48 protein-coding genes, 1 tRNA gene and 2 pseudogenes (1 of these 51 only partly in view) are annotated in these 57,671 nt (G+C 65.4%); 27 read left to right on the forward strand and 24 right to left on the reverse strand.

The genetic code is table 11. The features are described from left to right. Nucleotides 1–30 precede the first annotated feature (30 nt). The 4 genes and pseudogenes from purH to AAHS21_RS06675 form a co-directional block, all read right to left on the reverse strand. Complete coding sequence (gene purH, locus AAHS21_RS06660; protein WP_342926895.1) at nt 31–1,602, reverse strand: bifunctional phosphoribosylaminoimidazolecarboxamide formyltransferase/IMP cyclohydrolase; 1,572 nt, start codon at nt 1,600–1,602, stop codon at nt 31–33. 7 nt (nt 1,603–1,609) lie between these two features. Next, the gene (gene purN / locus AAHS21_RS06665) at nt 1,610–2,239 is read right to left on the reverse strand and encodes a phosphoribosylglycinamide formyltransferase (protein WP_342926896.1); all 630 of its coding nucleotides are present in this window, start codon (nt 2,237–2,239) and stop codon (nt 1,610–1,612) included. A 233-nt stretch (nt 2,240–2,472) separates the two neighbouring features. Beyond that, complete coding sequence (locus AAHS21_RS06670) at nt 2,473–3,927, reverse strand: DUF6350 family protein (protein WP_342926897.1); 1,455 nt, start codon at nt 3,925–3,927, stop codon at nt 2,473–2,475. Between the two features lie 90 nt (nt 3,928–4,017). Continuing rightward, nucleotides 4,018–4,812 (reverse strand): annotated as a pseudogene (locus AAHS21_RS06675) (DUF5336 domain-containing protein); the annotation flags it as partial. 279 nt (nt 4,813–5,091) lie between these two features. Between AAHS21_RS06675 and AAHS21_RS06680 the strand changes: the two are divergent. Further along, entirely contained in the window at nt 5,092–5,940 is an 849-nt protein-coding gene (locus tag AAHS21_RS06680; protein WP_330977901.1) for an LLM class F420-dependent oxidoreductase, read from the forward strand. Between the two features lie 10 nt (nt 5,941–5,950). Here the strand turns inward: AAHS21_RS06680 and AAHS21_RS06685 are convergent, their stop codons facing one another. The 3 genes from AAHS21_RS06685 to sucC form a co-directional block, all read right to left on the reverse strand. Beyond that, nucleotides 5,951–7,474 (reverse strand): acetyl-CoA acetyltransferase, encoded by a 1,524-nt coding sequence (locus AAHS21_RS06685; protein WP_342926898.1) that lies wholly within the window; start codon nt 7,472–7,474, stop codon nt 5,951–5,953. Nucleotides 7,475–7,583: 109 nt separating this feature from the next. Beyond that, nucleotides 7,584–8,486, reverse strand: a complete 903-nt coding sequence (sucD, locus tag AAHS21_RS06690; protein ID WP_342926899.1) for a succinate--CoA ligase subunit alpha — start codon at nt 8,484–8,486, stop codon at nt 7,584–7,586. Between the two features lie 12 nt (nt 8,487–8,498). Further along, complete coding sequence (gene sucC, locus AAHS21_RS06695; protein WP_090606143.1) at nt 8,499–9,662, reverse strand: ADP-forming succinate--CoA ligase subunit beta; 1,164 nt, start codon at nt 9,660–9,662, stop codon at nt 8,499–8,501. A 264-nt stretch (nt 9,663–9,926) separates the two neighbouring features. Here sucC and AAHS21_RS06700 point away from each other — a divergent pair, with 264 nt between their 5' ends. Together AAHS21_RS06700 and AAHS21_RS06705 are read left to right on the forward strand one after the other, a co-directional pair. After that, nucleotides 9,927–11,015 (forward strand): M23 family metallopeptidase, encoded by a 1,089-nt coding sequence (locus AAHS21_RS06700; protein ID WP_342926900.1) that lies wholly within the window; start codon nt 9,927–9,929, stop codon nt 11,013–11,015. An 85-nt stretch (nt 11,016–11,100) separates the two neighbouring features. Beyond that, nucleotides 11,101–11,580, forward strand: a complete 480-nt coding sequence (locus AAHS21_RS06705; protein ID WP_342926901.1) for a hypothetical protein — start codon at nt 11,101–11,103, stop codon at nt 11,578–11,580. A gap of 36 nt (nt 11,581–11,616) precedes the next feature. Here the strand turns inward: AAHS21_RS06705 and pcrA are convergent, their stop codons facing one another. After that, nucleotides 11,617–13,944 carry a DNA helicase PcrA gene (gene pcrA / locus AAHS21_RS06710; protein ID WP_342926902.1) on the reverse strand — a complete coding sequence of 776 codons (2,328 nt, stop codon included), beginning with the start codon at nt 13,942–13,944 and terminating at the stop codon, nt 11,617–11,619. Between the two features lie 299 nt (nt 13,945–14,243). Here pcrA and AAHS21_RS06715 point away from each other — a divergent pair, with 299 nt between their 5' ends. Beyond that, on the forward strand, nt 14,244–14,567 hold the full coding sequence (locus AAHS21_RS06715) for a chorismate mutase (protein WP_279304562.1): 324 nt from the start codon (nt 14,244–14,246) through the stop codon (nt 14,565–14,567). A 110-nt stretch (nt 14,568–14,677) separates the two neighbouring features. Further along, complete coding sequence (gene pgi, locus AAHS21_RS06720; protein WP_342926903.1) at nt 14,678–16,342, forward strand: glucose-6-phosphate isomerase; 1,665 nt, start codon at nt 14,678–14,680, stop codon at nt 16,340–16,342. Here the strand turns inward: pgi and AAHS21_RS06725 are convergent. Continuing rightward, nucleotides 16,339–16,923, reverse strand: a complete 585-nt coding sequence (locus tag AAHS21_RS06725; RefSeq protein ID WP_342927107.1) for a TetR/AcrR family transcriptional regulator — start codon at nt 16,921–16,923, stop codon at nt 16,339–16,341. The genes pgi and AAHS21_RS06725 overlap by 4 nt on opposite strands. Nucleotides 16,924–17,014: 91 nt before the next feature. Here AAHS21_RS06725 and AAHS21_RS06730 point away from each other — a divergent pair, with 91 nt between their 5' ends. Further along, a complete protein-coding gene (locus AAHS21_RS06730; RefSeq protein ID WP_342926904.1) occupies nt 17,015–18,334 on the forward strand; it encodes an oxygenase MpaB family protein in 1,320 nt (439 codons plus the stop codon). Between the two features lie 2 nt (nt 18,335–18,336). On the opposite strand, the gene AAHS21_RS06735 is transcribed toward AAHS21_RS06730, so the two are convergent. The 4 genes and pseudogenes from AAHS21_RS06735 to cobF form a co-directional block, all read right to left on the reverse strand. Beyond that, a complete protein-coding gene (locus tag AAHS21_RS06735; protein ID WP_342926905.1) occupies nt 18,337–19,086 on the reverse strand; it encodes an SDR family oxidoreductase in 750 nt (249 codons plus the stop codon). 88 nt (nt 19,087–19,174) lie between these two features. Beyond that, complete coding sequence (locus AAHS21_RS06740; RefSeq protein WP_342927108.1) at nt 19,175–19,645, reverse strand: zinc finger domain-containing protein; 471 nt, start codon at nt 19,643–19,645, stop codon at nt 19,175–19,177. A 150-nt stretch (nt 19,646–19,795) separates the two neighbouring features. Then, a pseudogene (locus tag AAHS21_RS06745) lies at nt 19,796–20,038 on the reverse strand (DNA-formamidopyrimidine glycosylase family protein); the annotation flags it as partial. 43 nt (nt 20,039–20,081) lie between these two features. Next, entirely contained in the window at nt 20,082–20,834 is a 753-nt protein-coding gene (gene cobF / locus AAHS21_RS06750; protein WP_342926906.1) for a precorrin-6A synthase (deacetylating), read from the reverse strand. A gap of 125 nt (nt 20,835–20,959) precedes the next feature. Here cobF and AAHS21_RS06755 point away from each other — a divergent pair, with 125 nt between their 5' ends. From AAHS21_RS06755 to AAHS21_RS06770, 4 genes are all read left to right on the forward strand, one after another. After that, nucleotides 20,960–21,865, forward strand: a complete 906-nt coding sequence (locus AAHS21_RS06755; RefSeq protein WP_342926907.1) for a diiron oxygenase — start codon at nt 20,960–20,962, stop codon at nt 21,863–21,865. Then, complete coding sequence (locus AAHS21_RS06760; protein WP_342926908.1) at nt 21,862–23,079, forward strand: DUF4873 domain-containing protein; 1,218 nt, start codon at nt 21,862–21,864, stop codon at nt 23,077–23,079. Before AAHS21_RS06755 ends, AAHS21_RS06760 begins: the two co-directional genes overlap by 4 nt. A gap of 261 nt (nt 23,080–23,340) precedes the next feature. Further along, on the forward strand, nt 23,341–24,114 hold the full coding sequence (locus tag AAHS21_RS06765; protein WP_342926909.1) for an STAS domain-containing protein: 774 nt from the start codon (nt 23,341–23,343) through the stop codon (nt 24,112–24,114). Nucleotides 24,115–24,210: 96 nt separating this feature from the next. Then, nucleotides 24,211–25,077: an LLM class flavin-dependent oxidoreductase gene (locus tag AAHS21_RS06770; protein WP_342926910.1), complete on the forward strand. Its 867-nt coding sequence runs from the start codon at nt 24,211–24,213 to the stop codon at nt 25,075–25,077. A 3-nt stretch (nt 25,078–25,080) separates the two neighbouring features. On the opposite strand, the gene AAHS21_RS06775 is transcribed toward AAHS21_RS06770, so the two are convergent. The 3 genes from AAHS21_RS06775 to AAHS21_RS06785 all read right to left on the reverse strand — a co-directional run bounded on the left by AAHS21_RS06775 (nt 25,081) and on the right by AAHS21_RS06785 (nt 30,218). Next, complete coding sequence (locus AAHS21_RS06775) at nt 25,081–25,881, reverse strand: enoyl-CoA hydratase-related protein (protein ID WP_342927109.1); 801 nt, start codon at nt 25,879–25,881, stop codon at nt 25,081–25,083. A 141-nt stretch (nt 25,882–26,022) separates the two neighbouring features. Next, on the reverse strand, nt 26,023–27,966 hold the full coding sequence (locus tag AAHS21_RS06780; RefSeq protein WP_342926911.1) for a fumarylacetoacetate hydrolase family protein: 1,944 nt from the start codon (nt 27,964–27,966) through the stop codon (nt 26,023–26,025). Further along, nucleotides 27,963–30,218 carry an ATP-dependent DNA ligase gene (locus AAHS21_RS06785; RefSeq protein ID WP_342926912.1) on the reverse strand — a complete coding sequence of 752 codons (2,256 nt, stop codon included), beginning with the start codon at nt 30,216–30,218 and terminating at the stop codon, nt 27,963–27,965. The genes AAHS21_RS06780 and AAHS21_RS06785 overlap by 4 nt, the downstream gene beginning before the upstream one ends. Before the next feature lie 131 nt (nt 30,219–30,349). On the opposite strand from AAHS21_RS06785, the gene AAHS21_RS06790 reads away from it, so the two are divergent. The 6 genes from AAHS21_RS06790 (at nt 30,350) to AAHS21_RS06815 (ending at nt 37,369) form a co-directional block, all read left to right on the forward strand. Then, on the forward strand, nt 30,350–31,873 hold the full coding sequence (locus AAHS21_RS06790) for a mannitol dehydrogenase family protein (RefSeq protein ID WP_342926913.1): 1,524 nt from the start codon (nt 30,350–30,352) through the stop codon (nt 31,871–31,873). Then, nucleotides 31,870–32,727, forward strand: coding sequence for an HAD-IA family hydrolase (locus AAHS21_RS06795; protein ID WP_342926914.1), 858 nt, complete (start codon nt 31,870–31,872; stop codon nt 32,725–32,727). The genes AAHS21_RS06790 and AAHS21_RS06795 overlap by 4 nt, the downstream gene beginning before the upstream one ends. Before the next feature lie 59 nt (nt 32,728–32,786). After that, the gene (locus AAHS21_RS06800) at nt 32,787–34,196 is read left to right on the forward strand and encodes a mannitol dehydrogenase family protein (RefSeq protein ID WP_342926915.1); all 1,410 of its coding nucleotides are present in this window, start codon (nt 32,787–32,789) and stop codon (nt 34,194–34,196) included. Continuing rightward, nucleotides 34,193–35,095 (forward strand): carbohydrate kinase, encoded by a 903-nt coding sequence (locus tag AAHS21_RS06805; protein WP_342926916.1) that lies wholly within the window; start codon nt 34,193–34,195, stop codon nt 35,093–35,095. Before AAHS21_RS06800 ends, AAHS21_RS06805 begins: the two co-directional genes overlap by 4 nt. Before the next feature lie 128 nt (nt 35,096–35,223). After that, on the forward strand, nt 35,224–36,306 hold the full coding sequence (locus AAHS21_RS06810) for a GGDEF domain-containing protein (RefSeq protein ID WP_342926917.1): 1,083 nt from the start codon (nt 35,224–35,226) through the stop codon (nt 36,304–36,306). A gap of 157 nt (nt 36,307–36,463) precedes the next feature. Next, nucleotides 36,464–37,369, forward strand: coding sequence for a Ku protein (locus AAHS21_RS06815; RefSeq protein ID WP_342926918.1), 906 nt, complete (start codon nt 36,464–36,466; stop codon nt 37,367–37,369). A 16-nt stretch (nt 37,370–37,385) separates the two neighbouring features. Here the strand turns inward: AAHS21_RS06815 and pstA are convergent, their stop codons facing one another. The 4 genes from pstA to pstS (AAHS21_RS06835) all read right to left on the reverse strand — a co-directional run bounded on the left by pstA (nt 37,386) and on the right by pstS (AAHS21_RS06835) (nt 41,724). Then, on the reverse strand, nt 37,386–38,309 hold the full coding sequence (pstA, locus tag AAHS21_RS06820) for a phosphate ABC transporter permease PstA (protein ID WP_342926919.1): 924 nt from the start codon (nt 38,307–38,309) through the stop codon (nt 37,386–37,388). Further along, nucleotides 38,306–39,265, reverse strand: coding sequence for a phosphate ABC transporter permease subunit PstC (pstC, locus tag AAHS21_RS06825; protein ID WP_342926920.1), 960 nt, complete (start codon nt 39,263–39,265; stop codon nt 38,306–38,308). Before pstC ends, pstA begins: the two co-directional genes overlap by 4 nt. Before the next feature lie 42 nt (nt 39,266–39,307). After that, nucleotides 39,308–40,423 carry a phosphate ABC transporter substrate-binding protein PstS gene (gene pstS / locus AAHS21_RS06830; protein WP_342926921.1) on the reverse strand — a complete coding sequence of 372 codons (1,116 nt, stop codon included), beginning with the start codon at nt 40,421–40,423 and terminating at the stop codon, nt 39,308–39,310. Between the two features lie 185 nt (nt 40,424–40,608). Further along, nucleotides 40,609–41,724 (reverse strand): phosphate ABC transporter substrate-binding protein PstS, encoded by a 1,116-nt coding sequence (pstS, locus tag AAHS21_RS06835; protein ID WP_342926922.1) that lies wholly within the window; start codon nt 41,722–41,724, stop codon nt 40,609–40,611. Nucleotides 41,725–41,963: 239 nt separating this feature from the next. On the opposite strand from pstS (AAHS21_RS06835), the gene AAHS21_RS06840 reads away from it, so the two are divergent. The 8 genes from AAHS21_RS06840 to AAHS21_RS06875 all read left to right on the forward strand — a co-directional run bounded on the left by AAHS21_RS06840 (nt 41,964) and on the right by AAHS21_RS06875 (nt 49,367). Beyond that, nucleotides 41,964–42,755 (forward strand): SDR family oxidoreductase, encoded by a 792-nt coding sequence (locus AAHS21_RS06840; protein WP_090606207.1) that lies wholly within the window; start codon nt 41,964–41,966, stop codon nt 42,753–42,755. Between the two features lie 79 nt (nt 42,756–42,834). Continuing rightward, entirely contained in the window at nt 42,835–43,911 is a 1,077-nt protein-coding gene (locus AAHS21_RS06845; RefSeq protein ID WP_342926923.1) for a diacylglycerol kinase, read from the forward strand. A gap of 140 nt (nt 43,912–44,051) precedes the next feature. Beyond that, entirely contained in the window at nt 44,052–45,281 is a 1,230-nt protein-coding gene (locus AAHS21_RS06850) for an Nramp family divalent metal transporter (protein ID WP_342926924.1), read from the forward strand. A gap of 128 nt (nt 45,282–45,409) precedes the next feature. After that, nucleotides 45,410–45,730: a DUF732 domain-containing protein gene (locus tag AAHS21_RS06855; protein ID WP_342926925.1), complete on the forward strand. Its 321-nt coding sequence runs from the start codon at nt 45,410–45,412 to the stop codon at nt 45,728–45,730. Nucleotides 45,731–45,876: 146 nt separating this feature from the next. Next, nucleotides 45,877–46,941, forward strand: a complete 1,065-nt coding sequence (locus AAHS21_RS06860; protein WP_342926926.1) for a poly-gamma-glutamate hydrolase family protein — start codon at nt 45,877–45,879, stop codon at nt 46,939–46,941. Nucleotides 46,942–46,966: 25 nt separating this feature from the next. After that, nucleotides 46,967–47,791 carry an LLM class F420-dependent oxidoreductase gene (locus AAHS21_RS06865; RefSeq protein ID WP_342926927.1) on the forward strand — a complete coding sequence of 275 codons (825 nt, stop codon included), beginning with the start codon at nt 46,967–46,969 and terminating at the stop codon, nt 47,789–47,791. Between the two features lie 55 nt (nt 47,792–47,846). Beyond that, nucleotides 47,847–47,919: transfer RNA gene (locus tag AAHS21_RS06870), tRNA-Arg, on the forward strand. 200 nt (nt 47,920–48,119) lie between these two features. Further along, nucleotides 48,120–49,367, forward strand: a complete 1,248-nt coding sequence (locus AAHS21_RS06875) for an HNH endonuclease signature motif containing protein (protein WP_342926928.1) — start codon at nt 48,120–48,122, stop codon at nt 49,365–49,367. Between the two features lie 83 nt (nt 49,368–49,450). Here AAHS21_RS06875 and AAHS21_RS06880 read toward each other — a convergent pair whose 3' ends face one another. Continuing rightward, on the reverse strand, nt 49,451–50,479 hold the full coding sequence (locus AAHS21_RS06880; RefSeq protein ID WP_342926929.1) for a fused (3R)-hydroxyacyl-ACP dehydratase subunits HadA/HadB: 1,029 nt from the start codon (nt 50,477–50,479) through the stop codon (nt 49,451–49,453). Between the two features lie 232 nt (nt 50,480–50,711). After that, on the reverse strand, nt 50,712–51,350 hold the full coding sequence (locus tag AAHS21_RS06885) for a TIGR03086 family metal-binding protein (RefSeq protein WP_342926930.1): 639 nt from the start codon (nt 51,348–51,350) through the stop codon (nt 50,712–50,714). Nucleotides 51,351–51,401: 51 nt separating this feature from the next. Here AAHS21_RS06885 and AAHS21_RS06890 point away from each other — a divergent pair, with 51 nt between their 5' ends. Together AAHS21_RS06890 and AAHS21_RS06895 are read left to right on the forward strand one after the other, a co-directional pair. Continuing rightward, complete coding sequence (locus AAHS21_RS06890; protein ID WP_342926931.1) at nt 51,402–51,839, forward strand: MarR family transcriptional regulator; 438 nt, start codon at nt 51,402–51,404, stop codon at nt 51,837–51,839. Between the two features lie 229 nt (nt 51,840–52,068). After that, nucleotides 52,069–53,070 carry an AraC family transcriptional regulator gene (locus AAHS21_RS06895; RefSeq protein WP_342926932.1) on the forward strand — a complete coding sequence of 334 codons (1,002 nt, stop codon included), beginning with the start codon at nt 52,069–52,071 and terminating at the stop codon, nt 53,068–53,070. Between the two features lie 22 nt (nt 53,071–53,092). Here the strand turns inward: AAHS21_RS06895 and AAHS21_RS06900 are convergent, their stop codons facing one another. Next, nucleotides 53,093–54,166 (reverse strand): GGDEF domain-containing protein, encoded by a 1,074-nt coding sequence (locus AAHS21_RS06900; RefSeq protein WP_342926933.1) that lies wholly within the window; start codon nt 54,164–54,166, stop codon nt 53,093–53,095. Between the two features lie 340 nt (nt 54,167–54,506). Here AAHS21_RS06900 and AAHS21_RS06905 point away from each other — a divergent pair, with 340 nt between their 5' ends. Then, nucleotides 54,507–55,736 carry an EAL domain-containing protein gene (locus tag AAHS21_RS06905; RefSeq protein ID WP_342926934.1) on the forward strand — a complete coding sequence of 410 codons (1,230 nt, stop codon included), beginning with the start codon at nt 54,507–54,509 and terminating at the stop codon, nt 55,734–55,736. Between the two features lie 4 nt (nt 55,737–55,740). Here the strand turns inward: AAHS21_RS06905 and AAHS21_RS06910 are convergent, their stop codons facing one another. Next, on the reverse strand, nt 55,741–57,671 hold the 3' portion of the coding sequence (locus tag AAHS21_RS06910) for a LuxR C-terminal-related transcriptional regulator (protein WP_342926935.1). 811 nt of this gene lie beyond the right edge of the window; 1,931 of the gene's 2,742 nt are visible here — the last part of the coding sequence; its start codon lies off the right edge, out of view; its stop codon occupies nt 55,741–55,743.

Here is a 57,671-nt window from a genome sequence, read left to right on the forward strand (position 1 = left end):
ATGCGTCATGCGCACCGGCTTTAGTGCGCGCTAGTGAGCGAAGTGGCGCGCACCGGTGAGGTACAAGGTGACACCGGCTTGCGCGGCGGCGGCGGTGACTTCGTCGTCGCGCACCGAGCCGCCGGGGTGCACGATCGCCTTGACGCCGGCGCGCGCCAGCGTTTCCAACCCGTCCGGAAACGGGAAGAAGGCGTCGGAGGCCGCGACCGCACCACCGACGCGGTCACCACCTCTCTCAACGGCCAGCCGAGCCGCGTCGACCCTGTTGACCTGACCCATGCCGACGCCGATGGTGGCGCCGCCGGAGGCGATCACGATCGCGTTCGACTTCACCGCGCGACAGGTGCGCCACGCAAACACCAGGTCGCTCAACGTCGCCGGGTCCGCCGGCGATCCGGCCGCCAGCGTCCAGTTGGCCGGGTTGTCGCCGTGCGCGTCAAGCTGATCGCGCTGCTGCATCAGCAATCCCCCGCTGATCGGTTTCAGCTCAGCGCCACCGGCCAGCGGCTCGGAGGCCACCAGCACCCGGATGTTCTTCTTGCGCGTCAGCACGTCGAGGGCATCCGGCGCGTAGGCCGGGGCGACGATCACCTCGGTGAAGATGGTGCTGACGTATTCCGCCATCTCAACGCTCACTTCGGTATTGGTGGCGATGACGCCCCCGAAGGCGCTCAGCGGATCGCACTCGTGGGCCTTGCGATGTGCGTCGGCGACCGACACCGACGAGATGGCGATCCCACACGGGTTGGCGTGCTTGATGATTGCCACACAGGTTTCTTCGTGGTCGAAGGCCGCCCGCCAGGCCGCATCCGCATCGGTGAAGTTGTTGTAGGACATCTCTTTTCCGTGCAGCTGCTCGGCCTGCGCCAGACCCGGCCACGCCGCGGGGTCGACGTACAGGGCGGCCTGCTGGTGCGGGTTCTCGCCGTAGCGCAACATCGCCGAGCGGCGCCAGCTGTGGCCGAACCACCGCGGGAAGGTGGTCTCCGGATGCTCGGGCGCCAGCGTCGACTCCATCCAGCTCGCCACGGCGATGTCGTACTCGGCGGTGTGCGCAAAGGCCAGCGACGCCAGCTTCTTGCGCTCGGCGAGGGTGAATCCGCCGCTGCGCGTCGCCGCGAGCACCCCGTCGTAGCCGAGTGGGTCCACGACGACCGCCACACTCGGGTGGTTCTTCGCGGCCGCCCGGACCATCGACGGCCCGCCGATGTCGATCTGCTCGACACATTCGTCCAGGCCCGCGCCGGAGTCGACGGTCTGGCTGAACGGATAGAGGTTGACGACGACGAGCTCGAAGGCGGCAATCCCGAGCTCCTCGAGCGCCGCGGCGTGCTCGGGCTTGCGCAGATCGGCCAGCAGTCCGGCGTGCACGCGCGGGTGCAGGGTCTTGACCCGGCCGTCGAGCACCTCGGGGAAACCGGTCAGCTCCTCCACGGGGGTAACCCGAATCCCCTTGTCTGCAATGGTTTTCGCGGTCGACCCGGTCGAGACGATCTCGACGCCGGCCTCGCTCAGCCCCTGAGCGAGTTCGATCAGGCCGGTCTTGTCGTAGACGCTGATCAACGCGCGGCGAATCGGCCTTCTTGACTCGTCGGTGCTCATACTGTGCTCATCCCAGGGTCGCCTTTCGTCCGATCCAGGTCACGCCGCGGGTCGCGATCGCGGCCACCACGTCCACCAGCAGTCGCCGTTCGATGACTTTGATGCGTTCGTGCAAGGTCTCTTCGGTGTCGCCATCGAGCACCGGAATCGGCTCCTGCGCCAATATCGGCCCGGTGTCCATGCCGGCATCCACCAGGTGCACCGTAGCGCCGGTGACCTTCACACCGTAATCCAGCGCTTCGGGAACGGCATGCGCTCCCGCGAAGGCCGGCAACAGCGCCGGATGCGTATTCAGCGTGCGGCCGACGAATCGTGAAAGGAATTGCGGTCCAAGGATTTTCATGAAACCGGCCGAGACGATCAGATCGGGAGAGTGCGCGGCGGTGGCCTCGGTGATCGCAGCGTCCCAGGCCTGCCGATCGGGGTGATCGCCGAGGCGGACGGTGAAGGTCGGCACCGATGCGGCCGCGGCGACCTCGGTGGCCCGGCAGTCGCGATCCACGCCAACCGCCACCACCCGCGCCGGGTAGTCGTCGACGGCCGCGGCCAGCAGGGAATTCAATAGCGATCCGGTGCCCGACGCCAGCACCACCAGTCGCGCCGGCGCACTCGGGGGCACGCGGAGCGGTTCGACCACATCGCGAGCCTAGCCCGACGACGATGCGCGTCGCTGCGCGACGCGGGAGGAGTCGGGCAATCGGGCCGCAGCCCGACGACGATGCGCGTCGCCGCGCGACGCGGGAGGAGTCGGGCAATCGGGCCGCAGCCCGACGACGATGCGCGTCGCCGCGCGACGCGGGAGGAGTCGGGCAATCGGGCCGCGACGACGCCGGCTGGTCGACGATACGACCGGCCCGACACCGCAACCTGCTAGTCCGGGCGATCGCGCTCGGTCGCGCTGCGCTCCGGTTCGTCGGGCTCGGGCACCGCGGGTTCGTCGAACGCGGGCTCGCCGGGCGATGGCTCGCCGGGCAGCGGCTCGCGGAGCAGCGGCTCGTCCAACAGCGGTTCGTCCAACAGCGGTTCGTCCAACGAAGGCTGGGCAAACTCCTCCTCGTCTTCGAGGAGCAGATCGTGCTCGACAGGCTCGGAAAAGACGTCCGCGAAATCCTTCGGTTCGTCAGCCGGCGGTGCGGGCGCGCGCTTCTGTTTGGGCCGCCGAAGCCTGCTGAGCCGGATCGGCCTGATCCCGCCGGCCATCACCACCGTGACCCAGCCGATGACCGCGAACCAGAAGAAGGTGCCGATCCACAGGGCGCCCTGGTCCACCCCGACGTCGCCGAAGTTGCCCAACCGGCCGCTGCCGCCAAATGCCAGCAGCGACATCACCAGCGTTCCGACCACCGCGGCAACCAGCAGCTTGGCCAGCGCAGCAAGCAGCGGGAGCGGACGCCGGGCACATTGCTGGCCGACCGCCACACCCGACGACGCGCCGACGATCAGCAGCGCCACCCATACCGGCCCCAGCGGCGGCGTGGGCGCGGCGGCCAACACGGGCAGCGCCGGAATGTCACCGCCGAAAACGGTGAACGAACTGAACGTCGCGAATCCGATATGCGCGCTGGACCCCACCGCGACCGCCGAGGTTCCGACGATGACGTTGGGCGCGTAGAGGATCGAGAGCACAGTGAGGCTGAACTCGCCGAAGATGGAATCGGTGATCCCGTAGAGATCCTGCATCGTCGCCCAGTGCACAACCAGCGATCCCGCCGTCACCAAGCCGGAGAGTCCGACCAGCGCCAGCACGCCGGCGACCGCGGCACGCAACGAATCGGCCAGCCAGAAGGGCAGTGACGCCGCCGCCAGCGCCCGCCGGCCCACCCGGGATCCCACCCCGATCGCGGCGCCGATGGCGTGCACCACCGCGACGCTGGCGAATGCGCGCAGGGCGCTGGGTGTCTGCAACTCGGTGAGCACCGTGGACGCGTCGTGGATGACGGCCAGCGCGATCGCCGCGATCAGCAGGGGACCACCCAGCGCCGACGCGACGACCCAACGCGCCACGAGCCAGGACGAATAACGGCTGGTGGCCCGTGCGGTGGTACGCGCGGTCGCCCACACCATGAAAAGGATTGGCAGCAGCGGCAATACACCGAGCTCGCGGCCGCCGATCGAAATCGGCACCTTGTGCACGCCCAGCCAGATGCTGGCGATCGCCCCGAGCGCGCCGGTCATGTCGCTGTTGGCGATCAACAGCTGCAGCAACGTGACGGCGGCGATGACGACCAGCGCCAACACCGCCGGGCCGAACGCGACCCGGACGAGGTCACGCGCCTGGCGAGCGCCCGCTGCCCGGTTGTCCCCGCTTTCTGGCACCCTTTTCACTCTTGGCGCACGTGCCCTACGAGGCGCGAGAACCCGCGGTTAGGAGGGGGCCGGTCCAGAGGGCGACTGGTCCCCGGGCTGCTCAGCGGCGACCGAGGGGGGCGGGCTGAAGCTCGGGAAGCCGGTGGGCGGTGTCGAGGGGCCGTGCTGCTGGGCGGCCGGCTGCGGCCCGGACTGCGGAGACTGGGCGCCGAACCCCCCGGTCGGGATCGCACTCTGGGTCGGGGCCTGGCTCGAGGGGTTGTAGCCGCCGTACTGCGATCCGTATCCCGACTGCGGGTTGTGCTGCTGCGGGGGCTGCTGACCGTAGTAGCCGCCGTGCTGTTGACCGCCGTATTGCCCGTACTGACCGTATTGACCGTATTGCTGCGCGTAAGGGTCGTACTTGGGCCGCGGCGGCGGCGCGGTGATGACGCCGGCGTCCAGCAGCAGCGCGACGACGGCGGCGACGGCCTGCAGCACACTGGCCGCAACCAGCGGCCACATCGCCCAGCCGACGGCGAACCCGGACGGGGTGTTGATGACCTCGGCGATCGCCAGCAGCGCGCCCAGGACGGCGACGGCGGCCACGACTCCGGAGTAGTTCTTGGCCTTGGGCAGCAGGCTCAACCCGGCGAGCAGCGCGGCCAACACGGCGACCAGCACGGCGGTGCCGGCGTCGCCGGCGCGTCCGCCGGCAGCCGGACCGAGGTCGGAGCTGAGCACGAAGGTCGGTCCGAAGTTCAGCAGGTACACCGCCAGACCGAGCACCACCACCGCGATGTTGACGTACAACGGCAGCTTGCTCTCGCCGTCGTCGGTCTTCGCGAACGAGGGGGTGGCACCGGGGTAGGAGCCACCCGGCTGCGCTTGCGGATAACCGGGACTCCCGGGCGAGTAGGTCATGACTCCTCCTGTTGCTTCAGTGCCTTACCTCGACAGGCGCCACCCCACCTTTGCGGTGCGACGCTGTGCTTCCAGGGCCCGCCCTACTCAACTACCAAGACGTGCCCGCGCCTGCGTTACGCGCGATCGATCCACCACGCTAGCGCACGTTCGGGCGGGCATGCCGGAGCGACCGACCCCCGCGCGCGACCAGGGCGGATCGCCGCGGCACCCCGTCCGCGAGGGACTCCGCGGGGGGCGGGTTGCTCGGCACAGGTAGAACACGTTCTAATTCTGTGCATGGATTACGGGCTAGTGCTCTTCACCAGTGACCGGGGCATCTCTCCGGCCGCGGCCGCCAAACTTGCCGACGACCACGGCTTCAAGACGTTCTACGTGCCGGAACACACCCACATCCCGGTCAAGCGGGAGGCCGCGCACCCGACCACGGGTGACGAGTCGCTGCCCGACGACCGCTACATGCGCACGTTAGACCCGTGGGTGAGCTTGGGGGCCGCCTGCGCGGTGACGTCGCGCGTGCGACTGTCCACCGCGGTCGCGCTGCCCGTCGAGCATGACCCGATCACGCTGGCGAAAAGCATCGCCACGCTGGACCACCTGTCCGGTGGCCGCGTCAGCCTCGGTGTCGGATTCGGGTGGAACACCGACGAACTCGCCGACCATGGCGTGCCGGCCGGACGCCGCCGCACCTGCCTGCGCGAGTACCTCGAAGCGATGCGCGCGCTGTGGACACAAGAAGAAGCCTCCTACGACGGCGAGTTCGTCAAGTTCGGCCCCAGCTGGGCGTGGCCCAAGCCGGTGCAGGCGCACGTTCCGGTGCTGGTGGGCGCCGCGGGGAACGAAAAGAACTTCAAGTGGATCGCACGCAGCGCGGACGGCTGGATCACCACACCCCGCGACTTCAACATCGACGAGCCGGTGAAGCTGTTGCAGGACACCTGGGCGGCGGCCGGGCGCGATGGCGCCCCCCAGATCGTGGCGCTGGACTTCAAGCCGGTGCCCGAAAAGCTGGCGCACTGGTCGGAGCTCGGGGTGACCGAGGTGCTGTTCGGCCTGCCGGACAAGTCCGCGGACGAGGTCGCCGCGTACGTCGAGCGTCTGGCGGGCAAGCTCTCGTCGATGGTCTAGCCGACCAGAGCTACCCCGGGCAAGCCCGGTTGCCGTTGTCGGTCGTCCACACCGAGATCTGGACACCCAGCGGATCGTCATTGCACATCAACGCGACGAGATCCTCGTCGTCGGTGGTGGCCATGAAGCGGGTGTTGTCCGCCGCGAGCCTGCCGACGATGATGCCGGTGCGGATCGGCCAGTCGTAGCGCACGGAGTACGTCTCGATCCTCGCCGCACCGTCGGGCGTTTTCGTGACCTCAACCTTCGGAAGCGCATCGATCTCTTTTTTCAAGGCGGCGCAGTTGTCGGTGCGCCAGTCCACCGGTGTGGTCGAGTAGATGCCGACCGAGTACTTGCTCATGATGCCGCCGTTGGCGCCGACCAGCCCGAATTGCCCTGGCCTGTCCCGCATTTGCGCGACCGTCTCGGCGATACCGTGCAGCGAGTAGCTGTTCCCGGGTCCGCCGAAGTACGGCAATCCGCCGGTCAGGGTCAGGCCGCGCGGATCGTCGCCGTCGATGCCCAGGGCTTCGCAGATGACGAACACCGGGAACGGGAAGCAGCTGTACAGATCGAAGGTGGCGATGTCGTCGACGCCAATTCCGGCTACTCGCAACGCTTCTCGGGCCGCATGGACCGCCGCGGGGCTGGCTCCGAGGTCGACGCGATCCAGCATCGCCTGCTCGATCATGTCCGAGTGGCCGTGCAGATAAACCCATTTGTCCTCGGTGACTCCCAGGCGGGTCGCCGCCGCCACGGACATCAGCACCGCCGCGGCGCCCTGGTTGACCTGATCGCGGGCGACGAGCAACCGCGGGTACGGGTCACAGATCATCCGGTTGTCGTCGCTCACGGTGATGATCTCGTCGACCGACCTCTCCAGCGGCGATGACGAAAGCGGGTTCTTGGCAGCCACTTTCGACATCGGGGCGAACAGCTCGGCCATCTCTCGCCGATAGTCGGCCACGCTGTGGCCAAGGCGGGCGCGCCGCGCGTTCTCCATCAGCCCGTACTGCACGGGAGCGCCGGTCAGGCCGTGCTGGATCGTGTAATCGTCGATGTAGCTGAAGATCTGGTGACCGCGATCCTCCAGCTGACCCTCGACATGTTCGGTGAAGTTGGGCTTGTGGTCGCGGTTGGCGAAGTAGCGAGCCGTCGACCCCGGCTCCGAGCCCATGATCAGCACGACGTCGGCCTCGCCCGCGGCGATCGCGTTGCCCGCCTCGGTGACCAGCTTCTGCGGACCCTGTCCACCGACAGGTTCGAGAACCACCCGGGCCGGGTCGCCGCCGAGACGATTCATCACCGAACGGGGGTAGTTGTTCGACTTGCCGAGCGTCGCCGGCATCGGTCCCGAGATCTCGAACTGCCGCAGCGCGAACACCGTGTCGACGGCCCGCGCAACGCCTTTGGCGCCGGTGTCGGCAAGCGCTTCGGCCACGGCCGCCGTCGCGAGGTCGACCGCCGACATGCCCCGATAGTCGGGGTCGTCGATGCGCTCGGTGAACTGTCCGACGCCGACGAGCACCGGAGTTCGCGGATCCACCGGCATGACAACCTCCTGGCAACTGTTAGTTCGACAGGCTAATCGATGCCTGGTACCAAAACGAAACTGCGGCCAGCCCGCGGATTATCGCGACCTGACCGCAGTCTCGGCAAAGCTAGAGGTTCTGCAGGATCTCCCGGGCCAGCGCCGCGGTCTCCGACGGCGTCTTGCCCACCTTGACCCCGGCGGCCTCCAAGGCTTCCTTCTTGGCGGCCGCGGTGCCCGACGAGCCGGACACGATCGCGCCCGCGTGGCCCATCGTCTTGCCTTCCGGCGCCGTGAATCCCGCGACGTAGCCGACGACCGGCTTGGACACGTTGGCCTTGATGTAGTCGGCCGCGCGTTCCTCGGCGTCACCGCCGATCTCGCCGATCATCACGATGATCTTGGTCTCGGGGTCCTTCTCGAACGCTTCGATGGCATCGATGTGGGTGGTGCCGATCACCGGGTCACCACCGATACCGATCGAGGTCGAGAAGCCGAAATCACGCAGCTCGTACATCATCTGGTAGGTCAGCGTGCCGGACTTGGACACCAGCCCGACCGGCCCGGGGCCGCTGATGTTGGCCGGGGTGATGCCGGCCAGCGCCTCACCCGGAGTGATGATGCCGGGGCAGTTCGGGCCGATGATCCGCGTCTTCTGGCCCTTGTGGACGTTGTAGGCCCACGCATATGCGCTGTCCTGCACCGGAATTCCCTCGGTGATGACCACCAGCAGCGCAATCTCGGCGTCGATGGCTTCGATGATGGCATCCTTGGCGAACTTCGGCGGAACGAACACGACCGACACGTTGGCGCCGGTCTCCTTCATCGCCTCGGCGACGCTGCCGAACACCGGGAGTTCGACGTCCTTGCCTTTCGCGTCGACGTGCGACACCGTGGTGCCGGCCTTACGGGCGTTGACGCCACCGACCACCGCGGTGCCGGCCTTCAGCATCAAGGCGGTGTGCTTGGTGCCCTCACCGCCGGTGATGCCCTGGACGATGACCTTGGAGTCCTTGTTCAGGAAGATAGACATTGCTCGGCTCCCTTACTTATTCGCCAGCTCGGCGGCTTTGTCGGCACCGGCGTCCATGGTCTCGGCCTGGATCACCAGCGGATGGTTGGCTTTCGCCAGAATCTGGCGGCCTTCGTCGACGTTGTTGCCGTCGAGCCGGACCACGAGCGGCTTGTTGGCCTCGTCGCCGAGCATGTTCAGCGCGGTCACGATGCCGTTGGCGACGGCATCGCAGGACGTGATGCCGCCGAACACGTTGACGAACACGCTCTTGACCTGCTTGTCGTTCAGGATGACGTCGAGACCCGCGGCCATCACTTCGGCCGAGGCGCCACCGCCGATGTCGAGGAAGTTGGCCGGCTTGACCCCACCGTGCTTCTCCCCCGCGTAGGCGACGACGTCGAGCGTCGACATCACCAGACCCGCCCCGTTACCGATGATGCCGACGGCGCCATCGAGCTTGACGTAGTTGAGGTCGTGCTCCTTGGCCTTGAGCTCCAGCGGGTCGGTCGCGTCGCGGTCCTCGAACTCGGCGTGGCCGGGCTGCCGGAAATCGGCGTTGGCGTCGAGGGTGACCTTGCCGTCCAGAGCCAGGATTTGGTCGTCTGGCGTGCGCACCAGCGGGTTTACCTCGACCAGCGTGGCGTCCTCGGCGACGAACAGCTCCCACAGCTTGGAGATGGTGTTGGCCGCGGCGTCGAGCACCTCGGCCGGCAGGTGGCCCTGCTCGGCGATGGACCGGGCGGTCGCCAGGTCGACACCGGTCACGGCGTCCACCGGGACCTTGGCCAGCCGCTCCGGCTTGGTGGCGGCGACTTCTTCGATCTCCATCCCGCCCTCGACCGAGCACATCGCCAGGTAGGTGCGGTTGGCGCGGTCGAGCAGGAACGAGATGTAGTACTCCTCGGCGATGTCGCTGGCCTCGGCGACCAGCAGCTTCTTCACGATGTGGCCCTTGATGTCCAGGCCGAGGATGTTCTTGGCGTGCTCGTACGCGTCGTCGGGTGTCGCGGCGAATTTCACGCCACCGGCCTTGCCCCGGCCGCCGACCTTGACCTGCGCCTTGACCATCACGGGGGCACCGACCTCGGTCGCGATTTCCTTCGCACCCTCGGCGGTGTCGGTTACACGACCGGGCGTAGTAGGTACGTTGTGCTTAACGAACAGTTCTTTCGCTTGATACTCGAAAAGGTCCATGAACTCACTGTCTTCGCTCGAGTTATTTGCAAGGCCTACAGCTGGGCGGTGCCGGAATCGGCAACTCGCACGGTGGAACTGTATCCACACTCAAAACGGCCGCTACCGCCGCATCCACCCATGTGGCACAGGTCACGACACGCCGGGAGGGCTCAAACGTGATCCAGTTCACAATCCGCCGCCGAGGTTGCCAGCCGGATCGGTAAACGGATAACGTCCTAAAGTCCAGATAACGTTATGGTCACGATACGAGGACATTTCAGCTTGTCCCAACACCGTCTTGCGCGTACTCCTGCGTTGTCAGGAGCCGGTCGCCATCATCGCGACCTGTGGTCGCAACCGCACCACAACGATGTCACCGAGATCCTGCCGTTGGACGGTTTCGACTTCAATGACCTGGACTTCGCGGACTCCGTGGAGCTCGACGAGCTGGACCTCAGCAACGACTCGACGTTCGATTACGAAGCACAGGTGCTGCTCGCTCCCGAACTCGACGACCTCGACGAGATCGACGATCTCACCCCGCTGCGATTGGCGGCCCCCGCAACGGTGGCCGCCCCCGCCGTGAACGAGGGCCTGGCCCAGCTCGCCCTCAAGCTCGGCGCAGACCCGGGCTCGGACGACATCGACGTCAGCGGTGTGCGCCGCAGCGGGCAGCACCGCAAGCAGCCGACCAGTGCGGCCAAGGGCCGTGTGCTGATCTCGGCGATGGCCGCGGGCGCGGCGGCCGCCGCGGCCCACACCGCGACCAGCCAAGCCGAGACCACCAAAGCCGAGACGGTGCTGACCGCCAACGCGTCGGCACTGACCGGCGGATCGAGCGGCAACGCGACCCGCGGCGCCCAGGTGATCGCGGTCCAGCCGGCGGCCAACGCCCTGCACAACCAGGAGCTCGCCAAGGGCGTCGCTTTCGCCAACGACCGCGCCCAGCGCGAGGCGCGACTGCAGCAACCGCTGTACGTCATGCCCACCCACGGGATCTTCACGTCGAACTTCGGCTATCGCTGGGGCGTGCTGCATGCCGGCATCGACCTCGCCAACTCGATCGGAACGCCGATCGTGGCGGTGTCCGACGGAGTCGTGATCGACGCCGGCCCGACCGCCGGCTACGGCATGTGGGTCAAGCTGCTCCACGCCGACGGCACCGTCACGCTGTACGGCCACATCAACACCGCCCTGGTCAGTGTCGGCCAGCGCGTGATGGCCGGCGACCAGATCGCCACGATGGGCAACCGGGGTAATTCCACCGGCCCACACTTGCACTTCGAGGTGCTCCAAGGCGGCACCGAGCGCATCGATCCGGTCCCGTGGCTGGCCAAGCGAGGAATTTTCGTCGGCAATTACGCTGGTTGAGGTGACCGCGCCGAACGACCCCGGGCCAACTGAGCCGCCTGCCGAATCACGAACACGGATCATTCGACGTGCCCCGAGCGGGCCGATGCCCTTGATTCCGGACAACCCGACCACGTACCTGCCACACCCGGCCCCACCCGATCAGGGAGCCACGCGTGCGGCTGCGCGCAGCAGCCTGTCGGACCGGCCGATCGATGAACCGACTCCTCGGACGGTCATCGCGGCCGCCGCGGTCAGCATCGTCAGCGGCTGGGCCACGTCGGTGGTCGCCACGGATCTGATCGCCGGCTGGTGGCGGACCGATCGCCTGTTCTGCATCGCGATCGCGTTCCTGGCGCTGGTGTTCGCGACCGCCACCATCACCGGCGTGATCATGCTGCTGCAACGCCGCGCGTTGGGCCGCTACCTGATCATCACCGGAGCGGTGGTCGCGGTGCTGACCTACGGCGGCGTTTTCATCGCGGGGGCCCGTGTCGCCTGGATCGTGCACGCCTTCCCGGTGTTGCCGATCGCCAGCGTTCTGTTGGCGATGCACCCGCAGACCACCCGCTGGCTGCAGAAGTAAGCCCGTTTCGCCGAGCCGCACGCTCGGCGCAATGGTTCAGAGCTTGCTGACCGGAGCGTGGTTGTGCATCAGCTTGACCCGCCCGGAGCTGCCGAAGTCGATCAGTGACATCGCCGATTCACCGACGCCGGAGACTTCCTCGACGCGACCCAGCCCGTACTTGTCGTGGGTCACGCGATCGCCGGGCTCCAGCACCAGCAGCGGCCGCTTGCCCGCCCCGGAGCGGGTGGGCGCTGCGCGCGGCGTCCCGAACCGTCCGGCACCGCTCACCGGCGCGCTGTACGACGGGGCCGGCGCGGTGCGCCGCCACTGCATCAGTTCTTGCGGAATCTCTTGCAGGAACCGCGATTCGGGGTTCAGCATCGGCTGCCCCCAGGAGGAACGCACAATCGCCCGGCTCAGATACAGCCGTTGCCGGGCCCGGGTGATGCCCACGTAGGCCAGCCGCCGCTCCTCGGACAGCTCGGTCGGGTCGTCGAGCGCCCGCATGTGCGGGAACATCCCGTCCTCCCAGCCGGTGACGAACACCACCGGGAACTCCAGGCCCTTCGCGGTGTGCAACGTCATCAGCGTCACCACGCCCGCCGCATGCTCGGGAATCTCGTCGGTATCGGCGACGAGCGACACCCGTTCCAAAAATTGCGCCAGCACACCGGTCTCGGGCACGTCTTCGTCCTCCGGCGCCTCCTCGAGCGCGGCGGCATTGGCCTCATCGATGCTGAATTCGTGTGCGACGCTGACGAGTTCGTTGAGGTTGTCCAGCCGGGCCAACTCCTGCGGATCGGTCGAGGACTCCAGCTCCCGACGGTACCCGGAGCGTTCCAGCACCGCCTCGACCAGATCGCCGAGGTCGTCATCGAGGTGGCCCCGCAGCTCGTCGAGCAGCTCGACGAATCCCGAAATCGCCTTCTCCGCGCGGGAATTGAGCATCGGAACTTTGCCCTCGGCGGCGGCGACCAACGCGTCGGCGAAGCTGGCGCCGGTGTTCTCCGCGTAGACCGCCACACACGCCTCGGCGCGGTCGCCGATACCCCGGCGGGGCGTGTTCAGGATGCGCCGCATGCTGACCGCGTCGCCGGGGTTGTCCAGCACCCGCAGGTAGGCGACGATGTCGCGGATTTCTTTGCGCTCGTAGAAGCGCACTCCCCCGACAACCTTGTACGGGATGCCGGCGCGGATGAACACCTCCTCCAGCGACCGCGACGAATTGTTGGTGCGGTAGAAGACGGCTACATCGTTATAGGTAATTTCGCCCTGCTCGGCGAGCGCGTCAATTTCTTGCGCGACGAACCGGGCCTCGTCGTGCTCATTGTCGGCGACATAGCCGACGATCAACTCCCCTTCACCGGCGTCGGTCCACAGCCGCTTCTCCCGGCGCCCCGAGTTACGCGCGATCACCGAATTGGCCGCCGAAAGAATGTTCTGCGTCGAGCGGTAATTCTGCTCCAGCAGAATGGTGGTGGCATCGGGGTAGTCGCGTTCAAACTCCTCGATATTGCGAATGGTGGCACCCCGGAACGCGTAGATCGACTGATCCGCATCGCCGACCACACATAATTCCGCGGGCGGCACGTCGTCGTCGGACGAATTGGGGTCCCGACGCCCGACCAATTCCCGCACCAGCATGTATTGGGCGTGGTTGGTGTCCTGGTATTCGTCGACCAGAACGTGGCGGAACCGACGGCGGTAGTACTGAGCGATCTGCGGAAAGGTCTGCAGCACCGCGACGGTCTCGCCGATCAGGTCGTCGAAGTCCAGCGCGTTGGCCGAGCGCAGCCGGCGTTGGTATTCGCCGTAGACCGAGGCGACGGTGTGCGCCAGGTCATCGGATTCGTCCGTGAGTTTGGCCACAGCCTGGTCCGGATCGATCAGTTCGTTCTTCAGGTTGGAGATCCCGACGGCTAGCAGCCGCGGCGAGTACCGCTTGATATCCAAGCCCATGTCGCGCCCGATCATCTGCAGCAGGCGGCGCGAGTCGTCGGCGTCGTAGATCGAGAAGTTGGAATTGAGACCCTTGATCAGGGAGGCCTGGTTGCGCAGAATGCGAACGCACGTCGAATGAAAGGTGGACACCCACATCGCGCGAGCGCGGTTGCCGACCAGCCGCACCACCCGTTCGCGCATCTCAGCAGCGGCTTTGTTGGTGAAGGTAATCGCGAGAATCTGGCCGACCCCGACGCCGCGTGCGGCGATCAGGTAAGCCACGCGGCGCGTCAGCACCGCGGTCTTCCCGGAGCCCGCGCCGGCCACGATCAGCAGTGGCGAGCCCTCGTGTACGACGGCCTGGCGTTGTTGCGGATTGAGTCCGTCGAGCAGCTGGTCTATCTCGGCGGCGAGCTTGGCATCGGTTGCGTGCACAGTCATGTCCGCCCCAATTTACCGCCGACCACCGATGGCAAGTGCCCAGGCCACGGCCGCATTGCGGGGTCGAACGGGATCAACTTTTCGTTTTGCTCCCGCGTGTCCGTGGGTATGGCACACTCGTTACATGGACAATACGCAGCTCCATCGCCGCCTCTCGATCCTCGAGTGGCGTCGCCGATTTTTCTGTGGGTACCGGCCCGCGGTGCCCATGGTCTAGCTGTGATTGCTAGAGCCCTGCGGTCCGCCTTCCGGATTCAGGGCTCGAACTTTTTCCAGAGCGAGAAACGTTTTCAAGCCGAATAGCGAACAAGACGAAAAGAACAACACAAAACAACACGGGGGTAGCAGGGATGAGCGTCGAGATGATCGACATTGAACAGTTGGCGAACATTGAAGAGTTGCGCCTTGAGATCGACCGGCTGGATGCCGAGATTCTTGCGGCCGTCAGAAGGCGTGCCGAAGTTTCGCGGGAGATCGGCCGTGCCCGGATGGCGTCCGGGGGGACGCGCCTGGTTCACAGCCGGGAAATGAAGGTCATCCAGCGTTACAGCGAGCTCGGCCCGGAGGGCAAGGACTTGGCGATGCTGCTGCTGCGCCTGGGCCGGGGCCGGCTGGGCCACTGACAATCCTCGACACCGAGGATTTTCTCCGTCGAATTTCTCCTATTCCCGCGGCGAATTGTGCTGCCCGCTAGCGGTGGCTGTGGCCGGTGACTCGGCACTAGGGTCGAACCATGACCTCCGTGCTCACCATCCCCGATATCACCGCCACTCCGGCGTGGGACGCCCTGCGTAGGCATCACGAGCAAATCGGCGAAACCCACCTGCGCCAACTCTTCGACGACGACCCCGATCGCGGTCGCGATCTGGCGGTGACGGTCGGCGACCTCTACATCGACTACAGCAAGCACCGCGTCAGCCGTGAGACGCTGCGACTGCTGGTCGAACTGGCGCGGGCGGCCAACCTCGAAGAGCGCCGGGATCAAATGTTCTCCGGTGTGCACATCAACACCTCGGAGGATCGCGCGGTTCTGCACACCGCGCTGCGGCTGCCCCGGGATAGCGAGCTAGTGGTCGACGGCCAAAATGTCGTCGAGGACGTCCACAGCGTGCTGGATGCGATGGGCGATTTCACCGATCGTCTGCGCAGCGGCGAATGGACCGGCGCCACCGGCGAGCGAATTCGCACCGTCGTCAACATCGGCATCGGGGGTTCGGATCTGGGTCCGGTGATGGTGTATCAGGCATTGCGTCATTACGTGGACGCCGGAATCTCGGCGCGTTTTGTCTCCAACGTCGACCCAGCGGACCTGGTCGCAAAGCTTGCCGATTTAGACCCCGCGACAACCCTTTTCATCGTCGCGTCCAAGACATTCTCGACCCTGGAAACGCTCACCAACGCGACGGCCGCGCGCCGCTGGCTGACCGACGCGCTCGGCGACGCCGCGGTGTCGAAGCATTTCGTCGCGGTCTCGACGAACAAGCGCCTGGTCGACGAGTTCGGTATCAACACCGACAACATGTTCGGGTTCTGGGATTGGGTCGGCGGACGTTACTCGGTCGATTCGGCAATCGGGCTGTCGGTGATGGCCGCGATCGGCCGGGAGGCCTTCGCCGATTTCCTGTCCGGATTCCACATCGTCGACGAGCACTTCAGGACCGCGCCGCTGGAGTCCAATGCGCCCGCCCTGCTAGGCCTGATCGGGCTGTGGTACTCGACCTACTTCAACGCCCAGTCGCGCGCCGTGCTGCCCTACTCCAACGACCTGGCCCGCTTCGCGGCCTACCTGCAACAGCTGACCATGGAATCCAACGGTAAGTCGGTGCGTGCGGATGGCACACCGGTTACCACCGATACCGGTGAAATCTATTGGGGCGAACCAGGAACCAACGGTCAGCACGCCTTCTACCAACTGCTGCACCAGGGCACCCGGTTGATACCGGCCGACTTCATCGGCTTCAGCCAACCCACCGACGACCTGCCCACCATCGAAGGCACCGGCAGCATGCACGACCTGTTGATGAGCAACTTCTTCGCGCAGACCCAGGTGCTGGCGTTCGGCAAGACGGCGCAGGAGATCGCCGCCGAGGGCACGCCCGCCGAAGTGGTGCCACACAAGGTCATGCCCGGCAACCGGCCGTCGACTTCGATTCTGGCCGAACGGCTTACGCCGTCGGTGGTGGGACAGCTGATCGCACTCTACGAGCATCAGGTGTTCACCGAGGGCGTGGTGTGGGGCATCGACTCGTTCGATCAGTGGGGTGTCGAGCTGGGCAAGACGCAGGCCAAGGCGCTGCTTCCGGTGCTGACCAGCGACACCTCCCCGGCGCCACAATCGGACAGCTCGACCGACGCCCTGGTTCGTCGTTACCGGACCGAACGCGGACGAGTCAGCTAGGCGTCTGCGGCAGTCGGGCTCATCACGTCGGACCCGAGTCGCCGCACAAAGGTGCGAAGCCGTTCCACGGTCGCGGTCTGCGGGTCGGACAGGTGTAGCCGCAGCAATTCGCGACCGGAGGCATGCAGGATCCGGGCCGTGTATTCGGGATCGTGCACGCGGGGATTGATGCGCAGCAGTTCGCGGACGAAGAACTGGAGCACGACGGCTTCGGACTGGGCCAGGCGGGCATACAACTCCGGCGGCGCGCCCTGCGGCGGGAACATGAACAGCCGCCACGTCGCCGGGTGGGCGTCGACGGCGGCCAGCACCCCGTCGAACGCGAGCACGAACGCCTGATCTTCGGTGACGGTTTCCAATCCGGAGATCGCCTCGGCGAACTGGGCGCCGGCCCGCGCCGCCTCGCGATCGATCAGCTCGACGAACAGCCCAGCCAGGTCGCCGAACTTCTGATAGATCAACGACCGGTCGATCCCGGCCTGCGCCGCGATGCGCTGCGGCGTCGCCGCGTGGAAGCCTTCGGCGTCGACGATCGCGTGCGCGACGTCGAGGATCTGCTCGCGGCGACCCTCGGCGGTCATGCGCCGCTTGGGGCTGACCACAGTCACGCTTGACAGCATAACTAACAACTTGTGAGTATTACTCACTGACTGTTAGTTAGCGGAGGTTGTGATGGTCACGTACTACCCCGAACTCGCGGAGAGGGTCCGTAGCCAGCGCGATCTGCAGCCCGAGCTCTACGGCAACTTCGACTTCGACCAGCGGCCCGATCGCCTGGCCACCGAGCCTGACGTCGACACCGCCCTGCCCGCATGGGTCGCCGACCGGACGCCGATCCTGCAGGACGACCGCGTCGTCGAGTTGATGAGCACGGCCACCCTGCTCGGCGATGTGGTCGCCGATCCCTATGCGGCGCTGATGACCACCCACAGCGTCACGCACCTGATCGACATGCTCAAGACGGCCTGCCGCCACGGGCTGGAGGCGGTGCCCGACGCACCCCCCGAGCTGGTGTCGTTCATCGCCGCAATGGAGGCGACCCCGCAATGGATCGACTTCGATCTGGTGCGCGAAGGTGCTCGCCAAGAACGCATTCCGGCGGCGCTGCTGGCCCCATTCATCACCCGCGGTGCCTTCGTCGCGACGTTCACCAACACCTACGCCGCGCTGCCAATGGCGCTGACCGGAGCCCTCTCGGGCAAGCGGGCCGCCCGACGGGTCAACGAGACGGCCAGCTTCTTCGCCGTCACCACCCTGCCCGGTGCGCTGGACCGCTACGGCCCCGGATTCGAAGCAGCGGCGATGGTCCGGCTGATGCACTCGATGGTCCGCTACAACGCGCTGAAGAAATCCGACAAGTGGGACGTTGCGATCTACGGCATGCCGGTGCCACAGGTCGACCAGATGCCGGCCGGGATGATCGGCCAGTATCTGTTGGCGCGCAAGGCAAGACAGCAGGGCCGCACCGAATTCACCGCCGAAGAACGTGCCGTCGTCGAATTCGCCCGGTATCGCTGCTTTCTGCTCGGTCTGCCGGAAGAACTACTGCCGTCCGAACCCGCCGACATCATCCACGTCATGCACGCGCGCTCGGCATTGCTGCGGCACGGATTCGACAAGATCTGCCAGGAGCTGGTCCGCGGCACCATGGCGGCCTATCTGCGCCCCGACACCACTGTTTTCGACCGCTGTGCCGACGCGGTCGAAAAGAGTTTCAGCAAGTTCACTTTCGTGCGCACGTTCTGTGGCGGCAATCGCGACGTCGCCGAGGCCATGGGCGTCAGCCTCGACCCGACGGATCTGCTGCGCATCGCACTGACCGCGCCGTTCATCCTCGGACGTTTCACCGCGGTCAGCCAGGCCAGTCGCATCCCCGTGCTTCGGGACATCACCGACGCTTATGTGATCGGGCTGCTCAAGCTCCGGCTAAAGACCTACGGAAAGCCCGAATTCACCAGCGACGCAGCGCATTACACGCCAGTCCCGCAGTGAGTTCAGGCGAATGCTTTGGTCAGCGGCGGCGGTAGCACCCGCATCAGCTGCACCAGCGGCGCCCACGGCCACCGCGGCACCACGGCGCGGCCGGGCTCGCGCTCGATCGCGGCCACCAGTGCCCGAACGCCAGTTTCGTTGTCCACCATCAACATTGTGCTCGCCGATTTCGCGGTCATCTCCGACTCGATGTAACCGGGCTCGATCGACGAAATCTTGATGGGGCCCTTGGCGTACTCGGCGCGCAACGACTCGCCCAGCGACGTCAGTCCGGCTTTGCTCGCGCAGTAGGCGGCTTTCACGCCGGGGACGCCCTTGTTGCCGAGGACCGACGAGATCAGCACCAGGTGGCCCGAGCCGCTCTTGTTGAACATCTCGAGAGCGGTTTCGATCTGCACGAGCGCGGCCAGCAGGTTGGTCTCGATGGTCTTCTTGTTCGCCCACAGCTTGCCGCTTCCCAGCGGCGCCCCGCTGCCGATCCCGGCGTTGACGATGATGCGATCGATGCCGCCCAACTCGTCGCTGAGCTCCGCGAACACCTTCGGCACCTGCTCGTGCTCCCGGACGTCCAGCGGAGCCACCGCAATCTTGATCGACGGATACTGCTGCGAGAGCTCGGCTTTCAGCTCATCGAGCCGGTCGGTGCGACGGGCGCACAGCGCCAGGTCGCGCCCCTTGGCGGCGAAAGCACGCGCCATGCCGGCGCCCAGGCCGGAACTGGCGCCGGTGATGAGGATCTTCTGGCGTGTCACCCGGGCAGCATATCGACAGGTGTCAAGTTCGCCACGATCGGCCGGATGTGGGTTGATTGCCGCGACGAGTCGACGTTGCGGCCCAACGTCATTTGAGCAACCGTGACATCCGCCGATCGGCCAGCACCTTGCCGCCGGTCTGACACGTCGGGCAGTACTGGAAAGACTTGTCCGCGAACGACACTTCCCGCACGGTGTCCCCGCACACCGGGCAAGGCAGCCCGGTGCGCGCGTGCACCCGCAGCCCGGAGCGCTTCTCGCCTTTGAGCATCGCCGCGCCTTGGCCGACGGAGCGGTTCACCGCGTCGGTCAGCACCGAGATCATCGCGTCGTGCAGGGTGACGAGCTGTTCGCGCGTCAGCTTTCCGGCCGTCGCGAACGGCGACATCTTGGCGACATGCAGGATTTCGTCGCTGTAGGCGTTGCCGATTCCGGCGATCACCTTCTGGTCGGTGATGACGGTCTTGATCCGACCGGTATTGCCGGCCAGCACCGCGGCCAAGTCGTCGGCGCCCAGATCCAGGGCGTCCGGGCCCAGCGCGGCGATGCCCGGCACCAGCTCCGGGTCGTCGACAAGCCACACTGCCAGCCGCTTCTGGGTGCCGGCCTCGGTGAGGTCGAAGCCCGGCGCCTCACCCGGCGTGCCCAGGTGCACGCGCAGCGCGATGGGTCCTTTGCCGGGTCGCAGCGGGGCCGCGGCCAACTTGTCCGACCAGCGCAACCACCCCGCGCGGGAAAGGTGGGCGATCAACAACAGGTTGCCGGCCTGCAGCCCCAGATACTTACCCCACCGGTTGGCCGCGGTGACGGTAAGGCCGTGCAGCGCGCTGATCGGCGGATCGAAGGTTTTCAGGACCGACAGTGCCCCGACATCGACGCGGCCGATCGTCGAACCGACGGCGTGGCGCCGCAGATGGTCGACGAGCGCTTCGATCTCGGGCAGTTCGGGCATCTATTCAGTTTGCCGATCGCAGCTGTGAAGTGTCCATCGAAGCTCAGGACGGCCGTAATAAGTAGGTATCCATGATCCAGCCGTGCCGTTCGCGGGCCCGCGAACGCAGCGCCACGATGCGCGACCCCACCTCGCCGACAGTGCCCGCGACCAGCATCTCGTCGTCGGTCCCCAGGTAGGCGCCCCACCAGATGCGGGTGTCGGCGGGGCAGGCCGAAAACGAGCAGTCCGCGTCGAGCATCACCACCGTCGAGCCCGTCATCCCGTGGGTGCGTAGCTGGCGACCGGTGGTGATCAGCACGGGTTCGCCGACGTCGTTGAGCGGGATGCGGTGCCGGGCGGTCAGCGCCTGGACGGCGGTGATACCCGGGATGACGTCGAAGGTGAAGTCGATCTCGGCCGCGACCGCGTCCAGAATCCGCAGCGTGCTGTCGTACAGCGACGGATCCCCCCAGGCCAGGAATGCCCCGACGCCGTCTGGGCCCAGCTCGGTGGCGATGGCCCGCGCCCAGATCCGGGTGCGCGCCGCGTGCCACTCGGCGACCGCGTCCCGGTACCGGCCTTGCTCGTCGCCCGGACTGGACCGCTTCGGATCGGGCAATTCCACGAAGCGATAGCCCGGTTCGCGGATGAACCGCGTGCAGATCTCCCGTCGCAGCGCGACCAGATCGCTTTTCGCCTGGCCCTTGTCCGCGGCGAAGAACACCTCGGTGTCGTTGAGCGCATCGATCGCCTGCACGGTCACGTAGTCGGGGTCGCCCGCGCCGATGCCGATCACGTGGATATGCCGACTCACCCGCTACCTCCTCATGCGTCGTTCCCCGCCACATTGCCGAATCGCAATCTCGAACACCTAGTCGGGGTCGTAAGTACCCAGTACCATGGGTACCGTCTGAAGCACCCAATGAAGGGACGCCAGCGATGACTACTGCGGTGCGGCCGGGCGGGCCGAGTCGTGAAGAGTTCTCGGAGCGGTTACTGAAGGGCTCCGTCAAGAAGTCCTACGAGCCGATCGTCGACATCGACTGGGATGCCCCGCTGGACCCGGACAAGTTCTATCTGCCGCCCCGGCTGGTCTCGCTGTACAACACGCCGATGTGGGACGAGATGAGCCGTGAGCAACAAATCGAGCTGTCCCGCCAGGAACTGGTCAATACGCTGTCGGCCGGAATCTGGTTCGAGAACATGCTCAACCAGTCGCTGCTGCGCACAATCCTGCACGAGGACCCGACAAGCCGGTCCACGCACTACAAGCTGACCGAGCTGGGCGACGAAACCCGGCATATGGTGATGTTCGGCAAAGCCATCGAGCGCATCGGCGCCAAGCCGGTACGCCCCCGGCGGCTGCACCGGATGATCATCAACACTCTGCCACTGTTTTTCCAGCGTGGCTCGATGCTGTGGATAGCCGCCCTGATCGGTGAAGAGATCTTCGATTCGCTGCAACGCCAGATGATGGACGATCCGGAATTGCAGCCAATCATTCAGCGGCTCATGCGTATTCACGTCACCGAAGAGGCCCGCCATATCCAGTTCGCGCGCGACGGCGCCCGTAAGCGCGCGCAGACAATGCCGTGGCTCAACAGATTCTTCATGGCCAACATCAACGGGCTGGGCGGGTATTTCTTCCGTTTCCTGTTCAGCAATCCGATCCCGTACGCGCGGACCGGGCTGGATCCCCATCGGGCGCGGGCGATCGCGCGCAGCAGCCCGCACCGCAACGACATCCAGGCAGCCGGATTCGCCCCGCTCGCAGCGTTTTTGACCGAGATCGGCCTACTGGGCCCGATCGCGCGTCGCGCCTGGAAACGCACCGGCTTTCTGTGAGCCCGACGCAGGTCATCGTTATCGGCGCGGGAGCGACCAGCCGCGGTGCCGCGACCGAACTGCTCGCGGCGGGCGTCACCGACGTTGTCGTTCTCGATGAATCCCCGGTGGTCAGCTCGCGGTTCGACGACGGCACCCACACCTGGGAGTTGCGCACCGCCGCGGGTGCGACGCTGAACGCCCGGGCGGTCGTCGCAGTGGATCGATCGATGTTCGTCGCATGGACGCCAGAGCTGGCCGGGCGCAATGACTTTCGCGGTATCTCGTTTCACGCGGCGCAGTGGGACTCCGATTTCGATCCGACCGGCAAGCACGTCGCGGTCGTCGGCACCGACTCCACCGCGGGTTACCACCTGCCGCGGCTGACCGCGGCAGCGGCCTCGGTCACCGTTTTCGCGCACCCCCCGCGCCGGATCGTCGCCGAATTGCCGTTGCCGCCAACTCGTGTCAAGCGGTGGCTGCGCCGCAAGGCCCTGACATCCTTGGGCCGCAGGCAATCTCGGCCCGCACGCGTAGCCTCGCCCATCGCCGCGATCACCGCGTCGGGCATTCGCACCAGCGATGGTGTCGACCACAGCGCCGACGCGATCATCTACGGCACCGGATTCACAATCACCGATCAGGCGCCCACGCTGATTGGTAGCGGCGGATTATCACTCAAGCACACCTGGGCCGACGGCACCGAGCCCTTCCTGGGCGTAGCGATGCACGGGTTCCCTAACTACTTCTCGGTCACCGGGCCCGATGTCGTCGTGCAAACACGCTATGTCGTCGAGTGCCTTGAGTTGCTGCAACGCAGCGACAGCACCCGTATTGAGGTATTGCGCAGTAGTCAGCAAGTCTTCAACGAACGCGCACATTTCCAAGCCACCCCGCCATTTCCGGTGACGTCCGCGTTCGATTTGTCGTCGCGCGCCGCCGACGACGCGATATACGACGGCAGCGCGACGCTGACCATCGCCGGCACGTCCCTTCCGGTACGGGTTCGGCTGACCGGACGCCTCGATCCGATCGACGGCCGTTACCACTGGCAGGGAACGCTCTTCGGCTCCCCGGCGCAACCCCTACCGGACGAAGCGTTCAAGCAGATCCGTATGGCGACGCTGACGGTCGGCGAACGCAGCGCGGCGGCCCGCATCGTCGAACAGACGCCGTGGGGCACCCACGCGGTGGCCGGCGTGGGTACTCCCCCTTATGCCATGACGAAATCCTGAACGGCTCCGATTTCTCTCGTCTGGTGGCATCGATGCCACTGAACTAACGTGAGAAGTCTCTGCCGCCGGGGGGGGCGGTTCCTCATTCGTTTTGCCGGATGGGAATTCGAGGGAGCAGGAGATGGAATGCCGGATCGATACGTTCGGTTACTTTCCGACCGCGCTAGGATTCCTGTGCCCTAACCGCAATTAGGACACGCGCCCACAAACCGCTGCATCGCGGAGCGCGATAAGCAGGGATAATGTCCTAGACGGAAAGGAGTGCCTCTCGTGAGTGCGGTAGCTGAGTCGCCGAGCTCGCTGGCCGTTGCGACTCGGACGGACGACTCGATCGCCGTCCTGACCGTCGGCGGCGTGCTTGACGCCAGCAACGTCGGGGCGCTGCGCGAGAGCATCTCCAAGGCAACGCTGGACGAGCCGACGGCCGTCATCATCAACATCAGCGAACTCAAGGTGCCCGCGGAGTCGGCGTGGTCGGCCTTCATCAGTGCCCATTTGCAGCTCGGCACTCAGACACGAGTTCCGATTGTGCTGGTTAGCGCGCATCGCGCGACCCGCGACGCGCTCACCCGCAACGAGGTCGCGCGCTTTATGCCGATCTACTCGACGGAAAAGGCGGCCATCAAAGCGCTCGGCAAGCTCACCCGTCAGACCATCCAGCGGGCCGATTCCGCGTTGCCCGCGAACCTGACCAGCCTGCGCGAATCACGCCGGCTGGTCCGCGAGTGGCTGACCGAGTGGAAGCAATCCGGGCTCATCCCGGTCGCGCTGGTTGTCGTCAATGTGTTCGTGGAAAACGTGCTCGAACACACCGGCAGTGTTCCGAAGATGCGGATCGAGACCGACGGCGAAACCGCGACGATCGCGGTATCCGACGAAAGCACTTCGGCGGCCGTACGGCTGCCATCGCCGGACAAAGGCATCGACGTGTCAGGGCTGGCGATCGTCGACGCGCTGTCGCGCGCCTGGGGCAGCACGCCGACGGCATCGGGCAAGACGGTCTGGGCCGTTATCGGCCCCGAGAATCAGCTGTAGTCGGGTCGCTTCACCCGTTGTGTAGGACCCGCCCGCAAGCCAAATTAGAACACGTTCTAGTGTCGTGTGACGGCCCCCACAAGGAAGGCGGATGACGTGCGGTTCACCTACGCAGAGGCGATGACCGACTACCGGTACTACATCCCGCTGGCCCAGGCCGCCGAGGCGGCCGGGTACCACGCGATGACGATCGCCGACAGCATCGCCTACCCCTTCGAGTCCGACTCGAAGTATCCGTACACGCCCGACGGCAACCGCGAATTTCTGGACGGCAAGGAGTTCATCGAAACCTTCGTGCTGACAGGGGCATTGGGCGCGGTGACGACAAAGTTGCACTTCAACTTCTTCGTCCTCAAGCTGCCCATCCGGCCGCCGGCGCTGGTGGCCAAACAGATCGGATCGCTGGCCGCGCTGACCAACAACCGGGTGGGCTTCGGGGTGGGCACCAGCCCCTGGGTCGAGGACTACGAGCTGCTGGGTGTCCCGTTCGCCAAGCGCGGTAAGCGCATGGACGAGTGCATCGAGATCATCCAGGGCCTCACCACGGGCGATTACTTCGAATTCCACGGCGAGTTCTACGACATTCCCAAGACGAAGATGACGCCGGCTCCCACCGAGCCGATCCCGATCCTGATCGGCGGGCACGCCGATGCCGCGCTGAAACGCGCCGCCCGGCTGGACGGCTGGATGCACGGCGGCGGTGACCCGGAGGAGCTGGACGCGCTGCTTGCCAAGCTCAAGCGGTACCGCGAGGAGGCGGGCAAGACGGGCCCGTTCCAAATTCACGTGATCTCGGCCGACGGCTTCACTGTGGACGGCGTCAAGCGGCTGGAGGACAAGGGTGTCACCGACGCCATCGTCGGGTTCCGCATCCCTTACATCACGGGAACCGACACCGAACCGCTCGAAGACAAGATCCGCAACCTGGAGTGGTTCGCGGAGAACGTCATCGCGAAGGTCTGACCGTCACAGCGGATCCCAGTGGGGAGCCCGCTTCTCCATATGCGCCTTGGCGGCCTCGGCCGGGTTGTTCGTGAAGCCGCTGAGGATCTGAGTGCGGTTCTCGATCTCGATGGCGTGCCGCAAACTGGGGGCGTCCAGCGCGGTGTTCAGCCCAATCTTGGTCTGCCACACGCCATAAGCGTTGTTCGCGGCGATCTCGCGGGCCTTGCGCAACGCCGCCGGCATCAGATCGTCCGGCGCGACCACCTCGTGCACCAGCTTGATGCGGTACGCCTCGTCGGCGTCGATGATCCGGCCGGTCAGCATCAGCTCGCGCGCCACGCCCGCACCGACGATTTTCGGCAGCAGGTAACTGGTGCCCATGTCCATCGACGAGAAGCCGGCCTTGATGAACACCGAGCCGAAGCGGGCTTGTTGCGACGCCACCCGGATGTCGCTGACCAACGTGAACGCCAGGCCGCCGCCGACCGCGACGCCGTTGACCGCCGCGATCACGGGAATGTCCAGTTCGTAGATTCGGGTGTAGAGGCCGGCCAGCCGCACCTGCGCGTCGTAGTTGACCTTGAAGGCCGGAGTTTCCGGGCCGGCGGGCCGGGTCCAGGCCTGGCCGGTGCCGCTCAGATCGGCGCCGGCGCAGAATCCGCGTCCGGCACCGGTGATGATCGCGACCCGGTACTGGCCGCTATTGAGCACGTCCAGGGCGGCGTCCACGCCGTCGATCAACGACCCGTCAATCGCGTTGAGTCGCTGCGGGCGGTTCAGGGTGATACAGGCGATGTTGTCCTCAAGAGTTTTCAATTCCACGGCAGGCATAGCGAAACCGTATGCGACGGCGTTATCTGCCGAACAGGCACATCGGCTTCGTAACCGCGGCGCTTCAGGCCGCGAAACTGTAACCACCGACGGCCGCTCTCGGGATACGCGTCGCCAGTTACAGTCTCGCGACTAAGAGCGTTTGGCCAACCACTCGGCCTGCATCACCAGCAACGCCATCGTCTCCAATCGCGGTGTGTCCGGGTCGAGTTCGCGGTAGCGCTGGTACACGTTGACTACCACTCGCTCGGCGTCCAGCCAGTTGGCGTACTCGCCGAGATCGATGGTGTCCGCGGCCTGGGCCCACGACAGACCCCTGTCATGTGCGGCCTTGGCCTGCTCGGCAACGTGCACGAGATAGCCACGGACAGCACGGATCCCATCCGGGTCGGTCACCGGACCGTGCCCGGGGACCACCGTCGCAGCGTCCAGCGCGATCATCGCATCGCAGGCCGCGATCCAGTTGTCGATCGGGCCCGCCCACACGATCGGGGTGCAGCCGATGAACAGCAGATCGCCGCCGAACAGCACCCCGGCGTCGGGCACATGCACCACGGAGTCCGCCGCGGTGTGCGCCGGCCCCAGGTTCAGCAGCTCGATGCGCCGGCCGCCGACCTCGATGGACAGCTCACGGTCGAAGGTCTGGTCGGCATTGCGCACCTGGATACCACTGAAGTCGAAGGGCCCGAACCGGTCTCGCGTGTACGGCGTCGCCACGGGTCCGAGATTGGCGGTCTGCACCATGGCGAGCATGGCGGGTGCCATCCCGTGCTCGATCTCGTCGGCCGTGCCCTGCGCGGCGATGATCCGCACCGACGCGTCGAGCAGTTGGTTGCCGTGGGTGTGGTCTCCGTTGGAGTGGGTGATCAGCGCGTCGGTGATCGGCGCGCGCCCGGTGAGCGGGCCCATGGCCGTCAGCATTTCGCGGGTCAAGGCCAGGTCGAAGAGGGTGTCGACCAATAGTGAAGCGCCGTCGCCGCTGACCAGACCGGCGTTGCTCCAGCCATAGCCGCCGTCCGGCAATGTCCACGCCCACACCCGATCACCGACCTCGTGCAGCCCACGGGTGTAGGGCACCCGCGCCGGCGCCCGGTTAACCCGGCTCGGCGCGGGCGCGGCTGCCGGATTGGTCCGGGGAGCCAACGGGTGCGGCGGGCTGCTGGCCCGAACGGTCTGCCGAGTCTCCCCCAAACCCTGCACCCGCAGCGCGACGACGTCACCGTCACGCAGCCAGCCCGGGAAGGATTCCAGATCTGCCAGGCTGAGATGCTCGACCAGCGTGCACGTGGGCACCGTGCCGGAGCCGATGACGTCACCAGGCATGAGCGATACTCCGCGTGAGACGTAGGAGATGACTTCGCCGAAGCTCCAATCCATTTGGGCTGTCGAGCCCGCGCCGATCACGTCGTCGTTGACCAGCGCGGTGACCTGCAGGTCGAGCTTGCCTGGAAAGGCGGGGTGGCGATACCGCTCGAGCTCATCGGGCGTCACCAGGTAGGGGCCCAGCGTGACTCCGCTGTCTTTGCCCTTGCCCTGCCCGATCCCCAGTTGGCTCTCCAGCTGCTGCAGGTCGCGCGCGGACCAGTCGTTGAAGATCATGTAACCGATGATGGCCCGCTCGGCCTCGTCGACGGTCAGGTCCTTGCCACCGGTCCCGATGACTGCGGCAATTTCCAATTCGAAGTCCTGCCAGGCACTTCCGGGCGCCATGGGCGCGTCGTCGTAAGGTCCCAGAACGGTTGCCGGACAAGCGAAATAGAACGCCGGTATGCGATACCAGGTATCACTGAGTTCGCGCCCGGCACCCAGGGCCGCCTGGCAGTTGCGCATATGGTCCAGGAAGCACAGCGAGTCACGGATAGACGGCGGGTTCGGGATGGGCGCCAGCAACGTCACATCGTCGCGCCGCACGGTGGCGCCGGACCGCAACGCCTCCTCGCCGGCCCGTCGCAGGCCCTCTTCCCCGCGACCGACCAGGTCCAGCAAGGTCACGTCCGGTGGCGCAGCATGGATCTCGTCACCGGAAAGCACACCGGCCCGCGGCCCGCCGGCATCGCGGTAGGTCACCCATTTCATTCGCGTACCACCTCACTCGGTTCCTTGTCCGGCCTCAGCCCGCGCCAACTCGATTGGCGCAGCCGGCTATCCGGGGTCCATTCGCTGTAGCGCACCTCACCGACCAGAACCGGCTCGACGTAGGTCACGCCCCGGGCCTCGCTGCGAGGAAGCGGTGGGGTGAAGGGAGATTTGTCGGTGTGCAGCGGTGCCATGGTCTTCTTCAGGTTCGCCAGGTCACGCTCGGTGAACCCGGTACCGACGCGGCCCGCGAAGTGCAGGCCGCCGTCGGCCGGGATGCCCATGAGCAGCGAGCCGATGCCGCTGCTACGTCCGCCCTCCCCGGCCTTCCAGCCGCCGATGACGATTTCCTGGGTGTTCCAATGCTTGTCCTTGATCCAGGACGCCGAGCGTCGGCCCGGCTGGTAGGTGGAGTCGCGCTTCTTGGCGACCACGCCCTCCCATCCACGCTTGCGGGAATGCTCGAGTGCCTGCTTGCCGTCACCCGGCAGCAGCTCGGGGACGATGAGGTCGCTACTACTTCCTAGCATTTCCAATAACTTTCGGCGGTCTTGATAGCGAGCCCGCAGCAGGGAACGCCCATCGAGATACAGCACATCGAAGGCCCAGAATTCCACGCGGCTACCCCGGCCGCGGTTCTGCATCGCGTGAAAGCTCGGTACCCCGGCAGCGTCCAAGACGACGGCTTCGCCGTCGAGCACGACATGATGATCGGCCAGATCTTTTGCCAGCAAACTCAATTGGGGGTATTCGTCGGTGACTTCACGGCCACGCCGGGACCGGACCCGCAGGGCGCCGTGGTCGATTTCGACCAGCAGTCGGTAGCCGTCCCATTTGCCTTCAAACGCCCACTGGCCCGCCTTGCACGCCGCTACGGAGCCGTGAGTGGCGAGCATGGGCGCTATCCCGTCGAAGTCGAATACCTGCTGGTCCTTCATCCGGTGTGCCAGCCATTGGTCGCCGTTGGTTTGAATCAGCGCGTAGCGACCGGATATTCGGCTACCGTGCAGGTTGACGATGACTTCGTCGTCGCGAAACTTTTCGGCCTCGTAGGTGCCGGCATCCCAGATGACCACCTTGCCGGCGCCGTACTCACCCTTCGGGATGGTGCCCTCGAAGCCGCCGTATTCCAGCGGGTGGTCCTCGGTGTGCACCGCGAGATGGTTCACCGATGTGGTGTCGGGCAGATTCTTCGGCACGGCCCACGACACCAGCACGCCGTCGCGTTCCAGCCGGAAGTCGTAATGCAGCCGGCGGGCATGATGTTCCTGGATGACGAATGTATTCCCCTGTCCCACAGTGGGTTTTGCGTGAGGAACGGGCTCCGGCGTCTTGGCCGCGTCGCGCATGCTGCGGTACTTGCTCAGCCGGTCCGCGACGGGAGCATCGGCGTCCAGTGCCGCCAGCAGATCTCCGTCGCGGGCGACGCGGGCCAGCACCTCGTCGTAGCGCAGCTGCCCCAAGCCCGGGTCGTCAAGTTCGTCCCAGGTGCGCGGTGCCGCGACCGTGGGATATTCGCGGCCACGCAACGAATACGGCGCGATGGTGGTCTTTGCGCCGTTGTTCTGGCTCCAGTCCAGGAAGATCTTGCCGTCCCGTAGGCTCTTCGTCATCGTCGACGTGACCAGCTTGGGCATGGCCGTTTCCAATTGCTGGGCAACACGTTTAGCCAGCACCGAGGCGCCGCGGCTGCTCACCGGCTTCTCCAGTGGCGCGTAGAGGTGCAGTCCCTTGCTACCGCTGGTGAGCGGAAAGGTCGTCAACCCGATGTCGGCGATCAGGTCGCGCACCGCGCGGGCCACCTTGGCCAGCTGCGCCATCGTGACGCCCTCACCCGGGTCCAGGTCGAACACCAATCTTGTTGCCGGACCGGGCTTGAGCTCTTCGGCCTTACTACGGGTCCACTGCGCGACGAACCTCCACTGCGGCACATGTACTTCCAGCGCCGCCTGCTGCGCGATCCAGGCCAGCCCGTCGACACTGTCGATGATCGGATACGTCGTCGTCCCGGACCGGTGCGAAATGCTGGCGCGCGGCAACCACTCTGGTGCCGAGGCAGCCAGCTGCTTTTCGAAAAACGATGACTGCTCAACACCATTGGGCCACCGCTTACGGGTGGCCGCGCGTCCGGCGATATGGGGCAGCATCACCTCCGCGATGCCAGTGTAGTAGTCGAAGACGTCGGACTTGGTGGTGCCGGTCGCCGGGTAGAGCACCTTATCGGGGTTCGTCAGCTTCACCCGCAGTGCCATGAGAGTCAACCTACGCGTTTCTGCGCTGTTAACGCCGCTGACCGCCGATTATGGCTCGGTACCCGCCGATTTCTCTGTGACATCAACCACGGAGCGGTTAGACCCGTGGTCGCCTCGGGCACAGATGGACAATGTTTGATGTCTCTGCCTCCTGGCGTCGAAAAAGCGGCGTCCCGTTAAGCGACGCGACCTTGCAGCTGCATTCGCAGCGCGTGGACGTGCCCACCTACGACAGGTCGGCGCTGCACCGTGGTGTGGTTCACATCGGCGCGGGCAACTTCCACCGCGCACATCAGGCGGTCTATTTCGACGACCTTGCCCGCTCAGGCATTTCCGACCGGTGGGGCGTGACCGGCGTCAGTCTGAACTCCCCTAACGCCAAAGACTTGCTGTCGGCCCAGGATGGGTTGTACACCGTCGTAGCGCGCGGCCACGACCGCCAAAATGCCCGCGTGGTCGGCTCGATCGGCTCCGTTCACTACGCACCGAATGACGGCGCGGCGGTCCGCGCCGCCCTGGCAGACCCGCAAACCCGCATCGTCAGCCTGACCATTACCAACAACGGATACTTCCTCAACCCGGTCACCGACGAGTTCGACGCCGAGCACCCCGACGTGCGTGCCGACCTGGTCGCGTCCGACGGGTATGCCACCGCGTGGGGCTATCTGGCCGAAGCCCTCGACCGTCGCCGCCGCGCGGGCGTCGCACCGTTCACCGTGCTCTGCTGTGACAACATTCCGGGCGACAGCCAGCCGGCGAGAACCGCGCTGGTGTCGTTCGCCGCCTTGAAGGACCCCGCGCTAGCCCGTTGGATCGACACCTACGTCGCGTTCCCGTCGACCATGGTCGACCGCATCACCCCCCAGACATCCAATTCGGAATGCGAGTTCGTCGAGCAGACGTTCGGCGTGGCCGACAAACTGCCGGTGGTGACCGAGCCGTATCGCCAATGGGTGATCGAGGACTCGTTCTGCAATTGGCGTCCGCCGCTGGACCTCGTCGGTGCCGAATTCGTGGCCGACGTCTCCGACCACAAGCTGATCAAGACCCGCCTGCTGAACGGATCCCATATCGCGCTCGGGTGCTTGGCCACCCTGGCCGGGTATCGGCGCACCGACGAGGCGATGCGGGATCGCGTGATCTTCGACTACGTCGAGAAGCTGCTGCGCGACGAGATTCAACCGCTGCTGCCCGCCGTCCCCGGGATGAACACCCCCCACTACCCGGCCACCTTGCTCGATCGGCTGAGCAATCCCCGAATGAGCGATCAGTTGTCGCGGTTGGCTCGACGGGGAACCAGCAAGATCGCCCAATTTGTAATGCCCTCACTGGAGGAGGGGATCGCGCAGGGCAGGCCGCACACCCTGCTGACGTTGGCTGTTGCCGGGTGGGCTCGCTATATGCGCGGCCACGACCTCGACGGGCGCAAAATCAGCCTCGAGGACTCGCAGGCGATTCCGGTGGCTAGGTTGGCCAACATGGCGAGCAACAATCCCGATCCGCTGCTGGGCCATGAAATGTTCGCCCAGGTGCGCCGGGTTCCCGGTTTTGCCGAGCGCCTGGGCGAGATGATTGCCGATATCGACGAGCGCGGTGTGGTGCCCACGATGCGGGACGCGATGCGCAAGGACGAGCGGGAGTTGGTGTCGCGATGAACGGCGGACTGACGCTGGTGCACAGCTTCGACCCGGCCCAGGTCACGACCTTGCTCTGCGACGCAGACGACAACTTGTTTGCTTCGGAGCGGCCCGCGTTCGAGGCATCAACCGAGGTGGTGAATCGTTTCCTGGCCAGGTTCGGCGTAACCGCTCCGCTGGGTCCGGAGGAGTTGCGTAAGCGGGCGGTCGGGAAGAACTTCCGTACCACCGCGCTCGACCTGGCGGTGCAGTGCGACGTCCCCCTCGAGCCGGCGCTGGCCCAGGGCCGCCCCGAGGGGGTGGTCGCCTCGGACGGCGACTTGGCCGCCGGCAACGCGTTGTCGGTCGACGAACTCGAGGGCTGGGTGCGCGAGGAGCGCGAACGAGTCACCGCTCATCTGGCTCTCACCCTGACACCCGATCCGCGAGTGCTCGAACCGTTGCGCGACCTCGCGGCGCATTACGCCCTCGCGGCGGTCAGCTCGAGTGCCACCACGCGGCTGGGCGCCTGCTTCGCTGCCACCGGCCTCGATGCGCTGATATCGGAGTCGGTGACCTTCAGCGCGGAGGATTCGCTTCCGGTTCCGACGAGCAAACCCGACCCGGCGGTGTACCTGCATGCCGGGCAGGCGCTGGGCGTCGCATCCGGACAGGGTCTGGCCATCGAAGACTCTGTGGCAGGCGTTTCTTCCGCAGTGGCAGCGGGCTACCCCACCGTCGGTAACCTGATGTTTCTACTACCTGATGAACGGGATTGCCGCCGTGCGGAATTGATCGATGCCGGCGCAGTCGCGATCACCGAGTCGTGGCGTGCGCTGGCCGATTTCCTGCTGCTGTCGGCGGTGCCGGCCGGAGGTTCCCCGCTCGCGTAGGGGGCGGTGGCCCCCGCAGTAGCGATCCGGGCGGTGGCCCGGGGAGGAGGTGGCCAACGATGGCCAGCGCAATCGATCTGAGCAATGCGTCGCTCTCCAGGCTGCCGGTCGACGCGCCGAAATACGACCGCGACCGCGTCACTGTCGGTATCGCCCACATTGGCGCCGGTCACTTCCACCGGGCGCATCAGGCGGCGTACATCAACTTGCTGCAGCAGCAGGGCCTGGCGCACGACTGGGGTATCTGCGGGGTGGGCGTGATGCCCGCCGACTGGACCATGCGCGACGTCCTGACCGATCAGGACGGGCTGTACACGCTGATCTTGGAGAACCCCGACGGCAGCCGGGATGCCCAAGTGATCGGCTCAATCGTCGATTACCGCTATGCCCCCGACGATCCGGAGTCGGCGCTGGAGGTGCTTGCCGCGCCGGCCACCCGGATCATTTCGCTGACGATCACCGAAGGCGGTTACCGCGATCCCGATGGGCCCGCGTTCACGTTGATCACCCGGGCGCTCGCCCGGCGCCGAGATCGAGGACTCGCCGCGCCGACGATCGTGTCCTGCGACAACATCGAGAACAACGGGGACCTCGCCCGGCGTACGGTGCTCGCAAGTGCTGAACGCATCGACCCCGAGCTGGCGGCGTGGGTCGCCGAGCACAGCCGGTTTCCGAGTTCGATGGTCGATCGCATCACTCCGGCAACGACTTTGGAGATGGCTGCGGAAGTGCGCCGCGACTTCGGCGTCAACGACCGGTGGCCGGTGGTGGCCGAGCCGTTCACCGCCTGGGTGCTCGAGGACGACTTCGCCGATGGCCGACCGCCGCTGGAGAAAGCGGGCGTGCTGATGGTCGACGATGTGCGCCCATACGAGCTGATGAAGCTGCGGCTGCTCAACGCGGGGCATCAGTGCCTGTGCTATTTCGCCCATCTCTGCGGCTTCAAGTTCGTGCATGAAGCAGCGCGGGATCCGTTGTTCGCCAAGTACTTGCTTGCCTACTTCGACACCGAGGCCATCCCGACGCTGCCGCCGGTGCCCGGGATCGACCTGCATGACTACGGACGCACGCTGATCGACCGGTTCGCTAACCCCGCGGTGCGCGACACCGTCGCCCGGCTGTGCGCCTACTCGTCGGACCGCATACCGAAATGGCTGTTCCCCGTCATCCGCGACAACTTGGCCAACGATGGTCCGATTCAGATGGCGTCGGCGGCCGTGGCGAGTTGGGCCCGCTACGCCGAAGGCGTCGACGAGTGGGGCGAGCCGTACGAAGTGCTCGACCAGCTGTCGGATTCGCTCATCCCGATCGCCCGGTCGCATCACGAAAACGCATGCGCGTTCCTTGAGATCACCGCGGTATTCGCCGACCTGTCCCATCAGCATCGGTTTGTCGAGGCATACCGCTGGGCGCTGGATTCGTTGCACAGCAAGGGAGCTCGCGCGACATTGGAAGCGTTGGTGCAATGAGGAGCCTGGTGATCGGCGAGTCGCTGATCGACATCGTCGAAGGCGACGAACATGTCGGCGGCAGTCCGCTCAACGTCGCCGTCGGACTCGGCCGGCTGGGCCGCGACGTCGACTTCCTGACCCACATCGCCGACGACTCGCGTGGGCGGCGGATCGCGGAATATATCAAATCCTCTGGTGCCCAACTGATTCCGGGAAGTATGACTGCCGACCGCACCCCGACCGCGACGGCGACGATCGCCGAGGACGGATCCGCCACCTACACCTTCGACCTGGACTGGCAGCTCCCCGGCACACCCGAAGTTCCCCCGCCGTTGTTGGTGCACACCGGGTCGATCGCGGCGGTGCGCGAGCCGGGGTGCTTGGCGGTCGCGGCGCTGCTTGACGCCTACCGGTTGTCGGCCACGATCACGCTGGATCCCAACGTCCGGCCGTCGCTGATCACCAACCGGGAACTGGCGCGCCAACGCATCGAGCATCTCGTCGCACGCAGCGACATCGTCAAGGTCAGCGATGAGGATCTGCGCTGGGTCGACCCCGACCGCGAACCGCAGCATACCGCCCGCGGTTGGTTGGCACTGGGGCCCGCGATCGTCGCGGTGACGATGGGTGAAAACGGTTCGCGGGCGTTCTGCGCGGCAGGCGAGGCGCACGTGGCCGCCAAGCAGGCGGAAGTGGTCGACACCATCGGCGCCGGCGATGCATTCATGGTCGGCCTGCTCGACGCACTCTGGGAAATGAACCTATTGGGCGGCCAGCGACGGGCCGCCCTGGCCAAAATTCAACTCGACGAATTGACCGCGGCATTCGAGGCGGCGGGGTTGGTGTCGGCACTGACCGTCGGCCGCGCCGGCGCTGATTTACCCGACCGTGCCGCCCTGCGCTCAATCGCCCTCTAGCCCCGGCGGTTTCACGTGTGTACCGCGGTAACCGGGCTCGGTCGAATTCGAGCGTAAAGTCGGCTCGTCAGATCGCAACAGTCGGCAGCGGTAATGGTTGGCGAACACCGGGAGGTATGGCGAGTTCCGTGGCAAAGCAGCCAGACCAGTTCGACTGGATCACTGCCTACCTGGACGGTCATGGCCTTCTGAAACCGTGGCGCCGGATATCGGCAGTCTTCATCGCCTCATTCACGGCGTTCCCGCTGATCATGCTCTGCAGCCCGGCCGGACCGGCAGATCCGGTGACCCGAACGGTGACCCTCGTGGCATCGGGATTGGGGATCATCGGGGCGAGCCTGCGACTGAAACGCTGGCCGTCACGACGTCAGTCGAGCAACTGGTTGCTCATCGGCATGGCGGGCATCGCGGCGGCGCTGTTGACGTTGTCGAACCCCTACGTGGGATTGATGTGTTGCACGACTTTCGCGATGCTGGGTGGCTACATCGCCTACTTCCACGCCTTCGGCTACGTGCTCACCAACTTCGCCGTGGCCGCGACGTGCGTGGCGGTTCTGTCGTATCGCATCATCGCGGACACGGGCGACGTAGCGCTGACCGCCGCTTCGGTCATCGTGGTGGTAGGACTCAACATCGGTGTGCCGTTGGGCATGCAGTCGTTGGTGCATACGCTGCGATCCGATCTGCAAAGCTCCGGGCGCGACCCCCTTACCGGCCTGCACAACCGGCGCTCCTTCAACAACTCGGCGTACGAACTGATCCGGGCTCACCGCAACACGGCGAACTCCTATCTGGTGATCGCGGTCATCGATCTCGACGACTTCAAACGGCTCAACGACACGCACGGCCACGCCGCGGGTGATCAAGCGTTGGTCGCGGTCGCCGCGGCGCTTCAGCAGAGCTGTCGCGCCACCGCCGTGATCGGCCGGGCCGGTGGCGAAGAATTTGTCGTCGCCGACGTCAGGACCACGCCCGACCCCGCGAGAATGGCCGAACGCATTTGCGATGCGATAGCCGCCATCCCCTTCGACATCACCGCGAGCATCGGCACCTCCAGCGCGCCGCTGCACACCGGCCCGACTATCCCAGCCATGGAGCTCATCGACGATCTGATCAGGACGTCAGACGCCGCGATGTACGAGGCCAAGCGCGCCGGAGGCAATCAGGTTCGCCACAATTGCGGGGACACACCCCCGCCGGTGACGGCCTGATCGGATTGCCGGCAACACGTTTCGCCGTTTTCGCCGATGATCGGTGGCTGCGGCCCCGGGCGATCCGGCCCGCGGCGACCCCGGTGAAATCCGCTCAATCCCAGCTCACGGGCCTGTCGGGCTGTTTTGCCGGCGGCGGTATGGGCATACTGACAAGATGCGCTCCATCTGGAAGGGTTCGATCGCGTTCGGGCTCGTCAATGTGCCGGTCAAGGTGTACAGCGCCACCCAAGACCACGACATCAAGTTCCATCAGGTGCACGCCAAGGACAACGGCCGCATCCGCTACCAGCGGGTGTGCGAGCTCGATGGCGAGGTCGTCGAATACCGGGACATCGCGCGTGCCTACGAATCCGACGACGGACAGATGGTGGTCATCACCGACGACGACATCTCCACGCTGCCCGAAGAACGCAGCCGCGAAATCGAGGTGCTGGAGTTCGTCCCGGCCGCCGACGTCGACCCGATGATGTTCGATCGCAGCTACTTCCTCGAGCCGGACTCCAAGTCGTCCAAATCGTATGTACTGCTGGCCAAGACACTGGCCGATACCGACCGCATGGCGATCGTTCATTTCACACTGCGCAACAAGACCCGGCTTGCGGCCTTGCGGGTCAAGGACTTTGGCAAGCGTGACGTCATGGTGGTCCATACCTTGTTGTGGCCGGACGAGATTCGCGATCCCGACTTCCCGGTGCTGGACAAGAAGGTCGAGATCAAGCCTGCGGAGCTGAAGATGGCCGGGCAGGTGGTCGAGTCGATGGCCGAGGACTTCAATCCGGACCGCTACCGAGACACTTACCAGGAGCAGCTGCAGGAACTCGTCGACGCGAAACTCGAAGGCGGAGAGGCATTCACCACCGAGGAGAAGCCCAAGGAATTGGACGAGACCGAAGACGTCTCCGATTTGCTCGCCAAGCTGGAGGCCAGCGTCAAGGCGCGCTCCGGCGACGGGAAGGCACCGGCGAAGAAGACGGCCGCCAAGAAAGCGCCCGCCAAAAAGGCGGCCGCGAAGAAGGCGCCGGCCAAGAAGTCGCCCGCCAAAGCGGCGTCACGATCCTGATCGGTGTGGGTCGCCATCAAGCCCGAGTGAAACTCTCTCCGCGCGGTCGGCCGGTCAAGAAGCGGAATCCCGCGGCAATGAGGTTGATGGCGGCCACGATAATAATCAAGGTCAGCGCCGCGCCCCAGATCCGCAGGAAGCCCGCGTGCTCCGGATTGGTGAGCTCGGTGTAGATCAGCAGCGGCAGCGACGCCATGTTGCCATGGAAGACATCGAGGTTGATAGCCCGGCTGTAACCGACCAAGACCAGCACCGGGGCCGTTTCGCCGATGACGCGCGCGAGGGCGAGCAGAATGCCCGACACGACGCCCGGCATCGCGATCGGAAAGACAATCCGCACAATCGTTTTCCATTTGGGCACGCCCAACGCGTAACTGGCCTCGCGCAGTTCGTCGGGTACCAACCGCAGCATCTCCTCGGTGGACCGCACCACTACCGGCAACATCAGCAGGACCAGCGCCAGCGCCACGGCGAAGGCGCTCTGCTGGAAACCCAACGTGGCGATCCACAGGCTGAAGATGAACAGTGCCGCCACAATCGAGGGCACCCCAGCGAGCACGTCGACCATGAAAGTAGTCACCCGCGCCAACCGCCCCGAACCGTACTCCACCAGGAACACTGCCGTCATCAAACCCAGCGGTACGGCGAGCAAGGAAGCCACGCCGGCCTGCACCAGCGTCCCGTACAGCGCGTGGTACACCCCGCCGGCGAACTCTTCCGGCAGCACGCCGCGCAGCGAGTGGGTCCACCAATGCGACCGGGTGACGGCATACCCACCCCGCTCGATCACCACCCAGAGCACCCACGCCAGCGGCACCAGCGCGACCCCGAACGACGTGAGGAAAAGCATTGTCGCGACATTGTTTTTGATTTTGCGCCGCATACTGACCGGCTGGACTACCGAAGCTTTGATCGGCTCACGCAGTGTCTCGGTGCTCATGCGTTGACCTTCCCGCCGGCGATCGCGCGGGCGGCAGCGTTGACCACGAATGTGATTACGAACAATGCGAACCCGGCCGAGATATAGGCCCCGGTCGGCAGCGGTTCGCTGAATTCGGATGCCGCGGAGGCGATCTTCGAGGCAAACGTGTAACCGCCGTCGAACAACGACCAGTTGCCGGGGCGGGCCCCCGCACGCAGAATGATCAGCACCGCAACGGTTTCGCCCAGCGCGCGGCCCAGTCCCAGCATCGAGGCCGCGACCACACCGCTACGGCCGTAGGGCAGCACGGTCAGCCGCACCACCTCCCAACGGGTGGCACCGAGCGCCTGGGCCGCCTCCATCTGGATGCGCGGGGTCTGGCGGAAGGCTTCTCGTGAAACCGACGTGATGATCGGCAAGATCATCACCGAAAGCACGATCCCGGCGGTGAAGATCGTTCCGCCGCCCGCCAAGGACACGTTGCCTTGCTTGAACAGAAAGATCCACCCCAGATTGCGATTCAGAAATTCGGCCAACGGCTCCAGTTTGGGAGCCAGCACGAATATCCCCCACAGCCCGAAGATGATCGACGGCACTGCTGCCAATAAATCGACCATCGCGGCGAACGGGCGCGCCAGCCGCGGCGGCGCATATTGGGTGAGGAAGACCGCGATGCCGATCGCAACCGGCACGGCGACCACCAGTGCGCTGGTCGCACTCAGCACGGTGACCATCAGCAAGTCGTGGATACCGAACGCCAACTTCGCGGGGTCGCTGGTATCGAATTCGTTGCTGGTGAAGAAATTCGCGTGGTTGGCCTGCAGCGCTGGGATAGCGCGAATCAACAGAAATATCGCGATCAACGCGATCGCGATCACGATCGTGGATCCGGCGGCGGCGGCGACCGACTTGAATATTTGGTCGCCCCGCCGCACCACGCGCCGAGTCACCGCCGCCGGAACGGGTTTGGTCACCGGCGGACTCACACGCAGTGTTTCGGACACCACAACCTCACGTCACGCGATGGCGTTGACGGCAGTCGACAGCCTCGATCCGAAGGCGTCCGGAATCGGGATGTATCCGTTATCCGCCAAACCATTCTGGCCGGGACCGATGGTGCTCTGCAGAAACGCCTTGACTGCCGAGCCGACCTGGGAGTCGGGGTACTTGGAGCAGACAACCTCGTACGTCGCCAGCACGATCGGGTACGCACCCGACTGTTTCGGTCGGTAGAACGAAATCGTGTCGAGGACCAGGTCGTTGCCCTGCCCGACGATCGAGGCGCCGGCAATCGTCTTGCCCACCGAGTCGCTGCTGATCGCGACCGGGTCGGGGCCCGCCGACGTGACAACCTTGGCCACGTTCAGGTGTTGCGCCTGGGCGAAGGACCATTCGTTGTAGGTGATGGATCCCTCGGTGCTCTTGACCGCAGCGCTGGTGCCGTCGTTGCCCTTGGCGCCCTCGCCGACACCGCCGTTGAACTTCTTGCCGGCGCCCTTGCCCCATCCTCCGTTGGAAGCGGCGTCGAGATACTTCTGGAAGTTGTCCGTCGTGCCGGACTCGTCACTGCGGAATACGACGTGAATGGGCTCGCTTGGCAAAGTTGCGCCGGCGTTGATCGCTTGGATCGCCGGATCGTTCCACGTGGTGATGCCGCCGTTGAAGATCTTCGCCAGGGTGGGACCGTCGACGTTCAGCGAAGTCACCCCGTTGATGTTGAAGGTGACCGCGATCGGGCCGAACACCGTAGGCAAGTTCCACGCCGGCGAGCCGCCGCAGCGGGTTTGGGCAGCCGCGTACTCATCGTGGCTCAACGGCGAGTCCGATCCGCCGAAATCGGTTTGACCGCCCGTGAATTCGCGGACGCCGGCACCCGAGCCGTTGGGTGTGTAGTTCAACGTCTGACCCGGGCAGGCCTGTTCGAACGCCTTGACGAACCGCGTCATCGCGTTTGCCTGGGCCGTCGAACCGCTTGCCTTCAGCGTCTTGGTACCGCCGCAGGTCACCTTGCCCGACGGCGCACCCGACGAGGTAGCACCTCCGGTCGCGTTGTTGTCGCTGCCACATCCCGCGATAGCGAATGTTCCAGCAGCCAGCACCCCGAGCAAGCCGCCAAACCGGTTGAGTTTCAATTCAGTTCCTCACCTTTACGATTGAACGCCGCAGCACTAGCCGCAGCTTACAAAACCAACCGTCATCCTCGCGACCGGGAAGCTACAGTAAGAACAGGTTAACGTTCGGCAAAATTTGTCCCCGCCATCGCCTTTCGGCTCCGCGACGCACCCCGATCGCGATCGCAAATTCGAACCCCCTAGACTTACGAGATCGCGTTGACGGCAACCGACAGACGGAATATGAACGTATCCGGAACGCGAACATATCCGTTGTCCCCCAATCCATTCTGGCCAGCACCGATGGTGCTCTGCAGAAACGCCTTGACCGCCGCACCGACCTCCGGATCGGGATACCTCGAGCAGACAACCTCGTAGGTCGCCAGCACGATCGGGTACGCGCCAGGCTGATTCGGGCGATAAAACGAAATCGTGTCGAGCGCCAAGTCATTGCTCTGCCCGACGATCGAGGCTCCGGCAATCGTCTTGCCCACCGAGTCGGCACTGATCGCCACCGGATCCGGTCCTGCCGACGTGACGATCTTGGCGGTGCCCAGGTGTTGGGCTTGCGCGAACGACCACTCGTTGTAGGAGATCGACCCGTCGTTGGCCTTGACCGCCGCGCTGGTGCCGTCGTTGCCCTTGGCGCCTTCGCCGACGCCGCCGTTGAACTTCTTCCCCGCGCCCCTACCCCACGCGCCCTTGGAAGCGGCGTCGAGATACTTCTGGAAATTGTCCGTTGTCCCCGACTCGTCACTGCGGAACACGACCTGAATCGGCTCGGCGGGCAGGCTGACGCCGGGGTTGAGTTCCTGGATCGCGAGATCATTCCACTTGGTGATCCCGCCGTTGAAGATCCTGGCCGCGGTCTGACCATCGAGGGTCAGCGAAGTCAGCCCGTCGACGTTGTAGGTGATCGCGATCGGCCCGATTACCACGGGCAGCTGCCACGCAGGCGAGCCGCAGCGACGCTGGGCGGCCGCGTATTCGCCGGGCGCCAACGTCGAGTCCGAGCCCGCGAAATCGGTTTGATTGCCTGTGAATTCGCTGATTCCCGCACCTGAGCCGTTGGCTGTGTAATTCACCGTGTGGCCCGGGCACGCCTGCTCATACGCCTTGATGAAACGCGTCATCGCGTTGGCCTGTGCCGTGGATCCGCTGGCCTTCAGTTTTGCTTTGCCGCCGCAGGCCACCTTCACCGGCGCGGCCGGTGTGGTCGTCGTCTTCTCACCAACAGCGTTGTCGTCATTGCCACACGCCGACAACAGCACTGCAGCAGTGGCCAGAACGCACAGGAAAGCACCAAATCGGTTGATTCTCAATTCAATCCTTCGTCGGTACGAACGAGACGATGTTCGGCGAATTCGTCAGCCATCGTCGCAGGCCATCGCCTGCGTTTGCAATTTCGGTCGCAATTCCTTGGCGGCCACCCCGACCCGGTATGCGGACGCCGCAACGCCACTACCGTATGCCAAACTAGAACCTGTTCCAGAAATGCCGCGATCCGAGACGGTCAGTCTTGCTTCCGTTTCGGCCGACAACTCAACGAAGAGAGGCCGCAATGATCCTTGACAGGTTCCGTCTCGACGATAAAGTCGCCGTCATCACTGGTGGCGGCCGTGGTCTCGGGGCGGCCATCGCGGTGGCGTTCGCCGAAGCCGGCGCCGATGTGCTCATCGCCTCGCGCACGCAGTCCCAACTAGAGGCCGTCGCCGAGCAGGTCCGCGCCGCGGGCCGCAAGGCACACATCGTCGCCGCCGACCTGGCCCATCCCGAGGCCACCGCGAAGCTCGCCGAACAGGCCGTCGAGGCGTTCGGGAAGCTGGACATCGTCGTCAACAACGTGGGCGGCACCATGCCCAACACGCTGCTCACCACGTCGACGAAGGACCTCAAGGACGCGTTCACCTTCAACGTCGCCACCGCGCACGCGCTCACCATCGCGGCGGTGCCGCTGATGCTGGAGCACTCCGGCGGCGGCAGCATCATCAACATCACCTCGACCATGGGCCGACTGGCCGGGCGGGGTTTCGCCGCCTACGCCACCGCCAAAGCCGCGCTGGCTCATTACACCCGGTCCTCAGCACTGGATCTGTGCCCGCGCATCCGGGTCAACGCGATCGCACCCGGCTCGATCCTGACCTCCGCGCTGGACGTGGTGGCCTCCAACGACGAATTGCGGGAGCCGATGGAGAAGGTGACCCCGATGCGCCGCCTCGGAGATCCAGTCGACATTGCCGCTGCCGCAGTCTATTTGGCGTCGCCAGCCGGAAACTTCCTGACCGGCAAGACGCTCGAGGTCGACGGCGGCCTCACCTATCCCAATCTCGACATCCCCGTTCCGGACCTGTGATCCGATGACGCGAGCGGCCGCAGCTCGCGGGGGCCGCTCGCCGTCCTGACCCTCACCTTCGACCCCTAAGGATCCAGAAATGCCCATCCCCGTCGTCCAATTGGGCACCGGCAATGTCGGTATCCACGCACTGAGAGCACTTATCACCAATCCCGACTTCGAACTGCGCGGCGTCTGGGTCTCGTCCGACGCCAAGGCCGGCAAGGACGCGGCAACACTTGCCGGGCTTCCCGATCCGACCGGTGTGCTGGCCAGCACCGACCTCGACGCCGTGCTTGCCACCGGGCCGCAATGCGCGGTGTACAACGCACTGGCCGACAACCGGCTGCCTGAGGCGCTCGAGGACTACCGCCGCGTCCTGGCGGCCGGTATCAACATCGTCGGCAGCGGCCCGGTTTTTTTGCAGTACCCGTGGGAGGTGATTCCGGAGGATCTCATCAAGCCACTGGAAGATGCTGCCCGCGAAGGTAATTCGAGCCTGTTCGTCAACGGTATCGACCCCGGCTTCGCCAACGACCTGCTACCGCTGGCGCTGGCCGGCACCTGTCAGAGCATCCAGCAGATCCGGTGCATGGAGATCGTCGACTACGCGACCTATGACAGCGCCGCCGTGATGTTCGACGTCATGGGATTCGGTAAGCCGATGGACGACATCCCGATGCTGTTGCAGCCCGGCGTGCTCAGTTTGGCGTGGGGCTCGGTGATCCGGCAGATCGCGGCGGGGCTGGGCATCACGCTGGACGCGGTCACTCAGGAATATGTCCGGATCCCCGCGCCCGAGGACTTCGACATCGCGTCGGGACATATCGCCAAGGGCACCGCCGCCGCGCTGCGCTTCGAGGTGTTCGGCATGGTCGATGGCAAGCCCGCCGTGGTCCTGGAACATGTCACCCGGTTGCGCCCCGACCTGCAGCCCGAGTGGCCGCAGCCCGCCCAGGAGGGCGGTTCCTACCGCATCGAGATCACCGGCGAACCCTCGTACGCCGTCGACGTCTGCCTGGGCAGCCCGAACGGCGACCACAACCACGCCGGACTGGTGGCCACCGCGATGCGGGTGGTCAACGCGATCCCGGCGGTGGTGGCCGCCGCGCCGGGAATCGTGACGACTCTCGACTTGCCACTGGTCACCGGCAAGGGGCTCTACCTGCCCGGGTGATCCATCGCGGGCGCATCGGCGTTGCGCCGGGCGCCACAGCTGCGGGCGGGCCGCCTAACCCGGCGGGTGCGATCCGCCGGGTAGCGTTTATCGGATACCCTCACTTTTTTATTCGGTAATACGCATCGAAGGTCGGTCAGTTGGCGCAGGGCACCCGGGCCTCGTTCAAAACCAGTTGGTATCTGCTGGGGCCGGCATTCGTCGCCGCGATCGCCTATGTCGATCCGGGAAACGTCGCGGCCAACGTCAGCTCCGGCGCGCAATTCGGCTACCTGCTGCTGTGGGTCATCGTCGCCGCCAATGTGATGGCCGGCTTGGTGCAGTACCTTTCGGCCAAACTCGGGCTGGTGACCGGACGCTCGTTGCCCTCGGCGATCGGCAAGGAGATGAGCCGGCCGCTGCGGCTGACCTTCTGGGCGCAGGCTGAAATCGTCGCGATAGCAACCGATGTCGCCGAAGTCATCGGCGGTGCGATCGCGCTGCGGATCCTGTTCGGTCTGCCACTGCCGCTGGGCGGGGTGATCACCGGAGTGATCTCGTTGCTGTTGCTCTCGATAAAAGACCGTCGGGGCCAGATCATTTTCGAGCGCGTCATCACCGGGCTGCTGCTGATCATCGCGATCGGCTTCGCAGCCAGTTTCTTCGTCGCCACGCCACCGTCCGACTCCGTGCTCGGCGGCTTGGTGCCGCGGTTCCACGGCGCCGAAAGCGTGCTGCTGGCCGCCGCCATCCTGGGCGCCACCGTGATGCCGCATGCGGTGTACATGCACTCGGGTCTGGTCCTGGACCGGCACGGGCATCCCGAGCCCGGCGCCCAGCGACGCTGGCTACTGCGGGTCACCCGCGTAGATGTGGTGCTGGCGATGGCCGTCGCCGGGACGGTCAACGCGGCCATGCTGCTCGTCGCCGCGATCAACCTGCAGGGCCACGACGACGTCGCGTCCATCGACGGCGCCTACAGTGCGATCCACCACACGTTGGGCCCGGCGATCGCGGTGCTGTTCGCCGTCGGCTTGCTCGCCTCCGGCTTGGCATCGTCGTCGGTGGGCGCCTACGCCGGTGCGATGATCATGCAGGGTCTGCTGCATCGGTCGATACCGATGATGGTGCGCCGCTTGGTCACGCTGTGCCCGGCGGTGGCGCTGCTGGCGATCGGTCTCGACCCGACGCGCTCGCTGGTGATCTCGCAGGTCGTGCTGTCGTTCGGCATTCCGTTCGCGGTGCTGCCGCTGGTCAGACTCACCAGCAATCGCAAGCTGATGGGCGACGACACCAACCACCCGATCACGACGGCCATCGGCTGGGCGGTCGCAATACTGGTGACCTTATTGAACGTGGTGCTGATCTACCTCACCCTGAAAGGGCACTGACAACCGAACGTTCACAGCGCAGCCGTTCCGTGTGATTTGTCCGCAGTTTCTTTATTCTTCATATGTGCGCCGCTTTGGGCTCGCACACTTACGCGGCCTAAACGTGAATACGGAAGGAAACGCGTCAAATGCCTTCACCTCGCTGGCTGGCCAGACTTTCCGCCCCGCTCCTCGTTGGCGCTGCCCTGGTAACCACCGCCGCGGTTGCGGCCGCCGACGCCACCGACACCAACTTCCTGGCCCAAATGCGCGCCCTGGGATTCACCTGGCCGCCGAATGAGGACCCCGACATCCTCTTTATGGCGCACCACATTTGCGCCGACCGGTGGAATGGGTGGTCGTCACAACAGATTGCCGACGACATCCACAACACGCTGGGCCCGCGCGGCATCAATTTCGGCGACACCACCTCAATGGTGAACCTGGCGGTGTCGACCTACTGCCCGTAAGGTGCGCGCGGGTCAGCCGACCTTCGTCTCGGCCCGCGGGCAAAATCGGACGGGGCACCGGCCCCGCAATCCGGGAGTTGTTTTACATAGCTATACGAAGCACATAGGCTCATCTGGTGCCGATTTGTCTGACGGTGAGCCGCTGAATGCAGGCGCGTCGGCATTTCTACTTCGCATACGGCTCCAACCTGTGCGTAAGGCAAATGGCTCGGCGCTGTCCCGATGCCACTGATCCACGCCCGGCGGTGCTCTCCGATCACGATTGGCTGATCAATCAGCGCGGTGTGGCCACCGTCGAACCCTTCGCCGGCAATCACGTGCACGGGGTGCTCTGGCAACTCTCCGATCACGACCTGGCCACCCTGGACAGCGCCGAGGGCGTTCCGGTGCGCTACCGGCGCGACGAGTTGACCGTGCACACCGACGACGGCCCGTCACCGGCCTGGGTCTACATCGATCACCGGGTGACCCCGGGACCGCCCCGCCCCGGCTACCTGTCAAAGGTCGTCGACGGCGCCGTCCATCACGGGCTTCCGCAACGCTGGATCGACTACCTACGGCGCTGGGATCCCACCCGCTGGCCTCGCCCGGCTTCCAAGAGATCGGCGTCCGGGCCTGGGCCACAGTCACTTTCAGAGCTGCTGATCCAGCCCGGGGTGCTCGAGGCGAGTCAGCTGCGGTCGCGTTTCGGTTTCATGGCCATCCACGGCGGCGGCCTGGAAGAGATGACCGACGTCATTGCCGAGCGCGCGGCCGAGGCCGCCGGCGCGTCGGTATACGTGGTGCGCCATCCCGAGCGCTACCCCCATCACTTACCCTCGGCGCGCTTCGACCCGGCCGAGTCGTCACGGCTCGCCGAGTTCCTCGACCATGTCGACGTCGCGGTTTCACTGCACGGTTATGGCCGCATCGGGCGCAGCACACAACTACTGGCCGGGGGGCGCAATCGCGCGCTGGCCGCCCACCTTGCCAAACACATCCAGCTCAGCGGCTATCAGGTCGTCACCGACCTTGACGATATCCCACTCGAGCTACGGGGGTTACATCCTGACAACCCGGTGAATCGGGTACGCGAAGGCGGAACACAACTCGAATTGTCCGTTCGTGTCAGGGGTCTCAGCCCGCGCAGCCCGCTGCCGGGACCTGATGGCCTATCGTCGGTCACCTCTGCCCTGGTTCAGGGATTGGCGGCCGCGGCTCGCTCCTGGTAATTGTTGCTAACTCATTTTACGGAGGTTGTTGGTGGCCAAGGATTTTCGATTTGGCATGAGCATGCGGTTCTACAAGTCACGCGAGGCGCTCCTCGACAAGGCCAAGCGCGCTGAAGATTGCGGCTTCGATATTCTTTGTGTGCCAGACCATTTGGGTGCCGCGGCACCCTTTCCCACCCTGACCGCGGTCGCGATGGTGACCACGACACTGCGGCTGAGCATGTATGTGCTCAACTGCGCGTTCTACAAGCCGGCACTGCTCAGCCGGGACATGGGCGCCCTGGACCTACTCAGTGACGGCCGCCTCGAAATCGGGCTCGGCACCGGCTACGTCCGGGAAGAGTTCGAGGCCGCGGAGATTCCCTACCCCAGCGCCGGTGCGCGGGTCGACTACCTCGAGCACATGACGAAGTATCTGAAGGAGCATCACCCCTCGACACCGTTGATCATCGCCGGCAACGGTGACCGCGTGCTGAGGATCGCGGCCCGCAACGCCAACATCATCGGGCTGACCGGCTCGAAAGTGAACGACGTCGAGGACCCGTTTGCCGAACGAGTCGACTTCGTCCGCAAGGCTGCCGGCGACCGGTTCGAGTCCCTCGAGCTGAATCTGGCGATCACGGCGATGCCACGCGACGGTGAGACCGAGCCCGACCTCAAGCTCACCCGGGCCTACGCCCCGGAACTCTCCGATGAGGAGATCCTGTCCCAGGCGTCGGTACTCAGCGGTTCTCCCGCCCAGATCGCCGACACGCTGCGCGGCTACCGGGAGAAGTACGGCGTGTCTTCCTTCACCGTGCAGGACAACAACATCGCCAACTTCTCAAAGGTGATCGCCGAACTGCGCTGACGCCAGTCGCGCCAAGGGGTCTGCGCTTGCCGCCACGGTAAGCTCAGGCCCGTCCGCCCTCGTAGCTCAGGGGATAGAGCACGGCTCTCCTAAAGCCGGTGTCGCAGGTTCGAATCCTGCCGGGGGCACGTTGTCGTGTGTATGACCTTGGCTGTTGCGTGACGTTTCTCCTTCGGGTGATGCGCGACAGTGTTTCGGCTGATGGTTGACAGTTACTTCGGCTGATCCTTGACGCTGCCTCGATCCCCAACGTGGGGTGCGGGGCACGACGTATTAGGCCACGGATCGACACCCGAAAGTTGTCGTACCCCGCTGCGATGATGTCGTTATGTCCTCGACCGCTTCATCTAGCGCCGTTGAATCGCGCCCGGCGGACCGTCTTGGGGTGTTGTTCGAGGAGTTGGCGGAGTTGGCCGGTCAGCGCAACGCGATTGATGGGCGCATCGTGGAGATCGCCGCCGAGATCGAGCGCGACGAGCTGTGCGGAGCCACCGGTGCGCGCTCGGTAGCCGCATTGCTGGGCTGGAAGCTGGCCTTATCTTCGGCGAACGCCCACACGATCACTACCGTCGCGGGCCGGCTCGAGGAGTTTCCGCGCTGCGCGGCGGGGATGGCCGAGGGTCGGTTGTCGCTGGATCAGGTCGGTGTGATCGCGGCGCGGGCGAGTCAGGGATCCGATGAGCATTACGCGGCGCTGGCCGAGGTCGCCACGGTCAGCCAGTTGCGTACCGCGGTCAAGCTGGAACCGCGACCCGACCCGGACCCTCGCCCGCAACCGCAGCCCTCGATCACCACCACCTGCGACGAGCAGTTCGCCTATTGGCGGATTGCACTTGACCACTTGGACGCCGCCAAGTTCGAGGCGGCGTTGGCGTCTCACCGGGATGCGCTGATCACCGAATGGAGACAGGACCACGGCGACGGCGAGAGCGCGGTAGATCAGCGGCCGCCGTTGCCGGGAACTGTCGAGGCGTTTATGCGGCTGGTCGAGACCGGATGGGACGCCGAAGCGGCCCGCCGACCGCACGGGCAGCACACCACCGTGGTCGTGCACCTCGACGTGCAGCAGCGCGCCGCCGCGCTGCATCTGGGTCCGCTGCTCTCCGACGCCGAACGCCGCTACTTGACCTGTGATGCCACCTGCGAAGTCTGGTTCGAACGCGGCGGCGAGCCCATCGGCGCCGGCCGCACCACCCGGGTGATCAGCCGGCGGCTGCGCCGCGCGCTGGAGCATCGCGACCGCAGCTGCGCGGTCCCCGGGTGTGGGGCGACCCGTGGTCTGCACGCCCACCATCTCCGGCACTGGGAGGACGGCGGCCCCACCGAGTTGTCCAACCTGGTGCTGCTCTGCCCGTATCACCACCGCTTGCACCACCGCGGCCTCATCACCCTCACCGGACCCGCCGACGCACTCACCGTCACCGACAGCTCCGGCCAACAGCTGCACGCCGGATCGCTGGCGCGCCCACCGACCCAACCCCCGCCCAATGTCCCACCCTGCCCCGGACCCACCGGCGAACGCGCCCAATGGTGGTGGTATGACCCCTTCCAACCCCAACCACCACCACCCAACTAGGCTCGTTGCCAGCCTCGGACCTCAAACACCCTGGGGCATAAAGGAATTCGCGCGGACGTCGGGCCGACCCGCAGCGCCGAAGATCAGCTGAAGCGGATGGTTGATGTCGCCAGGCCGAAGATCTTGCGGCCACCCGATTTCGCGCCGACGATGACGACACCGCTGCGGGTTTCTGGATCCAACGACTTGACTCGGCCGCTGTACTCGATGTCCGCGCCGTCGGCGGCCGACACGATCACGGGCTGGGACAGCCGCACCGCATAGCGGGTGACCGCGCCGGGGTCGCCAGTCCAGGCGGAGGCAAACGCGGCCCCCAAACCCATCGTGAGCATGCCGTGCGCGATCACGTCCGGCTGCCCTGCCATCTTGGCGAGGTTCTCATCCCAGTGCAGCGGGTTGGCGTCGCAGGCCACCCCGGCGTAGTTCACCAGGTCGCCGCGGGACAGCCGGGCGTGGTGCACCGGTAACTCGTCACCGACTTTCACGTCATCGAAGCACGGCGTCCCTGGGGTGCGGGCGGTGCCTCCCTTGGAGATCAGAACCTCGTCCGCCGGGCGCACCGTTTTCTGGTAGTCCACGTCGGAGTATTCGATTCCGGCGAGGTTGACGTCGTGCATCATCACTTTCTGCGCCGTCCCCCTGATCGCCGGATCGACATCCTCGGCGGTGACGCCGACGACCGTGGTGTGCAAGGTGTGCACACGCTCGCCGGCGGTGTCGGTGAAGGTATTGGTCACGGTGATCAGGTCTCTGCCGGCGAACCTGCGCACCGAGGACAATTCGACGTCGATGTGCAGTTCGTCGCCGGCCACGATCGGCCGGTGCTGCTCGAAGACCTCCTCGGTCTGCAGGTACATCTCGTACCCGATGACCACCGATTCGAAGAGGCGCCGGTTTGCCGCCATGGCCGGGGCCGACGTGAACGTCAGCGGCGCCACCACGTCCGAATATCCCAACGCCGCGGCAGCGGCGACATCCCAGTGCGCAGGGTGATAGTCCTGCACAGCACGCGCGAATTCGCGCAGCTTCTCGCGGCCGACCTGATAGATGTCTTCCATCGCGTAGTAATGGCCGACCCGCGATTCGAGCGTCGACGAGTCTGCTGCCGTCATCAGTTTCCCCACCTGTTCTATTCGGTTGCCCCTTGAGGCCAACCAAAGAACACTAGCGTGCGGACACCGTGGCAATACGCGCCGATACTCTTCGCCGACAAATCACACCGGACAACCCGAAAGCGCTTCACCAAATAGACTGGACGCCTTGGCTATTCGCCATATTTCCGACGGCACCAAACTAAATCCCTTCCAGCACTAAACTATTCATTACAGGACGGCAATGGCCGGATCACGCACTAGTGACCGCCGGAGGCCGTTGCGCCCAGTCCGGTCGACGGCCGAGGTGGCACAGAATGCGGTCGAAATCGTCGCCGGCAGCCAATTCGAGCGCGGGCCCGAACGGCGCACCCTGCCCGCCGCGGAATTCGCCGTCGGGCACGGCCAGTACAAGAGGCAACACGGCGGCAATGACGTCGGCGGGTAGCTCGTAGCGCAGGCCCAGCGATGCGGCGACATCCCAGCCGTGCACGACGTAGTCGACGAAGTGAAATCCCATCGCCATCGCGCCGGGAACCGCAGCGTCCTCGCCGAACTCGGGCAGCCGGAAAAGCGTTTCGCTTACGCCATCCGCGGCGAACGCGTCGATTACGTCGAGGGCGGCATCGGCATAGACGCGCGCGTGATCGGCCCTCACCGCGTCGACGACAGCGTCCGCATTCCAGCTCTCGAGATCTGCACCGCCGCCTCGTGCCGCCGCAGCGAATCCGCGATGTTGAACGGTCATATGGGCGAGAAGGTCCAGCAGCGTCCAATCTCCACAGGGCGTCGGCTTGGCGAAGTTGGCATGCGTGACGGCATTGACGATGTCGATCGAGTGCAACACGGCGATGCGATGCAGTGGCCGGATGTCGGACGAATGAGTAAGCATGCGCTTACGATATGCGTCTACTTACGATATTGCAATGCCTATGATGATGCGATGGCTGCGAAGTCACCGGACCGGCGCCCTGACCTGGCCGCGATGCTGGCGCCGCTGCTGCGTGAGCTGGTCGCGGCCGAGGAGCCGGTCCTGGCAGCCCACGGCGTGACGATGTGGGGCTACGTCGTGCTGCTGGCGCTGGACCGCTCGTCGATGCGCACCCAGGCCGCGCTGGCCGCGGCCATCGGCGCCGATAAGACCCGAATTATTCGCACCCTCGACGACCTGCAGGACGACGGTTACATCGAACGACGGCCCGACCCGGACGATCGCCGAGTGCGATTGCTCGCTATCACCGAAGCCGGTCGGCGCGTCAAAGACGCCGTGCAGAGTGAAATCCAGCGCGGCGAAGAACGCTGGCTCGGTGAACTCAGCGCCGAGGAGCGAAGGATCTTCCTGCGGTCCCTGGAGCGGCTGACTCCCCGCGATTGGGGATGACACGGTGGCACGAAATATTTGCCCGCCGGAAAGCGCTGGCTAAGGAGGTGCATCCAAACAATGCGCGATTTGCGCACACGATGCGCTGGATCGCGCACATCCAGTAGGCCGGGTCTCCTAGACGGGCATACTCGATGGTCATTTGGTCGGGCACGAGGGTGGGAAGAGGCGAATTCGAGCTGCCATGAATAGCGGGAATCAAGTCAACGCCAGGGCGCAGCGACCACGCGTGTTGAGTAGCTACGTCGCCCAGCGCAGCGACACGCGTAGCGCCCTCGGCGATCCCGCCGGCTACTGGGTCGACCACGTCTGCGCCAATCACGGCTCGCTGCATTTCGTTTTTCCAGACATGGCGAAGTTCAGAGCGGGCAGCGTCGTCCAACACGACGGAGATCACCGCGTCGTCGATTTCTGGTCGGAGGGCCTGCATTACGCGAAAACCAACGCCGACGTGCGCGCCGACGGCGATCTCGGGAGCATGCTGTTCATCATCCGCAGCGGCGTTCTCGACTTTGAGCAAGACAGCCGCCAGGTCCGGCTGCAGCCGGGCCAGGCTCTGCTGCTCAGCAAGTCCCGTGCTCTTCAGATCCGCCACAATTCCTGGGCACGGGGCTGGACGTTCGACGTGGCGGACGCACGCCGGCCCCTCAACTTGCCGGAAGGCCCCGTCGCGATGGACTTCCGGCGCGGGCTCGGCTCGGTGGTCAGCACGATGATCTCGACCGTGAGCCTGCAGTACGACACCCTCGACGACTACGAGTTCTCGCGGTCCTGCGCCACCATCAACGACCTGTTGTTCGCGTGCATGACCGGTCGCGGCGGAACTCCCGACACGCTCGGTTCAGTCGAGCAAGCGGTGCGCGAACACGTCGCGCGGTACGCGAGCAACCCGGACCTCACGCCAACCGGCGTCGCACACGCGTTGGGCTGGTCGGTACGTCAAATCCAGTTGGCCCTGCAGCGCGCCGGTACCACGGCCAGCGATCTGATCCGCACCACACGGCTGACCCGCGCCGCAGATCTGCTTCGCCAGTCGCCGCCGAACACCCCGATCGACGCCATCGCGATCGCCAGTGGCTTTCGTTCCAGGAGCACCTTCAACACCGTGTTCAAGCAGCATTTCGGCATCACTCCGAGCGAGGCGCGGATTCGCGTTGTGCCACAACGGAATTGCGATCACCGCGCGCGTCTGCTCTCGCACCACGCGAAGGATTGCTCCGCCACACATTGATGGACGTGAAGCTCTTAGCTGCCTACCGCGCGGCGCGCATCAACTCCGGGCAGTGACGCACCCGATTCCCCCCGGCGCGTTTGGCCTCGTACATCGCGGCGTCGGCGCTGACGATCAAATCGTCGACCACTTTCACGTCGACATTCGCCGGAAGTTCGGCAAGAGCGATCGCCGAAGTCCCGATGCTGGCCGTGATCGAGAAGGGAATATCTGCGACCGCTTGGCGGAGCCGTTCGGTCATGGTGGCGTGCTGCGGCGTGGCGGCGGTGTCGACCACGACAAATTCCTCGCCGCCGATACGAGCAATCACCGCGGCGGGCCGGCAGTTCTGTTCGAGCGCCGAGCCGACCGCAACCAGCGCCTGGTCGCCGACCGCGTGCCCTTGGGTGTCGTTGATCTGCTTGAAGTTGTCCAGGTCAATGACCACCGTCACCAGATAGGTGCCCGGCGGCCGGCCGTGCAATGCCATCAACTCCGCCACCGCGTTGTAGAACGAGCGCCGGTTGTGCAGACCGGTGAGTGAATCGCGGTCGGTGCTGCGCAGGTCGTTGCGCAACGTATGCATCAGCGACAGAATGCCAAAGGGCACACCGATATTGAGCACCGCAACGGTAAGCAGCCCGGCGCTGATCAGGGCTACGTCGCCGTCGGCGGTGATGAATCGGTGCGCCAAGATCGCCGCACAAATCACGGCCACGACGAAGTTGGCGATCACCATGCGACGTGAGTGGAAATACGCGATGAAGCCGCCGAGCATGGCGAAAACCGTGCATCCCATCAGCCCGGTATAAGGATTGGACAAGCATAGGGACGCGACGGCAATGGCAGCCATTGCCGAAAACGCGAACAGGATCGATTGCCAGCGGGTGGGCCAATGGACCAACCACAATGTCGCGCCGACCACCCCCAACACCGATATCGCGACGGAAATTACCCGTAAAACCGGCTGGGTGGGTCCGGTGGGGCTCCACAGCATGATCGTCGGCAGTGCGCTCTGTGCGGCGATAGCAATGAAATTTGACCGTTGCCAGACTTTCTGTAGACCGCGGTTCTTCAAATAGGCGCTGAGCAGGTCATAGTGATCAGATTGCTTCACTACCGACCTGCTCATCCGAATCGGGCGCTGCAACATCGCGCGTCGGAATTGCCACGTGAAGAATTAAATACCTAAGACATTGTTGCCGCATATCGGAGAACCGCATTCATCACTCCACTGGCGTTACCTAGCGGAGTAGCCGGTGTGTGCGCTAACAAGTAAACCGGGGACCGCGTCGCTGTCCACCCTACGAAGAGGCATAAGGCTGACCACCCATTGGGGTGGTCAGTTTGGGGAAAGCGGGTAGTGATGCAATGAAACGCGGTGTTCGGAGTTAGCGTTGAATTCATGACCGCTGGACGTTCGCGCAGGTAACCCTGTGATAACTCCTGGCCCAACAATGACCGAGACCCTCGACGAGGCGGTCATGGGTACGGGGCTGAGCTCGGCATATCAGCAGGTCGTGGCGCTGCCGAGCGAGATCGTCGTTGGATATGAGGCGTTGGCTCGCTGGCCAGAGCTAAGCAATCCATCGCCCATCGACGTGTTCGCCCGCGCCGAACAGACCGGCCGTTTGAATACGCTGGATCGCGCCTGCATTCGTGCCGCTGCCCGAGGAGCGTTGCTGGGCACGTCGACTCCCGGAATGCTGCTGCTGATCAATTGTGAACCCGCAACATCGCACATCGACCTGGCGCAAGACGATGACATAATGCACGCCGCCTCGCGCTTTCGCCTCACGTTTGAAGTCACCGAGCGGGGATTGTTGACCAATCCGCGCGCGCTGCTGCGCAAGGTCGTGGCGCTGCGTTCACTGGGCTTCGCGATCGCGCTCGACGACATCGGCTCACACCCCGATTCGCTGGTGTTGCTTGACGTACTGTCGCCCGAAATCTTGAAACTCGACATGGGCTTGATACAACACCAACCGGATCGGATGCAGGCCCGCACTGTCGCGGCCATCACCGCGCACCACGAGCGGACGGGTGCCGTGATTTGCGCCGAAGGTATCGAAACCGAGGACCATCTCGAACAGGCATTGGCCTACGGCGCCACGCTCGGTCAAGGTATGCGGTTCGGCGGTCCCGGGGACCTTCCGGGCACGCCACGGGCGTTCTCGTGGCCGGCGCGAAAGATGCAGCTAGCACCGACGAAAATCGCCCCGACGAATCTTGGTCTGGCAGAGGCGGTTCCGACGATGAGGATCGTCCGCAAGGACACCGTCACCGAACTCGCCCGACACATCGGCCGGATGGCCGTCACAGCGCAAACCCCTCCGATGATTCTCTTCACGCTGAAAGACACCCGCGACATCCACCAGATGTCACAACAGAACCTCTCATTACTCGCCGAAAGATGCCCGCTGGTAGCAGTTTTCGGCCAGCATCTGCCCGAAGAGCTGGGACCGCGAGTCAGGCAGGTGCGGCTCGACCCCGACGACCCGTTGACGAACGAATCGACCGTCTTGGTGCTCGGCCCCGACACCGCCGCGGCGCTGATCGCGCGCGAGCGAACGTTTCCCGCCTGCGGGCCGGACGCAGAGGGAGATCGGCGTTACGAGATGTCGATCACCTTCGACCGGGCACGCGTCACCGCGGTGGCGCGAAGCTTGCTCGACCGGCTCGCCTGATTGATCAGGGCAGGATTTCGCGTCGACGCGCCTCTGCGATTGATTCGCCGCGTCGTGCGACCCCGAGCTTGACGTAGATACCTTTCAGGTACCACTTGACGGTGTTGATCGTGACGCCGAGATTGCGGGCGATCTGCTTGTTTGTCATGCCGCGTTCCAGCAGGCGCAAGATTTCCACTTCACGGCTGCTGAGCCCTTCCTCGGGCAAGGAGTTGCGTTCCCCGGGAAGGCCGATCATCGGAATCGCCGCCTTCTGGGCGTCGGAGTGCGCGGTGGTCAGCAGCAACGACAGGTATTCAGCCGGCACTTCAGGCAATTCGGTGTCTCGTCGACCGGTCCGGCTCGCCTCCCGAAGGCCGACAATGACATTCAGCAACTCGGGCCCGGCGTCGACGATGGTGCGAAGTAGACCAGCCTGCGCACCCGCGATCAGTGCGGGCACCAGCTCCTCGGTAGCGGCGGACGCATTGCCCGCCAGAGCGTGTGCCCGGGAAAGCGCTACGGCGCTGGCGACTTCGGCATAGCGCGCGCCCGCGTCACGGTAGTCCTGCCGGACCGTGGACAGTAGATCGATCGCGGCGTCGTGATTGCCGCGCGCGCCGAGAATCTGCGCGCGCATCACCAGCCGGTAGTGACGCACGGCCATGGCGATGCTGTTGGCACCCGACGGCAATTCGGTGGTCTGGCGGTCGAGAACGTCCTGCGCCCGGTCGATGTCCCCCGCTGCCACGTGCAGGCTCAGGCGCGCGCAGTCGAGGGCGGCAGACAACCGGGGTAGCGAGAGTTGTTGTGCCGCTTGATTTCCCTCGTCGAGCAAAGAGAAAGCTTCATCGATGTCGCCGCGTAACACCTTGATCCGCGCCAGGGTGTTGTAGGTCGCGATCATGAAGTCAGCAACACCGCTTTCTGCCCCGAGCTCGTGACATTCTTCCAAAAGCGTTTCGGCGGCTTCGATTTCGCCGCGCTCGTAGCACAGTCGACCTACCAATGCGCCCGCCAGCCGCGCGGCGTGTGAATGCTCGCCGGCCATGCTCCGGGCCAGATCACGGGCCTCGACGTAGCGCTGTTCGGCGGCGTCCAGGTTGAGCTGGGCGAACGCCGCCAGCCCGGCGAAGCATCGTCCATACACGCCGGCAAAGGGGCCGCTGGCCGTTTCGTGAAATGGGTTGGCCCACTGCTGGCGCGCGATCGCCCTGTCGTAGGCGAAGGTATGGATGTCGACGAACGTGCAGATGTTCGACGAGACGGCCACCAGGAACGGCCGGCAGGTCGGCTTCTCCACCAGGCAGGGCGCAACCAGAGCGGCGGCACGGTCGATGCGGTCGCGGTAGACGTCGGTACACGCCTGCACGACGTCGGCCTCGCCGAGGATCTCGCACGCCGCCGCATCGGTTGCCCCGTCCAGGGCGGCGCGGACGTGATCCAGTGCGATCTGGGCGTCCTCGGCGCGTTGCAGCAGACAATTCGCCCACGCGATCGCGATCTGCAGCGTCGGCCTGGTCGGCACCAGGTCCTTCGGCAGCCTGTTCACCAGCCCGAGCAGGCTGGCCATCCGGCTGTGCTCGACGAGGTACATGGCCTGCTGTTGCACCAGATCGACGGCCTCGGTCTCGTCACCCGCGGCCAGCGCGTGCGTGACCGCCTCGCTGAGCAGTCCCTGCTCGGAATACCAGGCCGACGCGGTACGGTGCAGGTCCACGATCCGGTCGGCGTGATCGCGTTCCAGACGCTGGCGCAGGTATCCGCCGAAGAGGTGGTGGTAGCGAAACCACTCGCGGTTGTCGTCGAGTGGCATCAGGAACATGTCGCGCCGTTCGAGTTCTTCGAGAATGGCCTGGCCGCGCGGCTGGCCGCTGACGGCCGCTGCGAGGCCACCGCACAGGCGGTCGCAGATCGAGGTGGTCAGCAAAAAGTCGAGCAGCTCGCCGGGCAGGC

This window comes from Mycobacterium sp. 050272 (assembly GCF_039023525.1).
Lineage (GTDB): Bacteria > Actinomycetota > Actinomycetes > Mycobacteriales > Mycobacteriaceae > Mycobacterium.

Excerpts from the sequence above, each read along its gene's own strand:
- AAHS21_RS06855 (WP_342926925.1), top strand. The coding sequence starts at position 45,410 with ATGCCTTCACCTCGCTGGCTGGCCAGACTTTCCGCCCCGCTCCTCGTT.
- sucD (WP_342926899.1), bottom strand. The coding sequence starts at position 8,486 with ATGTCTATCTTCCTGAACAAGGACTCCAAGGTCATCGTCCAGGGCATC.
- AAHS21_RS06680 (WP_330977901.1), top strand. The coding sequence starts at position 5,092 with ATGGATTACGGGCTAGTGCTCTTCACCAGTGACCGGGGCATCTCTCCG.
- pgi (WP_342926903.1), top strand. The coding sequence starts at position 14,678 with ATGACCTCCGTGCTCACCATCCCCGATATCACCGCCACTCCGGCGTGG.
- pcrA (WP_342926902.1), bottom strand. The coding sequence starts at position 13,944 with ATGACTGTGCACGCAACCGATGCCAAGCTCGCCGCCGAGATAGACCAG.
- AAHS21_RS06815 (WP_342926918.1), top strand. The coding sequence starts at position 36,464 with ATGCGCTCCATCTGGAAGGGTTCGATCGCGTTCGGGCTCGTCAATGTG.
- AAHS21_RS06845 (WP_342926923.1), top strand. The coding sequence starts at position 42,835 with ATGCCCATCCCCGTCGTCCAATTGGGCACCGGCAATGTCGGTATCCAC.
- AAHS21_RS06795 (WP_342926914.1), top strand. The coding sequence starts at position 31,870 with ATGAACGGCGGACTGACGCTGGTGCACAGCTTCGACCCGGCCCAGGTC.
- AAHS21_RS06805 (WP_342926916.1), top strand. The coding sequence starts at position 34,193 with ATGAGGAGCCTGGTGATCGGCGAGTCGCTGATCGACATCGTCGAAGGC.
- AAHS21_RS06880 (WP_342926929.1), bottom strand. The coding sequence starts at position 50,479 with ATGACGGCAGCAGACTCGTCGACGCTCGAATCGCGGGTCGGCCATTAC.
- AAHS21_RS06780 (WP_342926911.1), bottom strand. The coding sequence starts at position 27,966 with ATGAAATGGGTGACCTACCGCGATGCCGGCGGGCCGCGGGCCGGTGTG.
- AAHS21_RS06790 (WP_342926913.1), top strand. The coding sequence starts at position 30,350 with ATGTTTGATGTCTCTGCCTCCTGGCGTCGAAAAAGCGGCGTCCCGTTA.
- AAHS21_RS06705 (WP_342926901.1), top strand. The coding sequence starts at position 11,101 with ATGCCCTTGATTCCGGACAACCCGACCACGTACCTGCCACACCCGGCC.
- AAHS21_RS06875 (WP_342926928.1), top strand. The coding sequence starts at position 48,120 with ATGTCCTCGACCGCTTCATCTAGCGCCGTTGAATCGCGCCCGGCGGAC.
- pstA (WP_342926919.1), bottom strand. The coding sequence starts at position 38,309 with ATGAGCACCGAGACACTGCGTGAGCCGATCAAAGCTTCGGTAGTCCAG.
- AAHS21_RS06730 (WP_342926904.1), top strand. The coding sequence starts at position 17,015 with ATGGTCACGTACTACCCCGAACTCGCGGAGAGGGTCCGTAGCCAGCGC.
- AAHS21_RS06890 (WP_342926931.1), top strand. The coding sequence starts at position 51,402 with ATGGCTGCGAAGTCACCGGACCGGCGCCCTGACCTGGCCGCGATGCTG.
- purH (WP_342926895.1), bottom strand. The coding sequence starts at position 1,602 with ATGAGCACCGACGAGTCAAGAAGGCCGATTCGCCGCGCGTTGATCAGC.
- AAHS21_RS06800 (WP_342926915.1), top strand. The coding sequence starts at position 32,787 with ATGGCCAGCGCAATCGATCTGAGCAATGCGTCGCTCTCCAGGCTGCCG.
- sucC (WP_090606143.1), bottom strand. The coding sequence starts at position 9,662 with ATGGACCTTTTCGAGTATCAAGCGAAAGAACTGTTCGTTAAGCACAAC.
- AAHS21_RS06785 (WP_342926912.1), bottom strand. The coding sequence starts at position 30,218 with ATGGCACTGCGGGTGAAGCTGACGAACCCCGATAAGGTGCTCTACCCG.
- AAHS21_RS06725 (WP_342927107.1), bottom strand. The coding sequence starts at position 16,923 with ATGACCGCCGAGGGTCGCCGCGAGCAGATCCTCGACGTCGCGCACGCG.
- AAHS21_RS06840 (WP_090606207.1), top strand. The coding sequence starts at position 41,964 with ATGATCCTTGACAGGTTCCGTCTCGACGATAAAGTCGCCGTCATCACT.
- AAHS21_RS06860 (WP_342926926.1), top strand. The coding sequence starts at position 45,877 with ATGCAGGCGCGTCGGCATTTCTACTTCGCATACGGCTCCAACCTGTGC.
- AAHS21_RS06905 (WP_342926934.1), top strand. The coding sequence starts at position 54,507 with ATGACCGAGACCCTCGACGAGGCGGTCATGGGTACGGGGCTGAGCTCG.
- AAHS21_RS06755 (WP_342926907.1), top strand. The coding sequence starts at position 20,960 with ATGACTACTGCGGTGCGGCCGGGCGGGCCGAGTCGTGAAGAGTTCTCG.
- AAHS21_RS06685 (WP_342926898.1), bottom strand. The coding sequence starts at position 7,474 with ATGCCGGTGGATCCGCGAACTCCGGTGCTCGTCGGCGTCGGACAGTTC.
- AAHS21_RS06885 (WP_342926930.1), bottom strand. The coding sequence starts at position 51,350 with ATGCTTACTCATTCGTCCGACATCCGGCCACTGCATCGCATCGCCGTG.